Origin of the sequence: Sphingomonas citri (assembly GCF_019429485.1) — a bacterium.
Classification (GTDB): domain Bacteria; phylum Pseudomonadota; class Alphaproteobacteria; order Sphingomonadales; family Sphingomonadaceae; genus Sphingomonas; species Sphingomonas citri.
Window position 1 is genome coordinate 1 of sequence record NZ_JAHXZN010000007.1, and the last position, 55,967, is coordinate 55,967.

The 55,967-nt window shown below is 68.5% G+C and carries 53 protein-coding genes, 1 tRNA gene, 1 pseudogene and 1 riboswitch (1 of these 56 running past the window's edge); of the genes and pseudogenes, 34 read left to right on the forward strand and 21 right to left on the reverse strand.

All coding sequences use genetic code 11. The features are described 5' to 3' along the window. The 3 genes from KZ820_RS16330 to KZ820_RS16340 form a co-directional block, all read right to left on the reverse strand. Positions 1 to 236, reverse strand: a 236-nt coding sequence (locus tag KZ820_RS16330) for an RNA polymerase sigma factor (protein ID WP_308462257.1), incomplete at its 3' end; no start/stop codon positions are given. Between the two features lies 1 nt (position 237). Then, positions 238 to 1,677, reverse strand: a complete 1,440-nt coding sequence (locus tag KZ820_RS16335; protein ID WP_007406255.1) for a YncE family protein — start codon at positions 1,675 to 1,677, stop codon at positions 238 to 240. A gap of 1 nt (position 1,678) precedes the next feature. Then, positions 1,679 to 2,044, reverse strand: coding sequence for a DUF305 domain-containing protein (locus tag KZ820_RS16340; RefSeq protein WP_219994278.1), 366 nt, complete (start codon positions 2,042 to 2,044; stop codon positions 1,679 to 1,681). A 163-nt stretch (positions 2,045 to 2,207) separates the two neighbouring features. Beyond that, positions 2,208 to 2,284: riboswitch (Fluoride riboswitch) on the forward strand. Between the two features lie 23 nt (positions 2,285 to 2,307). On the opposite strand from KZ820_RS16340, the gene KZ820_RS16345 reads away from it, so the two are divergent. The 3 genes from KZ820_RS16345 (at position 2,308) to KZ820_RS16355 (ending at position 4,783) form a co-directional block, all read left to right on the forward strand. Beyond that, positions 2,308 to 3,666 (forward strand): voltage-gated chloride channel family protein, encoded by a 1,359-nt coding sequence (locus KZ820_RS16345; protein WP_219749678.1) that lies wholly within the window; start codon positions 2,308 to 2,310, stop codon positions 3,664 to 3,666. Next, positions 3,623 to 4,075, forward strand: coding sequence for a DUF190 domain-containing protein (locus tag KZ820_RS16350; RefSeq protein ID WP_204200589.1), 453 nt, complete (start codon positions 3,623 to 3,625; stop codon positions 4,073 to 4,075). The genes KZ820_RS16345 and KZ820_RS16350 overlap by 44 nt, the downstream gene beginning before the upstream one ends. A gap of 141 nt (positions 4,076 to 4,216) precedes the next feature. Beyond that, complete coding sequence (locus KZ820_RS16355; protein ID WP_219749680.1) at positions 4,217 to 4,783, forward strand: recombinase family protein; 567 nt, start codon at positions 4,217 to 4,219, stop codon at positions 4,781 to 4,783. Between the two features lie 111 nt (positions 4,784 to 4,894). Here the strand turns inward: KZ820_RS16355 and KZ820_RS22015 are convergent, their stop codons facing one another. The 3 genes and pseudogenes from KZ820_RS22015 to KZ820_RS16365 form a co-directional block, all read right to left on the reverse strand. Continuing rightward, positions 4,895 to 5,047, reverse strand: a complete 153-nt coding sequence (locus tag KZ820_RS22015) for a transposase (RefSeq protein ID WP_308462265.1) — start codon at positions 5,045 to 5,047, stop codon at positions 4,895 to 4,897. Next, a pseudogene (locus KZ820_RS22020) lies at positions 5,045 to 5,288 on the reverse strand (transposase); the annotation flags it as partial. The pseudogene KZ820_RS22020 and the gene KZ820_RS22015, both read right to left, overlap by 3 nt. Before the next feature lie 495 nt (positions 5,289 to 5,783). Next, complete coding sequence (locus KZ820_RS16365) at positions 5,784 to 6,224, reverse strand: hypothetical protein (protein WP_219749683.1); 441 nt, start codon at positions 6,222 to 6,224, stop codon at positions 5,784 to 5,786. Between the two features lie 303 nt (positions 6,225 to 6,527). On the opposite strand from KZ820_RS16365, the gene KZ820_RS16370 reads away from it, so the two are divergent. The 9 genes from KZ820_RS16370 to KZ820_RS16410 are packed head-to-tail and all read left to right on the forward strand — an operon-like array spanning position 6,528 to position 23,315. Beyond that, positions 6,528 to 7,742 (forward strand): cysteine desulfurase family protein, encoded by a 1,215-nt coding sequence (locus KZ820_RS16370; protein ID WP_219749684.1) that lies wholly within the window; start codon positions 6,528 to 6,530, stop codon positions 7,740 to 7,742. Continuing rightward, complete coding sequence (locus KZ820_RS16375) at positions 7,739 to 8,656, forward strand: DUF4007 family protein (RefSeq protein ID WP_219749686.1); 918 nt, start codon at positions 7,739 to 7,741, stop codon at positions 8,654 to 8,656. The genes KZ820_RS16370 and KZ820_RS16375 overlap by 4 nt, the downstream gene beginning before the upstream one ends. Then, complete coding sequence (locus KZ820_RS16380) at positions 8,653 to 11,820, forward strand: hypothetical protein (protein ID WP_219749688.1); 3,168 nt, start codon at positions 8,653 to 8,655, stop codon at positions 11,818 to 11,820. Before KZ820_RS16375 ends, KZ820_RS16380 begins: the two co-directional genes overlap by 4 nt. After that, on the forward strand, positions 11,817 to 12,641 hold the full coding sequence (locus KZ820_RS16385) for a phosphoadenosine phosphosulfate reductase family protein (protein ID WP_219749690.1): 825 nt from the start codon (positions 11,817 to 11,819) through the stop codon (positions 12,639 to 12,641). The genes KZ820_RS16380 and KZ820_RS16385 overlap by 4 nt, the downstream gene beginning before the upstream one ends. Next, positions 12,638 to 14,482 (forward strand): hypothetical protein, encoded by a 1,845-nt coding sequence (locus KZ820_RS16390; RefSeq protein WP_219749691.1) that lies wholly within the window; start codon positions 12,638 to 12,640, stop codon positions 14,480 to 14,482. The genes KZ820_RS16385 and KZ820_RS16390 overlap by 4 nt, the downstream gene beginning before the upstream one ends. A 4-nt stretch (positions 14,483 to 14,486) precedes the next feature. Then, positions 14,487 to 16,118: a hypothetical protein gene (locus tag KZ820_RS16395; RefSeq protein WP_219749693.1), complete on the forward strand. Its 1,632-nt coding sequence runs from the start codon at positions 14,487 to 14,489 to the stop codon at positions 16,116 to 16,118. Next, positions 16,099 to 21,438, forward strand: a complete 5,340-nt coding sequence (locus KZ820_RS16400; protein ID WP_219749695.1) for an FtsK/SpoIIIE domain-containing protein — start codon at positions 16,099 to 16,101, stop codon at positions 21,436 to 21,438. The genes KZ820_RS16395 and KZ820_RS16400 overlap by 20 nt, the downstream gene beginning before the upstream one ends. A 3-nt stretch (positions 21,439 to 21,441) precedes the next feature. Continuing rightward, positions 21,442 to 21,906 (forward strand): class I SAM-dependent methyltransferase, encoded by a 465-nt coding sequence (locus KZ820_RS16405; protein WP_219749696.1) that lies wholly within the window; start codon positions 21,442 to 21,444, stop codon positions 21,904 to 21,906. Next, complete coding sequence (locus KZ820_RS16410; protein WP_219749698.1) at positions 21,903 to 23,315, forward strand: DNA phosphorothioation-associated putative methyltransferase; 1,413 nt, start codon at positions 21,903 to 21,905, stop codon at positions 23,313 to 23,315. Before KZ820_RS16405 ends, KZ820_RS16410 begins: the two co-directional genes overlap by 4 nt. 183 nt (positions 23,316 to 23,498) lie before the next feature. On the opposite strand, the gene KZ820_RS16415 is transcribed toward KZ820_RS16410, so the two are convergent. Next, the gene (locus KZ820_RS16415; RefSeq protein WP_219749700.1) at positions 23,499 to 23,654 is read right to left on the reverse strand and encodes a hypothetical protein; all 156 of its coding nucleotides are present in this window, start codon (positions 23,652 to 23,654) and stop codon (positions 23,499 to 23,501) included. Positions 23,655 to 24,005: 351 nt separating this feature from the next. Between KZ820_RS16415 and KZ820_RS16420 the strand changes: the two genes are divergently transcribed. The 8 genes from KZ820_RS16420 (at position 24,006) to KZ820_RS16455 (ending at position 33,851) form a co-directional block, all read left to right on the forward strand. Further along, positions 24,006 to 24,563 carry a hypothetical protein gene (locus tag KZ820_RS16420; RefSeq protein WP_219749701.1) on the forward strand — a complete coding sequence of 186 codons (558 nt, stop codon included), beginning with the start codon at positions 24,006 to 24,008 and terminating at the stop codon, positions 24,561 to 24,563. A 270-nt stretch (positions 24,564 to 24,833) separates the two neighbouring features. Further along, on the forward strand, positions 24,834 to 25,181 hold the full coding sequence (locus KZ820_RS16425) for a hypothetical protein (RefSeq protein WP_219749703.1): 348 nt from the start codon (positions 24,834 to 24,836) through the stop codon (positions 25,179 to 25,181). A 92-nt stretch (positions 25,182 to 25,273) separates the two neighbouring features. Next, positions 25,274 to 25,897 carry a hypothetical protein gene (locus tag KZ820_RS16430; RefSeq protein WP_219749705.1) on the forward strand — a complete coding sequence of 208 codons (624 nt, stop codon included), beginning with the start codon at positions 25,274 to 25,276 and terminating at the stop codon, positions 25,895 to 25,897. Positions 25,898 to 26,418: 521 nt separating this feature from the next. Beyond that, on the forward strand, positions 26,419 to 27,000 hold the full coding sequence (locus KZ820_RS16435; RefSeq protein ID WP_219749707.1) for a DUF4142 domain-containing protein: 582 nt from the start codon (positions 26,419 to 26,421) through the stop codon (positions 26,998 to 27,000). 396 nt (positions 27,001 to 27,396) lie between these two features. Continuing rightward, positions 27,397 to 27,957 carry an FxDxF family PEP-CTERM protein gene (locus tag KZ820_RS16440; protein ID WP_258048274.1) on the forward strand — a complete coding sequence of 187 codons (561 nt, stop codon included), beginning with the start codon at positions 27,397 to 27,399 and terminating at the stop codon, positions 27,955 to 27,957. Positions 27,958 to 28,189: 232 nt separating this feature from the next. Further along, positions 28,190 to 29,857, forward strand: coding sequence for a carboxylesterase/lipase family protein (locus KZ820_RS16445; RefSeq protein WP_219749709.1), 1,668 nt, complete (start codon positions 28,190 to 28,192; stop codon positions 29,855 to 29,857). A gap of 93 nt (positions 29,858 to 29,950) precedes the next feature. After that, positions 29,951 to 31,885 carry a glycoside hydrolase family 127 protein gene (locus tag KZ820_RS16450; protein WP_219749711.1) on the forward strand — a complete coding sequence of 645 codons (1,935 nt, stop codon included), beginning with the start codon at positions 29,951 to 29,953 and terminating at the stop codon, positions 31,883 to 31,885. Between the two features lie 376 nt (positions 31,886 to 32,261). After that, positions 32,262 to 33,851, forward strand: a complete 1,590-nt coding sequence (locus tag KZ820_RS16455) for a sensor histidine kinase (RefSeq protein WP_219749712.1) — start codon at positions 32,262 to 32,264, stop codon at positions 33,849 to 33,851. Here KZ820_RS16455 and KZ820_RS16460 read toward each other — a convergent pair. The 3 genes from KZ820_RS16460 to metX are packed head-to-tail and all read right to left on the reverse strand — an operon-like array spanning position 33,829 to position 36,002. Continuing rightward, a complete protein-coding gene (locus KZ820_RS16460; protein ID WP_219749714.1) occupies positions 33,829 to 34,230 on the reverse strand; it encodes a response regulator in 402 nt (133 codons plus the stop codon). The genes KZ820_RS16455 and KZ820_RS16460 overlap by 23 nt on opposite strands. A gap of 45 nt (positions 34,231 to 34,275) precedes the next feature. After that, a complete protein-coding gene (gene metW, locus KZ820_RS16465) occupies positions 34,276 to 34,875 on the reverse strand; it encodes a methionine biosynthesis protein MetW (protein WP_219749715.1) in 600 nt (199 codons plus the stop codon). Further along, positions 34,872 to 36,002 carry a homoserine O-acetyltransferase MetX gene (gene metX, locus KZ820_RS16470; RefSeq protein ID WP_219749717.1) on the reverse strand — a complete coding sequence of 377 codons (1,131 nt, stop codon included), beginning with the start codon at positions 36,000 to 36,002 and terminating at the stop codon, positions 34,872 to 34,874. Before metX ends, metW begins: the two co-directional genes overlap by 4 nt. A 103-nt stretch (positions 36,003 to 36,105) precedes the next feature. Between metX and KZ820_RS16475 the strand changes: the two genes are divergently transcribed. From KZ820_RS16475 to KZ820_RS16485, 3 genes are read left to right on the forward strand one after another with little or no spacing between them, the layout of a single operon-like run. After that, complete coding sequence (locus tag KZ820_RS16475) at positions 36,106 to 36,939, forward strand: formate/nitrite transporter family protein (protein ID WP_219749718.1); 834 nt, start codon at positions 36,106 to 36,108, stop codon at positions 36,937 to 36,939. Positions 36,940 to 36,987: 48 nt separating this feature from the next. Further along, a complete protein-coding gene (gene hisC, locus KZ820_RS16480; protein WP_258048275.1) occupies positions 36,988 to 38,136 on the forward strand; it encodes a histidinol-phosphate transaminase in 1,149 nt (382 codons plus the stop codon). After that, positions 38,136 to 39,044, forward strand: coding sequence for a prephenate/arogenate dehydrogenase family protein (locus KZ820_RS16485; protein ID WP_219749720.1), 909 nt, complete (start codon positions 38,136 to 38,138; stop codon positions 39,042 to 39,044). Before hisC ends, KZ820_RS16485 begins: the two co-directional genes overlap by 1 nt. A gap of 136 nt (positions 39,045 to 39,180) precedes the next feature. On the opposite strand, the gene KZ820_RS16490 is transcribed toward KZ820_RS16485, so the two are convergent. From KZ820_RS16490 to ftsE, 4 genes are read right to left on the reverse strand one after another with little or no spacing between them, the layout of a single operon-like run. Next, positions 39,181 to 39,888 carry a lysophospholipid acyltransferase family protein gene (locus KZ820_RS16490; RefSeq protein ID WP_219749722.1) on the reverse strand — a complete coding sequence of 236 codons (708 nt, stop codon included), beginning with the start codon at positions 39,886 to 39,888 and terminating at the stop codon, positions 39,181 to 39,183. Continuing rightward, the gene (locus KZ820_RS16495) at positions 39,885 to 40,424 is read right to left on the reverse strand and encodes a YdcF family protein (RefSeq protein ID WP_219749724.1); all 540 of its coding nucleotides are present in this window, start codon (positions 40,422 to 40,424) and stop codon (positions 39,885 to 39,887) included. The genes KZ820_RS16490 and KZ820_RS16495 overlap by 4 nt, the downstream gene beginning before the upstream one ends. Further along, on the reverse strand, positions 40,421 to 41,293 hold the full coding sequence (locus KZ820_RS16500; protein WP_219749725.1) for a cell division FtsX domain-containing protein: 873 nt from the start codon (positions 41,291 to 41,293) through the stop codon (positions 40,421 to 40,423). Before KZ820_RS16500 ends, KZ820_RS16495 begins: the two co-directional genes overlap by 4 nt. Next, complete coding sequence (ftsE, locus tag KZ820_RS16505; RefSeq protein WP_219749972.1) at positions 41,290 to 42,000, reverse strand: cell division ATP-binding protein FtsE; 711 nt, start codon at positions 41,998 to 42,000, stop codon at positions 41,290 to 41,292. The genes KZ820_RS16500 and ftsE overlap by 4 nt, the downstream gene beginning before the upstream one ends. Positions 42,001 to 42,143: 143 nt before the next feature. Here ftsE and KZ820_RS16510 point away from each other — a divergent pair, with 143 nt between their 5' ends. The 6 genes from KZ820_RS16510 (at position 42,144) to KZ820_RS16535 (ending at position 48,525) form a co-directional block, all read left to right on the forward strand. Then, positions 42,144 to 42,959, forward strand: a complete 816-nt coding sequence (locus KZ820_RS16510; protein ID WP_219749727.1) for a zinc-ribbon domain-containing protein — start codon at positions 42,144 to 42,146, stop codon at positions 42,957 to 42,959. Between the two features lie 92 nt (positions 42,960 to 43,051). Continuing rightward, a tRNA-Leu gene (locus tag KZ820_RS16515) sits at positions 43,052 to 43,138 on the forward strand. A 112-nt stretch (positions 43,139 to 43,250) separates the two neighbouring features. Then, positions 43,251 to 44,306, forward strand: coding sequence for a type III polyketide synthase (locus KZ820_RS16520; RefSeq protein WP_219749729.1), 1,056 nt, complete (start codon positions 43,251 to 43,253; stop codon positions 44,304 to 44,306). Positions 44,307 to 44,347: 41 nt separating this feature from the next. Beyond that, positions 44,348 to 44,998 carry a methyltransferase domain-containing protein gene (locus tag KZ820_RS16525; protein WP_219749974.1) on the forward strand — a complete coding sequence of 217 codons (651 nt, stop codon included), beginning with the start codon at positions 44,348 to 44,350 and terminating at the stop codon, positions 44,996 to 44,998. Further along, positions 44,980 to 46,062, forward strand: a complete 1,083-nt coding sequence (locus KZ820_RS16530; protein ID WP_219749731.1) for an NAD(P)/FAD-dependent oxidoreductase — start codon at positions 44,980 to 44,982, stop codon at positions 46,060 to 46,062. The genes KZ820_RS16525 and KZ820_RS16530 overlap by 19 nt, the downstream gene beginning before the upstream one ends. Before the next feature lie 261 nt (positions 46,063 to 46,323). Next, positions 46,324 to 48,525: a transglycosylase domain-containing protein gene (locus KZ820_RS16535; protein ID WP_219749733.1), complete on the forward strand. Its 2,202-nt coding sequence runs from the start codon at positions 46,324 to 46,326 to the stop codon at positions 48,523 to 48,525. Here the strand turns inward: KZ820_RS16535 and KZ820_RS16540 are convergent. From KZ820_RS16540 to KZ820_RS16550, 3 genes are read right to left on the reverse strand one after another with little or no spacing between them, the layout of a single operon-like run. Then, complete coding sequence (locus KZ820_RS16540; protein ID WP_308462258.1) at positions 48,471 to 49,193, reverse strand: M48 family metallopeptidase; 723 nt, start codon at positions 49,191 to 49,193, stop codon at positions 48,471 to 48,473. The genes KZ820_RS16535 and KZ820_RS16540 overlap by 55 nt on opposite strands. A gap of 7 nt (positions 49,194 to 49,200) precedes the next feature. After that, entirely contained in the window at positions 49,201 to 49,644 is a 444-nt protein-coding gene (locus tag KZ820_RS16545; RefSeq protein WP_219749734.1) for a YcgN family cysteine cluster protein, read from the reverse strand. Beyond that, positions 49,632 to 50,222, reverse strand: coding sequence for an SCO family protein (locus tag KZ820_RS16550; protein ID WP_219749736.1), 591 nt, complete (start codon positions 50,220 to 50,222; stop codon positions 49,632 to 49,634). Before KZ820_RS16550 ends, KZ820_RS16545 begins: the two co-directional genes overlap by 13 nt. Before the next feature lie 75 nt (positions 50,223 to 50,297). Here KZ820_RS16550 and KZ820_RS16555 point away from each other — a divergent pair, with 75 nt between their 5' ends. Next, the gene (locus tag KZ820_RS16555; protein WP_219749737.1) at positions 50,298 to 50,903 is read left to right on the forward strand and encodes an ankyrin repeat domain-containing protein; all 606 of its coding nucleotides are present in this window, start codon (positions 50,298 to 50,300) and stop codon (positions 50,901 to 50,903) included. A gap of 28 nt (positions 50,904 to 50,931) precedes the next feature. Here KZ820_RS16555 and KZ820_RS16560 read toward each other — a convergent pair whose 3' ends face one another. Beyond that, a complete protein-coding gene (locus KZ820_RS16560) occupies positions 50,932 to 51,420 on the reverse strand; it encodes an MmcB family DNA repair protein (protein ID WP_258048277.1) in 489 nt (162 codons plus the stop codon). A gap of 106 nt (positions 51,421 to 51,526) precedes the next feature. Here KZ820_RS16560 and pdeM point away from each other — a divergent pair, with 106 nt between their 5' ends. Next, positions 51,527 to 52,204 (forward strand): ligase-associated DNA damage response endonuclease PdeM, encoded by a 678-nt coding sequence (gene pdeM / locus KZ820_RS16565; RefSeq protein ID WP_219749740.1) that lies wholly within the window; start codon positions 51,527 to 51,529, stop codon positions 52,202 to 52,204. Here the strand turns inward: pdeM and KZ820_RS16570 are convergent. Together KZ820_RS16570 and KZ820_RS16575 are read right to left on the reverse strand one after the other, a co-directional pair. After that, the gene (locus KZ820_RS16570) at positions 52,166 to 52,885 is read right to left on the reverse strand and encodes an HAD family hydrolase (protein ID WP_219749742.1); all 720 of its coding nucleotides are present in this window, start codon (positions 52,883 to 52,885) and stop codon (positions 52,166 to 52,168) included. The two genes, pdeM and KZ820_RS16570, sit on opposite strands and share 39 nt — an antisense overlap. Then, on the reverse strand, positions 52,882 to 53,562 hold the full coding sequence (locus KZ820_RS16575) for a YggS family pyridoxal phosphate-dependent enzyme (protein ID WP_219749744.1): 681 nt from the start codon (positions 53,560 to 53,562) through the stop codon (positions 52,882 to 52,884). Before KZ820_RS16575 ends, KZ820_RS16570 begins: the two co-directional genes overlap by 4 nt. Before the next feature lie 22 nt (positions 53,563 to 53,584). Between KZ820_RS16575 and KZ820_RS16580 the strand changes: the two genes are divergently transcribed. Further along, on the forward strand, positions 53,585 to 54,109 hold the full coding sequence (locus tag KZ820_RS16580; protein ID WP_258048278.1) for a thiamine phosphate synthase: 525 nt from the start codon (positions 53,585 to 53,587) through the stop codon (positions 54,107 to 54,109). A 7-nt stretch (positions 54,110 to 54,116) separates the two neighbouring features. Here KZ820_RS16580 and KZ820_RS16585 read toward each other — a convergent pair whose 3' ends face one another. After that, on the reverse strand, positions 54,117 to 54,809 hold the full coding sequence (locus tag KZ820_RS16585) for a dienelactone hydrolase family protein (RefSeq protein WP_219749746.1): 693 nt from the start codon (positions 54,807 to 54,809) through the stop codon (positions 54,117 to 54,119). Between the two features lie 121 nt (positions 54,810 to 54,930). Here KZ820_RS16585 and KZ820_RS16590 point away from each other — a divergent pair, with 121 nt between their 5' ends. Further along, a complete protein-coding gene (locus tag KZ820_RS16590) occupies positions 54,931 to 55,164 on the forward strand; it encodes a DUF6489 family protein (RefSeq protein WP_219749748.1) in 234 nt (77 codons plus the stop codon). Further along, positions 55,165 to 55,967, forward strand: partial view of a tRNA uridine-5-carboxymethylaminomethyl(34) synthesis GTPase MnmE gene (gene mnmE, locus KZ820_RS16595; RefSeq protein WP_219749749.1) — the 5' portion only. It continues 472 nt past the right edge of the window; 803 of the gene's 1,275 nt are visible here — the first part of the coding sequence; it begins with the start codon at positions 55,165 to 55,167; its stop codon lies off the right edge, out of view. It abuts the gene before it with no gap.

Sequence of the window (55,967 nt, forward strand, 5' to 3'; positions counted from 1 at the left end):
GGAACCGCCGTACCTCGCCGGCTATGCTGCCGCTGATGATCGACCAACAAATTGTGCAGGATCGCATAGACCCACGGGCGGACCTCCGCACCCCGTCGCTGTCGCCAGCGCCCGACCGCGCGCTCCAGGCAATCCTGCACCACGTCATCCGCCATCACCCGGTCGCGCAACCACGACCGGGCATAGCGGCGCAGCCCGGGGATCAGCGGTTCGATCGCGGCGGCAAGCGGGTCCATCTCAGTCGCGCTGCACCTGCACGATGCGCCCCGGCGCGCCGTTCACCACCTCCGCAACCGCCAGAAAGCGCCGGGGTGTCGCGGTGCTGCCCTGAACGATCTGGCGGATCGGACCCGATGCGTTGACGATCGCCGCACCTGCCGGGTTGCTCATGAAGTTCGCAAGCGGCTCTACAGCGCCGCTGCCGTCCGCATTGGCGGTCAGTACGAGCATGTAAGGCTTCTTGGGCTGCAAACCGGTAACGGCACTCTGCACGACCTGAATGATGCCCTGGTCGAAGAGGGTGATGCTGCTTGCCGTACCTTTGCCGCCAATCGGCCCCATGGTCAGATGCAGCGCCTTGCCCGCTGTGCCGAGCGGCTGGAGATTGTCGGTGCCGGGGCCTGTCGGAACTGCGTTCGACACATAGGCGATCGCCTGCGGTGCCTGTCCGACCGGCACGGTAGCGACGACCGTGTTGCCGGCAGTGTCGATCGCGGCCAGCTCATCGGAATTCTCTAGCCCGACATAAACGCGCCGGCCGTCGCCCGATGGCCAAACACCGTGCGGCATCTTGCCGACCGGAATTGTTGCCACCGGCGTGAAGTCGGACGTGCGGAACACCTTGACCACATTCTCTCCGCCGACCGTCACATACGCGAACTGCCCCTTGGCCGTGCGGGCGAAATTGACATGGTTCGTGATAGGCCCGGTATCCAGCACCTTCAGGATCGCGAAGGGTGGCCGAGCATCGAATGCGACCGTCTTGCCGATGTCCTTCAGCGTAAACCACACTTGCTTGCCGTCCGGCGTCGCGGCGATGTTGGGGCAGAAGGGGCTTGGCTGCGCCACCTGTCCGACCTGCGCGTGGGTCGCGACATCGAACACAGCCAATACCGGATTGAACGAAGAGCAGACATAGCCGTACCGGCCATCGGGAGAGAAGATCGTCATGCCCGGACCACCGGGCGTCTTGATGCGCCCCGTCTCCTTGTACGTCGTGGGGTCGAGCACGGCGATATAATCCTCGCCGCGGACCGTGACCCACACCTCCTTGCCGTCCGGCGTGAAGAACGCCTCGTGCGGACTGCGCCCGACATAGGTCGTGTGCTTGACGGTGTTGGTGGCGGTGTCGATCCACGACACGGCGTTCGATCCGATCGACACGACCGCCAAGGTCTTCCCGTCCGGCGAGAAGCCCAGGCCGTGAACCAGCACCTGTCCCTTGTAGAGCGGGGAGAAGTTCATCGGCTGGGGATCGCCGAGTTTGATGACGCCGAGCAGCCGGTTGTCGGCCGGGTCGGTCACCGACACCGTGTTGGAGAATTGTTCAGACGCATAGACGCGGTCGCGGTGGCTGACGGGCATGTCCTTAGCGTTCCACGGCGCCTGCTGGGCCATGGCGAGGCCCGGTGCGGCGCTCATCAGCAAGGCGGCCGAGCGCAGGATGGTCCGGATCATGTCAGTGCTCCATAGGGCTATGGTGGTCGCCGCCCTGCGTCGGGGCTGGCGTCGAAGGCGGTAGCGGCTGGCCGATCGCCAGCTTCATGGCGGCGATCTCCTGCTGCTGATCGATGATGATTTCCTGCGCGATGCGCTTGAGCTGCTCGTTATGGCCGTAGCGCAGCTCCGCCACCGCCATATCGATGGCACCCTGATGATGCGGAAGCATCATCGCCACGAAGTCGCGGTCGACGTCACCGGACGGCTTGACCATCATGCCCGCCATCATCCGGTCCATCGCGACAGACATCATGGTAGCGTAGCCATCGGCGGGGGCGGCCGCGACTGCGCCGGTAAGTAGGGCCGAAGCCGTCAGACCCAGCATCCAATCTCGTCTACGCATAAGCCTCCAGCGCATCGGTCTCGAAAGCGTAGACGATGCTCGTCGGGGTTTATTCCGTGGCCAAAGCCATTTTATCGGTCCTCACCAAAATGATAGTCTCATGCTTCTGCGGTTGGTTGACCGGGTCGCGGTCGGACAGCATATGCGCAGGCACGGCGATGGATTTCCGCCGGGCCATTCGGTCGAACCGCCCTCGCAAGGGCCGATGATTCCTACCAGGCGCCGCAAGGCAGCAAGGAGGAATCGTGCGCGCGACATTTCGCAATCTCTATGACCAGTTCAACATGGCAGCGTTCATTCGCGATCGCCGCACCCATGCCACGTCGGTACTGCGGTGGGCTTTGATCCTGGTCCCGATGGCCGCAGCGGTGGGAACGCTCTGCGCGGCCTTCCTGCGGAGCCTCGACACCGTAACCCGGCTTCGCTTCGCCTTTCCCTGGCTGCTCTACCTGCTGCCGATCGGCGGGTTCGTGGTCGGACTGCTCTACCATCTGACAGGGCGCTCGGTCGAAGGCGGCAACAACCTCATCGTCGAGCAAATCCACGAACCGGGGGGCGGCGTGCCGCTGCGCATGGCTCCGCTCATCTTCTTCGGCACGGTCGTGACACATCTGTTCGGGGGATCGGCGGGACGTGAAGGCACCGCCGTGCAGTTGGGCGGCAGTCTTGCCAGCGGGTTTGGACGCGCGCTCAGATTGGATGCGGAAGCGACACGCACCCTCCTTATGACCGGGATCGCGGCTGGGTTCGGCGCGGTCTTCGGGACGCCGATTGCGGGCGCGGTCTTTGCACTGGAGGTGCTGGCGATCGGTCGGGTCGAGTATCGCGCGCTGGTGCCATGCCTGGTCGCGGCGCTGGTCGGTGACTGGACCTGTCTTGCCTGGGGCATTCATCACGGCGTCTACCATGTCGATGCGCTGGTGCCGGTCGACGCGCTGCTCGTCGCCAAGGCCGGTGTCGCCGGCATTGCCTTCGGTCTGACCGGGCTGACCTTTGCCGAGGCCAATCACGCGCTGGGCGGATGGTTGAAGCGCGTGATCCCCTATGGCCCACTACGACCCGTTATCGGCGGGCTGGCCGTGATTGCGCTGGTCTGGCTGCTCGGAACCCGCGACTATCTTGGCCTGGGTACGCTCGCCGCGACACCGGACAGCCTGACCATCGCCAGCTTCTTTGGTCCCGATACGCACTCGTGGAGCTGGGCGCTGAAGCTGCTCTTTACCGTCGTGACCCTGAGCGCGGGCTTCAAGGGGGGCGAGGTCACGCCGCTGTTCTTTATCGGCGCGGCGCTCGGCAATGCGCTCGCGCCGATGTTCGGAGTACCGTCGGGGCTATTCGCAGCGATCGGCTTCGTCGCGCTGTTCGCGGGCGCGGCCAACACACCGCTGGCTTGCACGTTCATGGGGATCGAGTTGTTCGGCGCGGCCTATACGGTGCCGATCGCAGTCGCGTGCTTCGTCGCCTACCTCTGCTCAGGCCACAACGGCATCTACCTGTCGCAGCGCGTCGCTGTGCCAAAGGTACCTGCCGCACACCTCACACCCGACGCGACCCTGCGCGATGCCCGCACGCACCGCGCTTCTCGCCGGCGCACGCGCGCCTGATCCTGTTTCCTGTCGAAAGCCCGTCATGCCCAATCGTTTCACCGTCCATCACCGCGAAGTCGGGATGCTGCGCATCTATCTGAAACCGTCCGACAAGATCGGCCCGCGTCGCTTCTGGGGGGCAAAGCCGCTCTATCGCGAGCTGATTCGCACCGCGAAGGCGGACGGCATCATCAACGCCGTCGCGCAAAATACCCATTACGGCTTCAGCAATCACGAACCGATCCGGGAGAACGGCTCGGAAATTGCCGATCCGCATCTGACGATCTGTGTCGAACTGGTCGGCGATCGCGATCAGCTCGACCTCTTCTGTCGCCGGCATGGAGATCTGATCGGCGACAAGGTGATCGTCTACAAACGACTGGAGCATTGGACTATCACGCGCAAAACTGAGCTAACCAGAGCCTGATCGGCGTTCCCGTAAAGGAACCTCCAACGGGACGGCCGACACCGACACAAAAATCCGCTGTATTCCCGCCGGGGCTTTCCCAAAATATGTTCCCGAAATAGGAGTCCCGAAATAGCTGTTTGAGATGGGATAACGGGACTCATGCTGGTTGGTTATGCGCGTGTCTCGACCTCCGATCAGGACCTGACGCTACAAACCGATGCGCTGACCAAGGCCGGCTGCGAAAAGCTGTTCACCGACAAGGTGAGCGGCGCGAAGCTGAACCGGCCCGGTCTGACCGAAGCTCTCAACTTCGTGCGGGCCGGTGACACGCTGGTGATATGGAAGCTCGATCGCCTTGGCCGATCGATCGGGGGCCTGATCGAACTGGCGGCGGACTTGTCCGCTCGCAAGATTGATTTCCGATCGCTGACGGACGGGTTCGACACGGCCACCCCATCGGGCCGGCTGCTGTTTCATATCCTCGCTTCCGTCGCGGAGATGGAGCGCGAACTGATAAAGGAACGGACGATCGCCGGATTGGCAGCGGCACGGGCAAAGGGCGGCACGGGCGGAGGCCGCAAGTCGGTCATGACGCCCGACATGCTCGACACAGCCCGCAAGCTGCTCAAGGCCGGCGACAAACCGGCGAAGGTCGCGAAGCTGCTACAGGTCGGCCGTTCTACCTTCTATCGCCATTTCCCTGCGGCCGAGCGCGAACTTGGCTAATCGGTGTCAGAAGATCGTCGCGTAGTAGGATTGCTCGAACCGGCCCCGGCTGATCCGGGCCATGTGGTCGATCCGTTCCGGCACCGGGGGCGGGCGGCGGGTCCGTGCCGGTCATGCGTCGGGGTGGGCCAGCAGCACGAGGTTGGCAATGGCCGCACCCAACAAAAACTCTTCCTCGGCACCGCGCTGGCCGCGAAGGCGCAGCCGGGTAAGCCCCCGCTTACTCTTCGCATCGGCAAAGACCCGCTCAACGCCCCGACGCACCCGCGCGTCGAGCAGCAATCGGCAGAACCAGCGATAAGCGAGGTTGAAGCAGACTTCCTCGCACAGCCGGCGCTCCGACGTGATGGCATAGAGGCGAGCGATCAGCGCCATGCGGACCAGCAATTCAGGCGCGATTGAGGGACGCCCACGGCGACTGTAATGAGGGGGCGAGCGCATCGCGCAGTTCACCCAGGTCGATCAGCCCGTCTATCCTGCGTAGGATATGATCGGCGGGGATCATCGCGCAAGCGCCCGCCACCTTGTACCCTTGCCGCCTCGCTGCTGCTTGCCCATCATGGCCGCTGCTCCCGATGTATCGAAGCAGGGAACCCGTCAGGAACGTGATCGGCTCACCCGGCCTTTTTCAACAGCCCCGAGCGTCCGCGTGACATATTGAGATAGCACCGGAACCAGGCGCCTTTCTGTCACTTAACCTGTCACTCCGGCTATGTCGCGTCAACGTCGTCACGGCATGATTGTGTGACAGCAGGGGGCATAGGGTCAAGATGGTCGCCCAAATCCTGTCTTCGGCGCAGTTCGCGGCGCTGTTCGATCTACCGTCAGACCTCGCCGCGATCGAACGGTTATACACGCTCGGCCCCCAACGATCTGCTCGAGTGCTTCGGCAAAGGCACCCGCCCATTGGATCGACTATGCGGTGCAATTCGGTCATCTACGACATCCCGGAGGGCGACCCGGCTATCAGCCATGCCGTTCCAAAAGGGAGCTTACCGGCTCACTCTGCCGCTATCGGCCGATCGATGGATCCGAGGACATCGGGCTCGATCCTCTCGAGGACGAATGTGCCCTCCACCTCGTCCAATTCGATGACTTTCATCTTTAGGTCCGGCTGTACGAAAGACCGCAGGATGGATCTCGGGGTTACGACCTTGTCCTTCGCGATGGCCAAAATGACATGAACCCTCCCATTAAGCTGATCGCGCGCATAGACGAGGTTGTCGATCAACTCGACAAAACCAGGCCGTGAACGCCATTCGCCCGGTCGATCTGTTTTCCAGCTCCGGTATGTCCGACCGCCATCCTCGAACCGATCCTGCCAGAGGGTGACGGCGACACGGAGGCCGTCGGGGCTGCGTCCAGACCAGCTCCAGCGCGTGTTCCTCGGCACCACGCCATAGAATTCGAATGTCTCGGTATGACTCAGTCGCTTCGGCATGTCGCATCCCTTCACCTCAGCATAGGCATGCCCTGCGGCTCGGCAACCGGCGCCTGATCAGCCTGTGCATGCCGGTTCAATGCGCGAGGATTTAGCCCTTGGATGTCCGGACTGCATGAGGCGGCCCAGCTAGTCTTTTTGCGTTGACGAAGGCACCAAACTTACGCTTCAAGGAACACAATAGGAACACCTCGCTCCTTGAGGTTCCATCATGCCTGATGGCAGCTATTCGTCACCTGCGCCAGATCGCTTGGCGGGCCGCAGGGGGCCAACCTATAAGCGGGTCTGAGATGGGGAAGCACGATGTTCGGCAATGTCTTGAGCAAGGAGGAAATGGGCTGCGCGAGCCCTGATCCGACGCGCCTGGCGGAGGTGGGATTCATCAACCTGGATGCGAACGCTAATGCACCAGTCACACGACGCGTGACCGACGCGGTAATGGCGGGGCTCGTCGCCGGAACGAATCCCTCCAGTGGTCATGCCGGAGGAGCCGAAGCGCGCGCTACTATCACGCGCGCGAGAGACGCGGTTTCCTTCTTAGCCGAGGGCGTGTTCGATGACGGCGTGGTCTTCACATCGGGCTGCACGGAGGCCAACAACACCGTGCTGCACGCCGCCCGGACGCTGCAAGCTACGTTGATCACGACGGCAGTCGAGCATCCGTCCGTGCTATCCCCCTCGGCGGCGCTTCAGCGTGACGGGGTCTCCCTGATTCGATTGTCGGTCGGTGGGGACGGCTTGATCGCATTCGATGAGTTAGAGAAGCATCTCCACTCGACTTCCGGCCCGATCATCCTCTCGGTGCAGACCGCGAACAGCGAGACGGGCGTCGTCCAACCCATCCACGAAATCGCATGCCTCGTCGCCAAGCGCGGCGACATTCTCTTCCATACGGACGCAGCACAATCGTTCGGCAAGCTGCCGCTGGTGCTTGGCGACGGCGGCGCGCATGCGGCAAGCGTCTCCGCCCACAAGCTGCACGGCCCAATGGGCGTTGGGGCCATCCTGCTGTCTGATGGCGAGGACCGCGTCTACCCGCTGCTGCACGGGGGCGATCAGGAAGGTCGCAGGCGTGCTGGAACTGAAGCCTTGCCGCTAATCGCCGGGATGGGGGCGGCCTGCGCGGAGCGCGCGGAGCAGCTGGACGCCGATGTCGACAAGATGCGGATGCTTCGCGACCGCCTGGAAGCCTCCATCGTGGCCAGAGTGGACGGCGCGGCTGTGAATGGCATAGGATCCCCACGGCTGCCCAACACGACGAGCATCCGCTTCGAGGGTCGCGACGCGATGGAGATAGTGGCGCGTCTGGACGCGCTGGGTATCCTCGTCTCGCAGGGTTCCGCCTGCTCCAGCATGCGTCCGAGACCCTCGCACGTGTTGATCGCCATGGGGCTGACCGAGGCTCAAGCGTTCTCCACGGTTCGCCTGTCCACCTCCCCGCTGAACACCGTGGATGAGATCGACCGGGCGATCGCCGCCTTTGAGCGCGTCTGCCGAGAAGTGAGTAGAGCACGATGAGCAAGCCCATCCGCTTCCAGTATGGAGGCCACGCCACTTTCCCGGTGCGATACGGCTGGCTCCCGAAGGGCGTCGGCCGCCTGGTGCGCGACGGCACGTTCGTCGCCAACACCGAGACCGCGGACGAGCTCGGGCTCGGATCGAAGATGGTGGACTCGCTCGGCTACTGGCTCGACGTGACCGGTCTCGGCGACCAGCGCGACAACGCGCGCGGCCCGATGCTGGCCAGCGAGCTCGCGCTGTCGATCCAGCAGAACGATCCCTTCTTCGAATACCCGGGCACGTGGTGGTTCCTGCACCTAGCCATGGCGCGACGCGAGGGGACTGTTTGGTCGTGGTTCTTCAACGACTATCACGACCGGATTTTCGACCGCATCGCTTGCATCGACGCCTTCCTCCAACACACCCGGAGCCACGCGATCCGCCCGGCGACGCCGGCGGCGGCACAGCGCGAGATTGCCTGTCTTATCAGCTCCTACGGGGCGCGCCCTGGTGTCGATGTGGTGGATCCGGATGACGTCGGCGCCTGCCCCCTGCGCGAACTCGGACTTTTAATCCGCCATGATGCGGTCAACCGCTTCGAGCGGACCAGGAACCCCCACGCCGTCCCCATCGAGGCGTTCCTCGCCTCGGCCAGCCTGCTGGCGGCCGACATGGAGAAGTCGGCGCTGACACTCAGGGATCTGGCGTCGGCCCGGGGTGGGCCTGGACGAGTGCTGTGCATGGGACTGGATGCCATCGAGGAGATGGTTGGAGAGATCGGGAGGAGGCGGTGGGACGACGGGATTGGCGTGGAAACGTCCGCAGGCGAGCGGCAGCTGGTCCTCGCTCCGCGCGCACCCGCATCCTGGCTAGGCGAGCTCTACGAGCGGATCGAGACCTCGAAGACGGCGGCGAAGGCGAAGGCGGCGTGATCGAGGACAACTTCTTCCGATCTATGAGCCTTGCCGAGGATCTCGGCGAGCCGAGCCGCTTTAGTCATTATCGCCCGACCCGTCGCGCCGCGGCCGTACTCGGCGCTGTGTTGCAGCCCAACGCCGCGACGATGGTCATCGCGCCGTATGGCAGCGGTAAGAGCCTTGCCGCAGGCGTCGCGGCCCTCGCCGTACGCAACGGCGAAGCCGACCGGCAGGTCGTTGCCAGCATGGTCGACGCAGTCGACGATCTGGCGCCGGAGATCGGACACCAGATCCGGGATCGACTGGACTCGCGTCGCCGGGGCTTGGTGGTTGTGCTCTCCGGTTTCGAATCCGATCCTTTGGCAGTGATCGCGAGGTCGGCGGGGATGGCCAAGGCACCGCAGACCGTGGAGGGCTTCGGGAAGGCGTTCCGCGAAGGCGGATGGGATCACGTCTCGATCATCTGGGACGAGTTCGGGCGCCATCTCGAAGGCCTGGTCGGCGAAGGCCGGCCCGACGAGCTCGACATCCTGCAGCGGCTGGCCGAGCGATGCGTCCGGGCGAGCGGTCCGACGATGAGCCTGACGCTGCTGCTACACCAGAACCTGCTGGCTTACGCCGCTCGCCTTAACGAGACGACGCGCAGCGAGTGGCGCAAGGTCGAGGGTCGCTTCGCCGCGGTTCGCATGGTCGAGGACAGCCAGGAGATCTACCAGCTGATCGCACATGTTGTTGGAGGCCTCCGTCCAACGGCGTCGAAGGAGAAGACGCCGCCCGGGGTCATCGACAAGGTGCGCGCGGCGCGTTGGCTCGACGACATGGCCGACAATGCGAAGGTCGCACAGGTGCTCGCGGACGCGCGTCCGCTGACTCCGGGCGCCCTGCAGATCCTGCCCACGCTCGTCGCCCGTGTCGGCCAGAACGAGCGCAGCCTGTTCGCCTTCCTGCGCGAGACGGACCTCAACGAGACGGTCGGGATCGAGGAGGTCTACACCGCCTTCGCTGACGCGCTGCGCAGCGATGTCGGCATCGGCGGCGCCTACAGACGGTGGCTGGAGACGGAGAGCGCGCGCTCCCGCGCGCATAGCCCGCTCCAGCGTGAGGCGCTCGCCGCCGCATGTGTGCTCCAACTGGGGACAAGCGGCGAAAGGCGCCGGCTGCCCCGGTCCGTGCTGGAGCTGGCGCTCCTGCGGCCCGAAACCGGGCCGGCGGAGATCTCGAAGGCGATCGACGATCTTCTGGAGGCCAACCTCCTGCTCTGGCGGCGTCACAACGACGACGTGGCGGTGTGGCATGGCGCCGACATCGACGTCTCGCTCCGCGTGAAGGAGGAGCGCGAGCGGCAGGCGATCGGCTTCGACCTCCAGAGCTTCCTTGAGGAGCGCTTCCCGGCGCCGAACCTGCGCACGCCTGGCCATAACGCCCGCTATGGCGTGAACCGCTTCTTTGCCGGTGGCTATGTCGCGGCGGCGGACATCGACGGGCTGCAGGAGAGCGCCGTGCCGCGGGTCGAGTACGTCCTCGCCCGGAACCAGAGTGAAATCGGGGTCGCAACCGCTGCGGCCCGCAGGATGGAACATGAGGGCACGATTCTCGTGATCCCGTCGAGGCCCGTCGAGGTCGAGAGCGCGGCGGTCGAGGTGCTCGCACTGGAGGCGCTGCGCGCGGATCGGGACTTCCTCGCCAGCGATCCCATGGTTTCGACCGAACTGGACGAGCTGGAGTCGGTTGCCTTCGAGCAATTGGCTGCGCTGATGCGGTCGCTTCTCGACCCACGGGGCGGGAGCGCGACCTGGTGGTCGGCAGGCGAGCGGCTGCCTGTATCCGGGGACCGGCCCGCATCGATGGCGGCCTCGCAGCTGCTGGACAACTGGTATGGGCTGACGCCCGCGATCGCGAACGAGCAGCTGATGCGCGAACATGCGTCGCGCACGATGCAGACGGCCCGTGTTCGTGTGGTCGGCGCCATTCTCGAGCAGCACGCGCGAGAACGCCTCGGCTATGGACCGGACGACAAGAGCGCCGAGGGCTCCATATATCGCACGGTGCTAGAACGGACCGGGCTTCACCTGCAGGATGGTGCGAACTGGCGCTTCGCAGATCCTGACGAGATCGAGGAAAAAGGACTGCATGCCGCCTGGCTGGAGATCGCCCATTTCTTCCGTGACCCGACCACGTCGCGCGGCAAGTCGCTCACCGGACTGATCAACACGCTTACCGGACGGCCCAACGGCGTGCCGAGGGCCGTGCTGCCCATTCTCATCGCGGCGGGTTACAAGCGCTTTGCCCGGACGGTCGCCCTTTACCAGGACGGTGTCTACCTTCCTGACCTGCTCGGCTTCCAGTTTGATCAACTCGTCACCGCGTCAGATTCAATCGCCGTCCGCGTCGAACAGCCCGAACTGAAGCTGATCAATTACCTGCGCGAGCTTTCCTATGCGTTCAGCCACGAGCATCCCAAAGCCGACGACGAACTCTTCCGCACGGCCTTCGACGCAATCGCCCGCTGGCGGATGGCGGTCCCCGAAGGATCCAAGCGAACCCAGAAGCTGGACGCGTCCGCGAAGGCGCTCCTGCGTGCCATCGACGGCAGCAAGGATCCGGTCGACCTTCTGTTGACCGGCATCCCCGGGGCCTTTGGCGCCAAGGGGCCAGACGGTGCCATCATCAGCACACTGGAAAGGGCTCGCAAGAGGATCGACGGTCTCGCCGACGAGTTCGCCGAGGAGGCGATGCAGACGGTCGAGGAGGCGTTCCGCGCCGGAGGCGACCAGTCAAGCCTGCTCGACGCAGTCCGCGGTTGGGCGACATGCTTCGACGCCACGGCCATGGACGAGCGCGGCGATCTGAGGATCAGCGACAAGGCGGTTCTGCGCAAGGCAGTCGAGACGGCCAACGGCCGCTTCTCACCCAAGTCGTTTGCCGCATCGCTGAGCTCGATCCTCCTTCAGCGCAGCCTGGACAAGTGGGACGACCGCACCGCCGTGCAGTTCCGTGCGGCGCTCCGGGAAACGCGGGAACGCATCGAGGCCGCAGCGCTCGACACGGCAGAGCCAAAGGAAGATCTGCGTCCGATCATCTTAGCAAAAGTTAATGAGTTGAACCTACTACTTGCCAAGATTGATCAGCTGCCCGAAACATCGGGGCCGGGGTTCAAGAGGCAGGGGGGAGCGCGATGACCATATCGATTGCCCATATCGACGAGGCGATCGCGGATAAGGACGCGCGGCACATTGTTCCCGTGTCTGGAGGAAAGGACTCGTCTGCGCTCGCGGTCTACCTTCGCCAACGCAATCCCGAGGTGAAGTTTGAGTACGTCTTCTCAGACACTGGCGTCGAGCTTCCCGAGACGTACGATTATCTTGACCGGCTTGAAAACGTGCTGGGGATAGAGATCCACCGTGTGTCGGCGATGGACCTCTTCGACGTGCCGGAGAAGCCAGGCCGGACCGCTTTCGACGTCGCGCTCTTCGAGCACTTCGCCGGCTTTCTTCCCAGCCCGCGAGCGCGTTGGTGCACGCGGGTCATGAAGATTGCGCCCTTCGAGCGCTTCGTCGGAACGGACAGGGCCTACTCCTACATCGGCATCCGCGCTGACGAAAATCGATCGGGATACCTCGGCACGGGCACAGCGGGTGCGAAGCCGGTCGTCATCTCGGAGCGCCCGAACATCACCCCGGTCTATCCATATCGCGACGACGCGATCGACATCGCCGAGGTGAGCCGCATTCTCGACAGCGCGGGCATCGGACTGCCGGATTATTACGAGTGGCGCAGCCGGTCGGGATGCTATTTCTGCTTCTACCAGCAGATCGGCGAGTGGCAGGGTCTGAAGGAGCGGCACCCCGAACTCTACGAGCGGGCCAAGCGCTACGAGACGATCAAGCGCGGCCGCCAGTACACATGGGTCGACGGTCGGTCGCTCGACGATGTGGAGCGGATGCCGCGCCGCACGGTGCGCGCCAAGAGCGAGGACGGCTGCGCCGTGTGCCACCTGTGACGCAGACCGACAACCAGCTGGTCGACTTCCTGCGGACGTTCGGTCCGATCGCTACCTCGGACAGCCTCTGCGACGAGAATGTGCGCCAGGCCGAGCGGACCTACGGCGTCCAGGGCATCACGACTCCGGCGGCCCGGCTCGACGACGTCAAGCGCACGCTGCTGGATGACGGGCTGAACGTCATCCTCACTGGCACCGCGGGGGACGGGAAGACCTTCCACATCCGGCAGTTCTTCATGGAGCGGTTCCCAGGACGCGAGGCGGAATGGCCCGGCGAGGCCGGCGTGCTGTCGCTCGAACTCGCGCCAGGGCGCGAGCTCCGCATCATCCGCGACCTCAGTGAGATCTCCGACACGGAAAAGGAGGCTGAGCTGGAAGCGCTCTCCGCGGCGCTCCTTGGGCAAACGCCCGAAAGGCTCTACCTCGTCGCCGCCAACGACGGGCAGCTCCTGAAATACTTCCGCGACGCCGCCCAGAGGCCAGGGGCGGCCGCGAGTTCGCGGCGTCTTCAGCAGAGCATCGCCAAGATGCTCCGCGAGGAGCGCGAGGATCTCGTCGGTCTCTCCCTGCGCCTTTTCAACCTGAGCCGGACGTGGAGCGAGAAGGTGGTCGACGGCATCTTCGATGCCGTGCTCGAGCATCCGGGCTGGGGAGCGTGCGACGCATGCCCCTCGTCCAACGGCGGCAATCCCTGCCCAATCCAGCTCAACCGCGCGCTGCTGCTCGACGGCGGGGATGCGCCATCGTCTTTCAGAAACCGCATCCGCCAGTCGCTCAGGTTGGCCGCCGCAAACGACCAGCACGTGCCCATCCGACAGCTGCTGGTCCTGGTGGTCAACATACTGCTCGGTGATGCCCGCAATCCGGACCGGCCGCTCCTCGACTGCGCCACCGCGCGCAAGCGGGCGGCCAAAAAGGAATACGGGTGCACCAACCCCTACAACAACGCAGCGGGCCTGAACCTCCGTCCCGAGCGCCGGCGCGCGAACCGCGTGTTCAACGTCTTCGAGCTTCTTGGCGTCGGCTACGAGACGAACAACCTGATCGACGCGATGCTCGTGCAGGGAGAGCCCAAGGCGCTGCACGACATGATCTTTGAGCAGGAGCCGACGTACGGGATCGACTTGTTCACGCCGCATCGGAAGACCTATTTCGCGCTGGGTGGGGCCGAGACCGGCGTCGTCCGGGAGTTCCGCTCTGCGCTGGAGACGCAGCGGCGGCGGGCGTTCTTCCGGCTGCCCGAGAAGCCGCCACTGGAAGCAGCCAGCCCCTGGCGGCTGACGATCTTCCAGCATGGCGGCGAGTACCTCGACCTGCTCGATGCGCTGATCAGCAAGAAGGGCAAGGAGGTCATCGACCCGTTCACCCGTCAGCTCGTCCGCGGGCTGAATCGCGCGTTCAGCGGCATGATGACGAACGACGAGGACCGGCTCTGGTTCGCGGGCACTATCGGCCGAACTGACGACCCCTCGGGCCGCGTGTCGACGATCAGCGGCGTCGACCGCGTGACCACGTCGGGGGTGAGCGTGCGGCTGACGCTCGATCCGGTGACCTGCCGACCGACGCTCGGGATCGCGCTCCCGAAGTTCATGTCCGGGCCGCCAATCCGATCGCTCGAGCTCCGTCCGCTCCTGTTCGAGTACCTGATGCGTGTCGCGAACGGCAGTCTCCCCGCCAGCTTTTCGCGGCAGTGCCAGCAGGAGATCCGGCACTTTGCGCTCAGCACCACATCGTCGCTGCGCGCCATGTTCGACGAGGAGGACGAGAACGGGCGCGAGGCGGTGCGCATCCTCGGGCTCGGCAGCAACGGCGAGATCCAGCCCAGCGTGATCGAGGTCTGACGATATGGCTGCCAAAAACCACCACCTGCAGCTCGCCGAGGGCGCCATGCGCGTTCCCGAGACCCAGAAGATGGGCAGCGTGAAGCTGTGGTGCGAGTACGCGATCTGGGGGCTGCTCTTCTACGACGACCAGTCGCCGTGGCTCACCCTGACCGAATGCCTGCACATCTGCTTCGACCGCAAGCGCAGAAGCCTGCCCATCTTCGAGGGCGTCAAACAGGTCGAAGGCCCCCAGCACGAGACCGTCGCCTACGGCATCCCGCTCAACAACCAGCTGCGCCACCTCCTCTTCCGGGACAAGGAGATCTCCCGGATCGCGTCAGGCAAGGCCGCGGACGACAAGGCGAAGTGGTCGGCTTGGTTCGCCACCGTCGACCGCGACTACGAGGGCCTGGAACTGCGTAACCTGCAAGCCAGCTTCGACAACTTCCAGGCGATGGCTCGTAGCGTGGAGCTTCTCCGCACGTCGGAGATCGAGGCGTTTACCAGTAAGCGCTGGACGTCGCGCCACGTGCTGCCGCTCGGCAGCGCAATGGTGTTCCCGGATGTCAACTCGGACAACTCGCTTGACCGCAAGTTCATGCGTCGTACGGGCGAGATGCTCTACCTGATGCTGAATCGGTCGAGCCGGGCCGGAGAGGTGGAGGCGCTTCTGGATGCGCGGCTTCTCGGCACGAACAGCGTCTGGAACCGTCTCGCCGGACGGCTCGCCGGGCCGGACAGCGACGCGGACGCGAACACCACGATTGGCTACCTGCCGATGCCCACCCATCGCTCTTACGACCGACTGGCTGACGACTGGGTCGCGCTTCTGTCGCTGTCGAGCATACCGGTCGAGAACGTGCTCGATCCGCTGGAGCGGGTCAGCGGGCTGATCCAGGCGCTCTACATTCTCGAGCGCGCGCAGGACACGGTCGGTGACGGCGTGGCCCTGCCTCCCTTCTTCCTCGACGTGGTCGGGGCGACCGGCAACAACGCAATCCGGAAGCTGTCGTCCAACCAATACAAGCGGCACCGGACGCTGCCGTTCGAGGCGGCGGAGAGCTTCATCGACGCGTTCGCGGCATCGGAAGAGTGGAAAGCGGTGCTGGCCAGCGACGCAGGGCGCAAGGAGGCCGCGGACCTGCTCGCTAAACGGTTCTTCTGGTCGCCGCAGCGAAACCCAAACCCCGACACCATGCCCTCGCCCGAGAACCAGCTCGCCGAGCTGAGGGCCGACAGTCAGCGTGCCAAGGGGCACCACATCGGCGCCACCTTCCACAATCACGTCAAGCAGATCGGCCTTCTGCGCACTGCGCGCCGTGCGGGAACGTGGTACGCGCCGAACGACGCTTTCCTCGAGGCGCTCGTGCTCGCGAACGTGACCACGCCGATGGAGTTCGGCGACTTCCTCGATCTGATCATGCGCCGGTACAACATCGTCGTAGGTCCCGAGGAGACCCGCACGGCGTTCCAGATTACCTCGGGCGCGCTGCCGGCTCCGCTGGCGGACCTCAAGGAAAACGAGCGACGCCTGGAGGAGCGCCTCCGCGTCCTCGGGTTCGTCGACCGCAAGTCCGACGACTGCGCGTTCGTGGTCAACCCCTTCCACGACGTCGAACAAACGGCAGGAACCGATGAACTTGTCCACGCATGAACTGATCGGCCGCGTCGCGGCCCGACGCCTGCGAGAGGCGACCGAGGACGTGCAGGACCGGGCGTTCTTCTGCGTCGTGGGACTCGAGAAGCCCGTCGTCAGCGCCATCGCGCGCCACGTGGCGAACTCGACCATGCCTACCGGTCAGGTGCAGATGTTCATCCATCCGCGCTTGGTCGAGGGCGACGTGTCACCCGCGACCGTCTCCGACCAGACCGCGCCCTGGCACCGCAACCACGCCACGGAGGGCGTGCGGCTCACTGTGTGCACGGTCCCGGCTGACATGGTGAAGGCGACGGAGCCGACCCTCTCACACAACTCGAAGATCGACGAGGCCTGGCTGCTTCAGGATCCGCTGGCCTGGGCGATCGAGGGTCTTCCGATGGCGTCGGAGACGATCCGGGAGCAGGTGGCCATAGCCTTGAAGGGAACGCTCGCCGCCGGCGCCGCGCACGACGTCGTCACGATTGCCGAGTTCGTCGAGCGAGTCGGCGCGCAGATCGGCGGGACGCAGGGGCTCGCGCCGGAGAAGGCGGTCCGCGCGGCGCTCCCCGCACTTCGTCTTCCCCGGAACGGCGGCGATCCCCGGCTCAAGCTCACCGACAGCGTCGAGAACGCGACCAAGTTCTTCCGCGGCGCCTTGGACGAGGCGCAGCCCGCCCTCTACCTCAAGGCCCGGGACGGCGATCCGCTGAACAGAACCGAGCTGAAGCGACGTCTGGAGCAGATGGAGACGGAGAACGCCCTGCCGGCCGACGTCGTGATCAAGCTAGGCGCGCTGCTCGCCGACCGAGCGGTTCGCGATGGCGGCTGGACGACCACACAGGCCGAGGTCGCCGAACTCGGCTGGGACGCGATCGAGCCCTTCTTCACCGACGCCAAGCGCAAGGTGAAGCCGAACTTCGGCCTTGAGACGCAGCAGTTCCTGGACGCGCAGTTCCCCAACGCCCTCAAGCCGTCGGAGCAGCAGCTGCTTACCGACCTGGTCAAGGACACGGCGAAGCCGTCCGACGACATCGACAGCTTCTTCGCCGACCACCGCGCCCGGCTCGCAACCGACCCGAAGCTGTACAAGCGCTGGGAGCGGCTCGTCTTTCGGGCGCCGGTAGAAGCGCGGGACCTCACCGAGGGTCTGCTGAAGCTGGCGCACAGGGCGGTGCCTGAAGGCGACGACGCCGATCAGGAGGATGCCGACCGGGTCCTGGTGGTGCGCCTCCGCGGCGGCGAGCAGATGGACTTCTGGCAGCGCGACAAGAACACCCGCGTCCTGCGGTTCCTCCGCGACCGATACCGCGGGCTGAAGGAGATGCTGGAACCCGAGGCGATCCTGGACTTCGGCCGCTGCTGGACGGTCGACTGGGACGCCGTAAAGGAGGACAATTCCTCGCGCAGCAAGGAGGCGGTGGAGCTCGAGTTCGAGGCCTTCCTCGTTTCCGCGGACAAGCTGGACGCCGTGCTGGGCAGCACCTCGGCGAAGCCGCAGGCGCAGCGCGCGCAACTTGTTTGGAAGCCCGCGCCAGAGGCGCTGGGTCTTTCGTTTCCGCAGGATCTGCGCCGGATCCGGCCGCAGCTGCCTGAGGACGCGACTCGGCTCCTCACTGGGCACATTCAGCAGAACCGCTCGGCGCGCGGCACGATCGGGGCGTCCATCAACCTCGCCGAGCGCGCCAGCATCAACGACGCGTTCAACCAGAGCGACGGGCTGCTGGCGAACGACGGCCGGGCCGAGTTCCGGATCGACCAGTCGTGGCCAACCGCCCTGGACGAGATCCGGGGAAATGGCGTGCTCACCCCCGACCGGGCAGACAAGATCGCTCAGGCTTTCGCGGCCTTTCACGGCTCCTACGGTGCCGCCCTGGAAGACCTGCTTCGCGGCGAGGGAATCGGCTCGGACGAGCTGATCACCCAGGCCGAGAGATACGGCGACCTTCTCGACGCCGTGCTCGACAACGCGCCCGAGGAGGTCTCGATCAGGAACCTGCTCGCCCCGCTCACTAGCATCGGGGTTATCTCGATCGAAGGGGAACGCCCCGCAGCCCTGCTGACCGCCTGGCACCCGCTGCGCCTCGCCGAGATCGGGGCGAAGGCACGTCAGCTCGCCGATGCGGTCAAGCAGGTCGTGACCAGCTCGGGCGGCAAACGCGCCAGCGTCGAGGACTTCGTCAACGATCGTGCCGCGTCGCTGACGCGCACTTACTACGGCGACGTCGCCGTGCTGCAGGAACACGACGACCACCTCCTCGCTGAAACGGATTCGCTAGCTGACTGCTCGTTGCTGGAGACCGTGTCGGGCACCTCGCACCACGGCCTGACCGATGAGCCCGCCGACGGGGCCGTGACCGCGTTCGAACGGGTGGGCGACGAGTATCTGAAGCTCCGTCCACACGAGCGCGCCAACTTCAGCGTCGTCATCCTGAACGCCGATTCCGAGAACCTGCCGCTGGCGATGGCCAATGGATTGGCGCGCCGGATTGAGGACGATCCCGAAATCCGCTGCGAGCTCGTCGTGACCGACGACGACACGGAAAGACTGCGCCAGGTTTACGAGCGCCAGAACCGCCGCATCAGCCACGAGATCGACACCAGCCTGGCGAGCGAGGCGGCCCGGAACTTCCTGTCGCGGCTCAGGGTCGGCATCTTCAGCCCGGACACGCTCACCCGGGAGAGCGGGCTCAAGGCCAACGACATCGTGCTCCTGCAGGACGTGATCTCGCGAAGCAGTCGTGTGCGGTGGACGCGCGGAGAGATGCCCGACAGTCGCATGACCCTCGACACCTATGTTCCCACCTCCAGGTCCAAGCGCCGGCCCTTCAAGAAGGGGAACACCACCTCGGCGCTCTACCTGACCGCGCCGCGCCAGCCAGCTGCCGGACGCGCGTACGTCGACGCGCTGCGCGCCGTCGCGACCCGTGATGCCGTCCGGCATTCCGAGCCGTGGCTTCCGGTTCAGGAGGTCGAGTTCATGTCGGGCGACGTGGCCGAGGTTCTCGCCAAGGCTCACGCCCTCGGCCACTGGGTCATGACCTTCGACCGGGTCGCGGACCGTCGGCTCGTATCCACCGACGAGCGGCGGATCATCAAGTACTTCAGCGTGCCCGGCTCCACGCACAACGTGATCGTCTCCGCCGAGATCTCCGAGCAGGAACTGGGTGACTGCCTATCCAGCGGCCTGGACGTGATCCTGCCCGACGCGGACGACTCGACGCGGGCGAAGCTGCGGAGGGAGATCTTCATCCGGGCCTCGCGCCTGTCCGGCGGCGTCGTGATGCGCGGCGCACAGTGGTCGAACTACGCGAGCGAACTGATGGGGCTGGTGCTGACCCAGCGCGAGCTCGAGCGCATGCTCGCGGTCGGACGGGAGAACCGCACCGGATGGTTCTTCCTCGACGACTATAGAGGATGGCTCGACCTGAGCGGGGAAATCGCGGACATCATCGCCATCGACTTCTCGGTCGGCGCGTCGGGGCCCGAGATCCGCATCGTCATCGCGGAGGCCAAGTATGTCGGTCAGGACGCCCTCATGGAGCAGCGTAAGAGGTCGGCCGGCCAACTCGAATCGACCTTCGCCGCGCTCAGCCACCGCCTGCTCGACACCGACGCGACGATCGATCCCGCCATCTGGCGCAACAGGCTCGCAGACATGGTCCTGGAGCACATGGACCCGTTCGACCAGGTGGGCGGCATCACACAGGACCAATGGCTCGAGGGCCTTCGGTCGGGCGACTATCCCATCACCGTCGATGGTCATTCCGTCGTCTTCAGCCACGAGCTGGACGCCGTCTACGAGCAGATGCCTAAGCTGCCGGACGAGGACCGGCCGCTCGCCAACAGGCGTCGCCTCGCCCAGTGGGTGTTCGCCCGCTCGACCACGGCATCGGCGCTGCGGAACCTGATGGAGCCCTCGGCAACCCCGCTACTCTCAGTTCCCGCCGGATGGCCCAGCATGAACGTGGGCGAGCCCGGGTCGGCTGAAGCCGGGCAGCAATTGCTCGCGGACGACATCGGCAGCGTCGAGAACGAGGGCCCGGCCGTCGCGTCGGCCAGTGACTCGGAGGAGCTGGCCGCTGTCTCCACGACCGAAACGGTGCGGACGGTAGATGATGCTAAGGCACCGGCCGCCGCGGCGCCGCCCTGGAGCGCGGAGATCCACGCGGTGCTTGCGGCCCAGAGCCAGAGGCGGAACGAGGAGAAGGCGGAGGCCTGGCTTGCAGAGCAGATCGCCGCGCTTCGCAGCGCCCTGCAGGAGGAAGGGGTCGACGCGCCGATCCTCGACCAGCGGCTTACGCCGAACACCGGCCTTATCTATGTTGGCGGCCGGACCCTCACTGTCGGCTGGCTCGAGCGAAGGCAGACAGATCTGCTGACCCGCTACGGGCTGGATATCATCCGGGTGACGCCGATGCCCGGACGGATCGCCATCGGGCTACGTCGCCCCGCGCGGGCCATCCTGCATCTCGCCGACGCATGGCTCAGGCGGGTGGATGCGCCAAGTGGGACCGCACAGAGGGCCGCGCCGCTCCTAGGAGAAAAGGAGGACGACGGCAGTCTCTGCTATCTGCCGCTCGGCGCCGAATACGACGGCCAGGAGCGAGCGGCCCCACACAGCCTCATCTCGGGCACGACGGGCAGCGGCAAGGGCATCCTGGTCACGAACGTGCTCCTCGACCTCTGCGCACTGAATGCGCCCGAGGACCTGGAGCTTTACTTGATCGATCCGAAGCGAGGCGTCGACTACGCGTGGGCGCGGCGCCTCCCGCACCTGCGCGGCGGCATCATCGACAACCAGGAGGACGCCAAGGCGCTGCTCGCCCGGCTCGTCACCGACATGGATGAGCGTTACGAGGAGATCAGCAGGGAGGGCGTCCGTAACATCGATCAATACAATCGGCGGGTCGGTTCCGGCCGTCGCATGCCACGTATCGTGATCTTCTTTGATGAGGTCGCCAACTGGATGCAGGACGACAACTTTAAGGATGTAGTCGACGGTTTGATCAACAAGATTGCGACCAAGTCGCGGGCGGCGGGCTTCCACCTCTTTATGATCTACCAGCGGGCCGACAATCAGGTCATGACAATGCAGCTGAGGACGAACTTGGGCAACAAGCTCATCCTCCGACTGGGGGACGAGGGAAGCTCTAAGATCGCGCTAAACGAGAAGGGCGCGGAACGGCTGCTCGGCAAGGGACACCTAATCGCCAAGCTGGATACTGACGAGAAAACGTACCTGCAAGTGCCATATATCGGCGACGATGAGGTTGAGGATCTGGCCGAAGCCGTGATCGCGACATGGTCAGAAGCCCGACAGGAGGCCGCGGAGTAGCGGATGGTCGGTAAACGGGTCCGGGGTGCTCTCTACATTCATCGGGACGCGATCGGCGATCTCTCGGAAATTTCGGCCGCGACCCTGTCCGACGCTGTGGCGCGAGCATCGGATCATGCTTGGAATGTGGCGCGCCTCGAGCCCCAGGTGGTCGGGTTGATGCAATACGAGGATTTTGACCTGTCGGCGTTCCCAGCGCTGCTGGAAGCGACCCGCGTCAACCTCAAAACAGGGAAGGTCAGCCGCATCTCCTATAGGAGCAGCTTGAATCCGCTGATCCTGCATCGCAAGGAGCTGCTGCTCAACCCGGCGGACGTCCGTGTGAAACGCTGGGCGGCTACCACCCGGTCGCTGGATGAGCAGGGAGCATTCAGAGACAACCACCGCATCGGTCGCGCAATGGAGTGGAGCGAGCGCCTGGCGAAGTTCGGTCTCGCCGCCATCGGCGACGAGGTCCGCGCAGCATGAACACCGCTCCGCTCGTGCATCGGCACAGGACGGCGATGGTGCGACACACGCTGTCGCAACCGATGTCGCTCGCTGTGCGGCACGGGCTCGTGAAAGAGGGCATCACAGTTTTCGATTATGGCTGCGGTCAGGGCGACGATCTGCGCGCGCTGACTGCAGCCGGCGTGGAAGCACGGGGCTGGGATCCGCACTTCGCGCCGCACGAACAGGTCGTCGAGGCCGAGATCGTCAACCTGGGCTTCGTCCTGAACGTCATCGAGAACACGGCGGAACGGCAAGCTGCGCTTGAACGCGCGTGGTCGATCTCCCAGAAGGCGCTAATTGTCTCGGTCATGATCGTCGGCGCCGTACCACTGGACGGACTGCGCCCGTTCGGCGACGGGTATCTCACATCCCGCGGCACTTTCCAGAAATACTACCAGCACGCCGAGATTCGGGCCGTCCTGGCACGAGCTGTCGGGGTGGAGCCGGTCGCTTTGGCACCGGGGATCTTCGTCGCTTTCCGCGCGCCCGAAGACGAGCAGGAGTTCCTTCTCGAACGCCGCCGCGGTCGCCGGTCATCGACTTCAGGCTATGCAACCGGACGAAGCCGGAAGGCCGTCATCGCCCGGCCTGAGCTGCATGAGCGCATCCAGGCCGCATTGGCCGCTATGGCGGAGTTCGCGCTGCGTCGGGGCCGCCTCCCGCACGCAGAGGAGATGCCCTCGAGCGTCCATGATGTCCTGGCCCGTGAACGCGTCTCCTTCGCGCGAGCGGTGGACACATGCGTTGCCTCGACCTTGGACTGCGACGCCTTTGAGCAGGCAGGGCGCGACTCTCGCGAGGACCTACTGGTCCATCACGCGCTCGGTGCTCTCAACCGAACCAAGTCAGCGGCAAGACCCAGCCCGTCCATGGTGCGCGACATCCGCACGCATTTCGGCAGCCAGCAGCAGCTTGCCGAAGAGGCGTTGGAGTATCTCCACGCGCTCGCCGACCCTACACGAACGGTCGCCGCCATGCGCGAGTGCGCGGACAAAGGTCTGGGCGCATTGGATGAAGATCAGCGCCTTCTGATAAATGCCGAACGACTGGAACAACTCAGCGGTCAGCTGCGGTGCTATGCAGGATGCGCGATCCACCTCTCTGGCGAGGTCGATGATGGGCACATCGTGCGACTTGAACCGATGCGGAAGCGACTGACCATCTTCCGGTTGACCAATCAGAAGGACGCGTTTCCGGCGATCACCTCCTCAGTCGCAGTTGACCTGCGAAGACAAGACGTGAGCTTACGCAATGAGGATCGCGTACTTGTCCGAAAGTCAGTCGTTTTTGGGATGTCGGCACGGTCTAAGCAGAGGAAACTGGAATTGGAGAAGGCAAAGGAGCTAGGAATCTGCTCGGAAAGGGCGATAATACGCAGGTCCTAACCTAACGATATTTGCCTTCGTATTACTACGGACAGAACGCAAGAAATCAGACAGACTTCCTCGCGTAAGGACGGTGCGCACGGCCTGACGGCCTCTTCAGCTCTATGTAAGTCGTCCGAGCTTTCGCCTTGTTGATCGCGCACGTCACGAATGCAATCAGCATAGCAACTGCCTCGCCCCGTTTCAGGGCACCGCCTTCATTCTTGCTAGTGCCAGTTCGGTAACCCGCGCGCGGCCTTTGACGATACGCTCATCGTACCTATCTGCACCTGCCTTCAAAAGGCTTGCGATCACCGCCAGTTCACGCTGGATAGCAATCGTCAGGGAGGTGCTGTTCACGATCGATGGCTCCATCGCGTGGAGCGTAGCACACGCTTTCTACGCAGGCACCGTGCTATGGCTGCGTATGCATGTTAGGACCGAGCGGGAAGGGGATTTGGGACGCGGCCATCAGCATGTCCCTTGCGCTTATCGGTCGTCAAATCCATACCGGCATCGCTTGTCGGTACGTCCCGACAGTGAGGCGTCGTAACCTCCAATGTCGCGCGCCGGTCACGAGTTTCGTGGCCGGGTGGCCGACGCACATGTCCAAGGCGCTCGCCTAAAAGCGGCGGCGCTTGGACCGTGCGCCCAAGTTACGAACACCCGGCTCGCCGGCGCCTCTCACTTTCGATGGGAGGTAGTTCATCAATGGCGACCCGACATGAACTCACCCGGCAGGGCGCAGAAGCGCAGCCGTCGGATTTTGAAGTCGGATGCTTTCACATCCAAGATGTACGAGGCCGCCCGACCATAGGATGGGCAGTTCTCAAACCTAACGGTGACATCTGTTCAGGTAGCATAATCATCCGAGAGGTTCCTGCTTTCCATCCGGATGCAGAGGCGCTGAATAAGGCTGGTTTGCGCCGCGCAGCCTTGTTGCTCAATAAACGACTTGCAACAGTGATGCTGGACAAAGCGAACTGCTATGGAGAACCTCCGGAGAACGCTTTTTATCGGCGCGCTGGTGTGCAACCAACTTGGCATTGGTTCGGCACGCGACGATCCGCCTTATTGGAAACATTAACCGTCGAGATCAGTCCGGGATTGGGGCTTCGTCCGATGATCCCTTTCGATTCGAAGGACAACCCCGAAGATCAAGCGATTGCAGACATGAAGGATTTTAGTAATCTACGATCTCTCGTTTCCCGTCTCCGCTCGCATTTGCCCCCGTCGCAAGGCTCCGGCTTGTTTCCAGCTCAGTCGTAGACGCGAGCTATGCGGCGGGTATCATTTGGCGCCGCTTTAGCAACCGTTCGCGTGTTAGCTCCACGACCCTCCAATACTTCGCGTCAGACGCCGTGATAAGGTTTCCATTAGATTAACTCAAGTAAGATTGTTCCTGTCAGAGCGTATTATAATTTGTATAGCCCTTAACCTAAACAACGCCTCAAGCCTTAAGTAGATGGGACCGGCTAGGGCAATCGATCGACAGTATAATCGATTTCTCCTACGTCGACAAAGCGAGAGATGGACGTCATGAACGCGCACCACATAGCCGAACGCACGCGTCTTCTATCGCACGAAGCGTATGCCGCGTTGATCGACGTCGACGGCAGTCTCGTCGATCAGGCTCGCAGTGCCATCGAGGCGGCGATCGGCCGTGACGGCGGCACGACTGGGCAACGGCTGTGGCGGCTCATTCTGTGCAGGTCCTGGTCGGAAATTCGAACGCGCATGCTCGAAGACAGCCCGGAAGGTCGTCTGCTGCGATCGAACAGCCCGTTCTCGACGCTGATCGGGATCCGGGATCCCGATGAAAGGACGAAGCTGTGGCGACAGGCGAAACGCGACTTGTCGGACCCGACGATGCTGACCTCGTCATAACGAGGGACGATCCTCTACACGAGTACCGGATCCAGGCGCCAGCTGAGGACGCACTTGGTCGCCGCGCCGCAAAGCGGCGACAGGATCGAGGTATGACCGTCGAGCAACTTGCAGCGCGGGCTGGGGTCGACGCCCGTGATGTTGCGGCCTTTGAAAGCTCCGGAACGGGCACCGTTGCAACAATGGTCGCCCTGCACGTCGTCCTGTGTAAAGACCAAGCTCTGGAGGACCTATTCACCACACCTCGCTCCTGCAGAGCTGCCATGGCTGAGCGGGTACAGCACGCTCGACGCCGTGTTTATCGACGCCCTGATGCCCGACGAACGGGTGGTCGTCCATCACTGCCGCAAGACGGAGACCGCTTCGAAATCCGACTGCGACCCGACCTGCCGATGGTTCTCGCCACCGCCGTGGCGGGGCGGCCGTTGAGCGGCGTGACCTCGCATCCGGTGCTCAATCGGGTCGACATCGCGATCACGGGCGTTACGGCCCATCAGCGATCCATCCGCCTTCACGTCACCGGCACGGACCCATGGGTCCGACGCCAGTTCGCCGGCGGCAGCGATGCCCGGCGGGAAGTGAACCAGGAGATCGAGGCGCTGAAGGCGCGACGCAGGCGGCTCGAAGATTTGATCGCCCAGCACCTGACGATCCCAGGCCACAAGGGCGACATCGAGATTGCGATTGGGGACGACATCATCTTCGACGACGACTAGGACGAGTTCGCGGATCGGCCATGGCCGAAGCGCGACGAGTTCGAAGGCATCTCACCAAGCGTCGCGCCCGGGACGCTCGCCACGACGAGGGCGACCCTGCGATCGTCTCCGACGAGGAGGATCCGGCTTCCTACACCTGACAAGGACGATGAAGGTGAGAGCGCGCGCCGCCGTGACAGGATCAGGATAAGGCTATAAGCGTTCATGTGAAAATCGGCGCATATGCGTCGGATAGTTACAACGAGGTGCCGACGTGATGCAGTGCAAGGCCGGTTCGCCGAGAGGGAGAGGGGCTGTTCTTACATACAGTTACACCTCTCCCCCGGAATAACCATTCTGAGTCGAGGTAGCGTGAGGACCTGAAGAAGGGTCGTCGACGCCGCGGCCGGCAGCGCCGATTGCTTGGGCGTAGGGGCGTGGACCCACGGCATCACTGTGGGGCGCCGGCGATCGCGTTCGTTCCCGGAACGTTGCGCGCGCGCAGGCGCTTACGCCGAGACGCTTCGGAGAGGACCGATTCCATGAGCCTTCGTACGACGATACTCGCCGCCACCGCCGTGCTGGCGCTCGGCGCATGTAGCCGCGGGAACGACACGACGCAGACCGGCGCGACGAACGGAAGCGACCTCGACGCGACCGGGATGGCGACCGCCACCCCCACCGCCGCCGCGCCCGCCAGCGCCGGTCAGAGCTTCGCCAACACCGCGGCCGCCAGCGACGCCTTCGAGATCGAGACCTCGCGGCTGGCGCTCACCAATGCCTCCTCGCCCGCGGTCAAGCGCTTCGCCAAGGCGATGATCGACGCGCACGAGGCATCCACCGCCAAGCTGAAGACCGTGGCGGCGGGCTTGTCGCCCGCGATCCAGCCGGTCGCGACGCTCAGCGCCGAGCAGCAGCAGACGGTGGAGAGCCTGCGCGCCGCGAAGGGTAGTGCGTTCGACAGCGCCTATGCCGCGGCGCAGTCAACGGCGCACCAGCAGACGCTCGACGTGCTCAAGGCCTATGCCGCCTCGGGTGACGTGCCCGCGCTCAAGACGTTCGCGCAGGACCTGGTGCCGACCGTCACCGCGCACCTCAATATGGCCAAGGGGCTCAAGGTCTAAATCGAAGCTCGTGCGAGCGGTCCGCCCCGACGCCGTACGGCGTCGGGCGAGCCGCTTCGCGTGCCAAGCTGCGCCACCGCGGCGCGAATGCTGTCCCTTGTCCTCCCCTCCCTTCGCCCTCGCGGACGCGCTGTCATCGACAAGATGTCCTCTGTTCAGTGTGTCGCCCTGCGTGACGCCCGCCGGCATCGAAGATGGATGAACCGCCCTCACGCTGATCCTTGACGGCCTTGTGATCAGCTCGACGGCTCATGCCGACCGTGCTTTTGCAGCCGCAGTGACGAAGAAAGCAGCGACGGCGTTATTATTTAGTTAACCTTTTGCGAAGCGGCTGGCAGGGACGCCGCTCCGCGGCCGAGCGCCGCGTCCTGCTGACGTGACGTAAGAGGAATCCGTATGAAGAATCTCGTGGCTATCGCCCTGGTGGCAGCCGCCTCGACCGCGGTGGCTTCATCGGCCGCCGCCGCCACCTTCCCGGTGGGCTCGCGCAACTTCAGGGCAACTCCGGGCGCCGGCGGCTCCTTCTCGGGCGCCTTCTTCAACCGCGGTATCCGTGCGGGGGCGTTCACCGACACCTTCACTTTCACCCTGCCGACGGACGGTCTGGGCAGCGGCACGGTGACGACCAGCGTGACCGACCTCGGCTCGGTCAGCGACGTCGATTTCACCTCGGTGTTCATCAACGGTGTCGCCGCCGAGATCACGCGCACCGCCGGCGGCGCCTTTGAGGTCGCCTTCGTCAACAACGTGCCGATCGTCGCGGGTGAGCTGAACCGCCTCGTCGTAAACGGCATCTCGCGCGGCAACGGTGCCTATGGCGGCCAGGCGACGTTCGCGCCGCTGAGCTCGGCGGTGCCGGAGCCCGCGACCTGGGCGATGATGATCATGGGCTTCGGCGTGGTCGGCTACGCGATGCGCCGCCGTCGCGTGACCTTCCGGCCGCGTCAGGCCGTCTGATCGAGGGTCCATCGTCGACTCATAGGCCCGTTCGGGGGGGAGGGGTGCTTCAACGGCGCTCCTCCCCTTCGTCGTTTCCACGGCCCGGTCGCGGGCGGCACGTCGCCCGGATCGGTCGGCGACCGCGATCGCGCTATTCCGTCTCCGCCCCCACTTGACGACGTGCCGCCGCTTCCGCAGGCTGGTGGTAACGATACCAGGACGTCGGACGGCGGCGGGGAGAGACGCGGAGATGACGCTACCACGTGTCACGATGGACCGGCGCGCGGCACTGCTGGGCGGGGCTGCCGCCAGTGCCGCCCTCTCCGCCCCCTTGGAGGCCGCGACGCCGCGCCGGGAGGCCGCCGCCGCCACCCGCTGTAGCACGCCGCGGAGTGCGATGGCGCGCACCCGCTATGGCCCGGTGCGCGGCTACGTCTCGGACGAGGTGCTGGTCTTCAAGGGCATACCCTACGGCGACGGTACCGGCGGCGCCAACCGCTGGTTGCCGGCCAAGCCGCCGACGCCGTGGCAGGACGCCTATCCCGCGCTCGCCTACGGTGCCAACTGCCCCCAGACGCCGCACAGCTTCCGCGCCAAGGAGCACACCTTCCTGCAGCAATGGACCGACGGCTTCCAGGGCGAGGACATGCTCAAGCTCAACGTCTGGACGCCGTCGCTCAGCGGCAGCCGGCCGGTGATGGTCTATTTTCACGGCGGCGGCTTCAGCTTCGGCTCCTCCTACGAACTCGCCTCGCACGACGGGGCGCAGATGGCGCGCCACCACGACGTGGTGCAGGTGTCGATCAATCACCGGCTCAACGTGCTCGGTTTCCTCGACATGACCGAGGTCGGCGGCAGCGCGTACGAGGGGTCGGTCAACGTCGGCATGACCGATTGCGTCGCCGCGCTGCGCTGGGTGCAGGAGAACATCGCCTCCTTCGGCGGCGATCCCGACAAAGTGATGATCTACGGCCAGTCGGGCGGCGGATCGAAGGTCACCACGCTGCTCGGCATGCCCTCGACCCGCGGCATGGTACACCGCGCCGCGGTTCAGTCGGGCGGGGGCGGGAACATCCCGGACCGCGACCAGTCGCGCGACTACGCCCGGCGGGTGGTGAAGGAGCTGGGCGTCGGCCCGCGCGATCTGGCGGCGTTGCAGGCGATGCCGTGGCAGCGCCTGTTCGACGCCAGCAACAAGGTGGCGGGCGACATCAATGGGCCGATGCGTCGCTCGTTCTGGTTCGCCATGGGACCCGGGGCGTCGCCGCGCGTGGGCTGGGGTCCGACGCTCGACGAGGCGACGGTCACGCTGCGCTCGTTCCACGACGCCGCGCCGGCCCAGGCGCGCGACGTGCCGCTGCTGATCGGCTCGGTCAGCGAGGAGGGCATGTCGTACAGCTCCAACCCCAGCGAGGCGGAGTGGCGCGCCTCGCTCACGAAGGATCTCGGCGCCGCGAAGGCCGAGGCGCTGGTCGCCGCGATGAAGCGCGCGCAGCCGAACAAGAGCATTCGGACGCTCTCCTACGGCGTGGGCGGCTACGCGCAGCGCAACAACGTGCAGCGCATGGTCAAGCTGCGCCACGACGCGGGCGGCGCGCCCGCCTACCAATATTGGTTCACGTGGCAGTCGCCTCAGCTCGACGGCCAGTGCGGCGCCTGGCACACCGCCGAGCTCGCCTTCTGCTTCGACAACACCGCGCTGTGTGACCAAGGGACCGGCAACACGCCGGCCGCCCGCGCGCTGGCGCGCCGGACCGCGACCGCCTGGGCGCAGTTCGCCCGCACGGGCAATCCCAGCCAGCCCGGCCTGGCGTGGCAGGCGACCGACCCGAGCCGCTGCCAGACCATGATCCTCGACGATCACTGCCGCATGGCGGACGATCCCGACGGCGAGGTGCGGCGGGTGCTGCTCGCCTGAACGACTGGGCAGATGGACGGCACCGATGCCATCGTGCGACGAGGGTGATCGTGGGACGGTATTCGCGAACGAGCGGCAGGACGGAGCGCTAGGATGATCGACGTCAGAAAGGCGCGCGCGCTCTCGCGCCGCCGCTTTCTCACCAGCGCGGCCGTGTTGCCGCTGACGGCGAGCGCCCTCGACGCAGTTGCGGCGCCGCTCCCGGCAGCCGTCCCGGACCGGCTGCGCGCCTTCGACCTGCGCGACGTCGATCTCGCCGACGGTCCCTTCCTCCACGCGCAGCGGATGACCGAGGCTTATCTGCTACGGCTCGAACCCGACCGGCTGCTGCACAATTTCCGCGTGAATGCGGGGCTGAACGCGAAGGCGCCGGTCTATGGCGGGTGGGAATCGGAGCCGACCTGGGCCGACATCAACTGCCACGGCCACACGCTCGGCCATTATCTCACCGCCTGCGCGCTGGCGTGGCGCTCGACCGGTGACGCGCGCTTCCGCGAGCGGGTCGACTATATCGCGGACGAGCTCGCCGCCTGCCAGCAAGCCTCGGGCACCGGCCTGGTCTGCGCCTTCCCCAAGGGACCGGCGCTGGTCGCGGCGCACCTCCGCGGCGAGCCGATCACGGGCGTGCCCTGGTACACGCTCCACAAGATCTTCGCCGGACTGCGCGACGCGGCGCTGCTGGCCGACAGCCAGCGCGCGCGCGCGGTGCTGATCCGGTTCGCCGACTGGGCGGTGGTGGCGACGCGCCCGCTGTCGGACCAGCAGTTCGAGGCCATGCTCGAGACCGAACATGGCGGCATGAACGAGGTCCTCGCCGACCTCTATCTGATGACAGGTAACGCCGATTACCGCACCCTGGCGCAGCGCTTCTCGCACAAGGCGATCCTGGAGCCGCTGGCGCGCCAGCGCGATCACCTCGACGGGCTCCACGCCAACACGCAGATCCCCAAGGTCATCGGCTTCGAGCGACTTTATGCCGCCACCGGCGAGGCGCGCTACCGCGACGCCGCCACCTTCTTCTGGCGCACGGTCGCGCACACGCGCTCGTTCGCGACCGGCGGTCACGGCGACAACGAGCATTTCTTCCCGGTGGCGGCCTTCGCCGAGCACGTCTTCTCCGCCAAGGGCTCTGAGACCTGCTGCCAGCACAACATGCTGCGGCTGACGCGCGCGCTGTTCCTGCAGGAACCCAGCGCCGATTACGCCGACTTCTACGAGCGCGTGCTGTACAACGGCATCCTCGCCTCGCAGGACCCGGACAGCGGCATGGCGACCTATTTCCAGGGCGCCCGCCCCGGCTACATGAAATTGTACCACACACCCGAGGATTCTTTCTGGTGCTGCACCGGCACGGGCATGGAGAATCACGTCAAATACCGCGACTCGATCTACTTCCACGACGATCGCTCGCTGTACGTGAACCTCTTCATCCCTTCCGCCGTGCGCTGGGCCGAGCGGCGCGCGACGCTGACTCAGACCACCAGCTTCCCGGAGCAGCCCGGCACCGCGCTGCGCTGGACGCTCGCGATCCCGACCGAGCTGACGCTCCAGCTGCGCCACCCGCGCTGGAGCCGCGAGGCGATCGTCCGGGTGAACGGCCGCGAGGTCTTGCGCTCGCGTGCGCCCGGACGCTTTCTCGCGCTGACGCGGACCTGGCGCGACGGCGACCGGGTAGAGCTACGCCTCGCCATGGACGTGACGGTGGAGGAGGCGCCGGCGGCGCCCGGCATCGCCGCGGTCCTGTACGGGCCGCTGGTGCTGGCGGGTGCGCTCGGGCGCGACGGTCTCGCCCCGGGCTCCGATATCGTGGTCAACGAGCGCCGCTACGGCAGCTACAACGATGCTCCGTTCACCGCACCGTCGCTCGCCGGTGACGCCGCGTCGCTCGCCCGGTCGGTGCGGCCGACCGGGGCGCCGCTGGAGTTCACGATCGCCGCCGCCGATCGTCGCGAGGTTCGCCTCATCCCCTATCACCGCATCGCGCACGAGCGTTACGCGACCTATTGGCAGCTGGTCGACCGGACCTAGCCGGCCGGTTGGTCGTCGAGCGACGGGGGGACGCCCGACCCCAGAGGCGCAACGCCGAAGCGGCGGTCCGCGGTTCCTTTTTTCGCCGGTGTCGGCCCGACAGGGCGATGCCCCGTCATTCCGAATCGGGACCAGTCGGCCGGGTGAGTCTCGCCCGTGCGCCGCGACGGCGAGGTCTGCACCGTTTTCCCGCGCCGGACGTTGACGATGAAGCACGACACCCGCTTAACGCTCGTTAAGCCGCGCTTCGCGTGGTAGCGTGACCGGTATCTCCAGAGTTTGACGCGAGGTTCACGTATCACCTTCCTGATCGCACGGCAGACATCGGGCACGTCGCGGTTCTCGGCGGTTCCTCACCCGCATAGGCGCGAAGGCCATGGGCGAGCTTAGCGCGGGCGCGGCGCAGACCGGTGCGAGCGAGCGCGGCGCGTCGAGGCTCGCCGCGCGCGGCTGGCGGGTCGACGAGGCGCGGCGCCGCGCCACGATCGACTCGCTTCATCTCGCCTCGCTGCGCCGCTCGGCCGCGCTGCGCCAGATCACCGACTTCGCCGCGCAACTGTGCGCCGCGCCTGTGGCGCTGATCACGCTGATCGAGGAGGCCGACCAGACCTTCCTCGCGTCGACCGGCACCGACATGGAGGGGACCAAGCGCTCGGAGTCCTTCTGCGCGCACGCGATGTGGGAGGAGGACGTCACCGTCTTCCCCGACCTGACCGCGGACGAGCGCTTCCTCGGCAACCCGCTGCTGCGCGACCCTGGAGTGCGCTTCTACGCCGGGATGCCGCTGGTGGCCGACGACGGCGTCCCGCTCGGCGCGTTGTGCGTGCTCGACATGGTGCCGCGCCCCGAAGGGCTGACGGCACTGCAGCGCGACGGGCTGCGCGTGCTCGCCGCCAACGTGATGGCGCGGCTGCGCGGCTCACGCGACGACGCGGCGTGGCGCGAGGCCGCGGGCGAGGCGCGCCGCGCCGCCGCCGAGAGCGAGACGCGCTTCCGCACGCTGGCGGACACGATGCCGCAGATGGTGTGGTCGACGCTGCCCGACGGCTATCACGATTATTACAACGCGCGCTGGTACGAGTTCACCGGCATGCCCGAGGGCACGACCGACGGCGACGAGTGGAACGGCATGTTCCATCCGGACGATCAGGCGCGCGCTTGGGCGGTGTGGCGCCACTCGCTCGAGACCGGCGAGGCCTATCAGATCGAGTATCGGCTGCGCCATGCCGACGGCACCTATCGCTGGGTGCTCGGCCGCGCGCTGCCGATCCGCGATCGCCACGGCGCGATCACGCGCTGGTTCGGCACCTGCACCGACATCCACGAGCAGAAACTCGCCCTGGAAGAACGCGAGGTGGTCAGCCAGGAGCTGAGCCACCGCATCAAGAACATCTTCTCGGTGATCTCGGGGCTGATCCACTTCGCCGCGCGCGCGCATCCCGAACTGGCGACCGTCGCCAACGACCTGCGCCAGCGCATCATCGCGCTGGGCCGCGCGCACGATTTCGTCCGTCCGCACAGCAACGAGTCGCGCCCGCATCTCGCGCAGGACAGCCTACGCGGCCTGCTCACCGAGCTGTTCGCCCCGTATCAGCGCGCGCCGGGCGAGCGGATCACGATCAGCGGCGACGACGTCGCGGTCGACGATCGCGCCGCAACGCCGCTGGCGCTGCTGTTCCACGAGCTCGCCACCAACGCGAGCAAATATGGCGCGCTGTCGGCCGAGCACGGCCATATCGATCTCGCGGTGGCGCGCGGCGACGGCACGGTGCGGCTCGACTGGCGCGAGCGCGACGGTCCCAGCCTCGCTTCGCCCCCGCCGGGCGGCGGCTTCGGCAGCCAGCTGATCGAGCTCAGCGCGGTGCGTCAGCTCGGCGGTGCGGTGACTCGCACCTGGCATCCGGACGGGCTGGAGCTGGTGGTGACGGTACCGCTGCCCGCGTTCAGCCGCGCCGCGGCCACCTGACGAACTCGGGCGGGGTCGCCGCGTCGGCCGGCGCCATCTCGGTCGCGGTCAGCGCCGCGCTGAGGATCGCCTCATCGTTGAAGGGCTTCCTAATATAGCCGAGCGCGCTGCCGGGATCGGTGATCTGGCCCGGGTTGGCGGTGACGAACACCACCTTCACGCCGTGCTCGCGCGCGATCCGCTCGGCGATCACGGGACCCGTCGCGCCGTCTCGCAGATTGACGTCGACGAAGGCGAACTGACAGCCCGGCGCGGCACGATAGGCGCTCTCCGCGTCCGCCGCGATCGCGGCGACCACGAATCCCGCGTCCTCGAGGATCCGCTCGAGGTCGAGCGCGACGAAGATCTCGTCCTCCACGATGAGCGCGGTCTGGGGCATGACGTCGCTTCGATCACTCCGCTGGTTGGCTCGGGTTAACCCCGATCAATCGGCGGGGTTCCGACGCAGCAGGAAAACCGCGTGCTCGGCGAGGAAGTTCGCCGCCGCGCCGCCGGTGCGCTTGTCGCCCGAGAGGAACCAGGCAGCCTCGGTGGCGATGCCGCGCTCGGCGAGATGCGCGCGGAAATCGTCGATGGTGAGGTGGTGGATGTTGGGGGTGTCGTACCAGCGCTCGGGCAGCAGCCGCGTCACCGGCATCCGCCCGCCCCACAGCAGCGAGAGTCGCACCCGCCAGTGCGCGAAATTGGGGAAGCTGACGAAGGCGTGGCGCCCGATCCGCAGCAGCTCGTCGAGCACGCGGTCGGGGGCGCGCGCGGTCTGCAGCGTCTGGCTCAGGATGGCGTAGTCGAAGCTCTGGTCGGGATAGCCGGCGAGGTCGGTGTCGGCGTCGCCCTGGATCACCGACAGACCGCGCGACACCGCCGCGGCGACGTTGCGCGGGTCCAGCTCGAGCCCGCGCGCGTCCACCCCCTTGGTGTCGCGCAGCGCCTTCATCAGCTCGCCGTCGCCGCAGCCGACGTCGAGCACGCGCGCGCCCGGCGGCACGTGCGCGGCGATGATCGCGAGATCGGGGCGCAGGCTCACGCGCCGGTCCCCAGAAAGCCGCCGATCACGCGGTCGAGCTCGGGCGAGTCGAGCAGGAAGGCGTCGTGGCCATAGGGGCTGGAGAGCTCGACGAAGCTGGCGGGCGCGCGCGCCGCCACCAGTGCCTGGACGATCGAACGCGACTCGGCGGTGGGGTACAGCCAGTCGGTGTCGAAGCTGACGAGGCAGAAGCGCGCGCGTGCGGCGCGGAAGGCGTGGGCAAGCAGCCCGCCATGCTCCTCGGCGAGGTCGAAATAGTCCATCGCGCGGGTGATATAGAGGTAGGAGTTGGCGTCGAACCGGTCGGTGAAGGCCAGCCCCTGGTGGCGCAGGTAGCTCTCCACCTGGAAATCGGCGTCGAAGCCGAACGACTTCTGCTCGCGCGCCTGGAGGCGACGGCCGAACTTCTCGGTCAGCCCCGCCTCGGAGAGATAGGTGATGTGCGCCGCCATCCGCGCCACCGCCAACCCCGCGGCGGGGGGCGCGCCGTCGTAATAGTCCCCACCCGACCAGTTCGGGTCGGCCATGATCGCCTGGCGCCCGACCTCGTGGAAGGCGATGTTCTGCGCGGTGTGGCGCGCGGTGGAGGCGATGACGAGGCAGGCGTCGAGCCGGTCGGGGAAGGTCGCCGCCCAGCTCAGCGCCTGCATCCCGCCCATCGATCCGCCCACCACCGCGGCGAGCCTCGCCACACCGAGATGGTCGAGCAGCAGCGCCTGCGCGCGCACCATGTCGCGGATCGTGATCACCGGGAAGGCCATCGCATAGGGCCGGCCGGTCGCCGCGTCGCCGCTCGCCGGCCCCGAGCTGCCCATGCAGCTGCCCAGCACGTTCGCGCAGACCACGAAGAAGCGGTCGGTGTCGATCGGGCGACCGGGTCCGACCATGCGCTGCCACCAGCCCGGCTTGCCGGTGCGCGGATGCGCCGAGGCGACGTGGTGGTCGCCGGTGAGCGCGTGGCAGATCAGCAGCGCGTTGCCGCCGTCGGGCGCGAGCGTGCCGTAGGTCTCATAGGCGATCTCGACCGGCGCGAGCAAAGCGCCGCCGTCGAGCCGCAACGGCCCCGGCAGCACGACGTGACGCGACAGGCCGAAGCGCTGGTCCAGCGAGGAGGGCGTGGTGAGCATCGGGAAGCCGCTTTACCCGCGCCGCCCCGCCCAAGTCGAGCCGGACCCGCGCGCGCTCGCGCCGCGTTGGCGCCCAGCGTCAGCCCGACGCGGGAGGCCCTTCATGGCGGACGACGCCGCGGCGCGCGAGCGCGACATCGACCTCGATCCCGACGAGCGCGCCGCGGTGGAGCAGCGCCAGGCCGCCAGCCCGCGCGTGATCCACGAGGTGATCCGCCGCGCGGGCGACGAGGAGCTGGAACGGCCGAGCTGGTCGCTGGTCTGGTCCGGGCTCGCCGGCGGCGTGGCGATCAGCGCCTCGGTGCTGGGCAAGTCGCTGATCGCGCGCGACCTGCCCGAGGCGGGCTGGACGCCGCTGGTGACCAGCGTCGGCTACACGCTGGGCTTCCTCGTGGTGATCCTCGGGCGGCTCCAGCTCTTCACCGAGAGCACCTTGTCCGCGGTGATCCCGGTGGCGACCCATCCCGGCCTCGGCAACCTCGCGCGGCTGCTGCGGCTGTGGGCGCTGGTGCTCGGCACCAATCTGCTCGGCACGCTGCTGATCGCGGGGCTGGTCCACCACCGCCTGATCGGCTCGCCCGAGGGCGGCGTGGCGATGCTGGAGACGTCGCGCGAGCTGCTCGCGCATGACTTCTGGGCGACGCTGCGGCTCGGCATCCCCGCCGGCTTCCTGATCGCGGCGGTGCCCTGGGCGCTGCCCTCGTCGCGCGGACAGGAATTCTGGGTGGTGTTCGTCCTCACCTACTTCATCGCGCTGGGAGGCTTCGCGCACGTCGTCGCCGGCTCGGGCGAGGCATGGCTGCTCGCCTTCGCGGGCGAGGTGAGCTTCGCACAGGCGCTCGTCGGGCTAATCCTGCCGGCGCTGATCGGCAACGTGATCGGCGGCACCGGGCTGTTCGCGCTGCTCGCGCACGCGCAGGTGCGGCAGGAGCTGTGACGTCCCGCCCCCTTCCCCACGCGCCTCACACCCGCTACCCGATCGCGCATGAGTGACGCGCCCCGCCCCAAGTCCTGGATCATGGACATCGCACCCTACGTCCCGGGGCGCTCCACCACCGACGACGGGCGCACGGTCGCCAAGCTCAGCTCGAACGAGAACCCGCTCGGCACCTCGCCCGCGGCGCGCGCCGCCTTCGCCTCGGCCGCCGACTCGCTCGAGCGCTACCCCGACGCGAGCGGGGCGATCGTGCGCGAGGCGATCGCGGCGCGCCTCGGGCTCGACCCGGCGCGGATCATCTACGGCAACGGCTCGGACGAGATCCTCCACCTCGCCGCGGGCGCCTTCGCCGGGCCGGGCGATGAGGTAATCTTCGTCCGCTACGGCTTCGCCGTGTACGAGATCGCGGCGCGGCGTGTCGGCGCCACCCCGGTGATCGCGCCCGACCGCGACTATGCCACCGACGTCGACTCGATCCTCGCGTGCGTCAGCGAGCGCACCCGCGTCGTCTACGTCGCCAATCCCAACAACCCGACCGGCACCTTCGCGCCGCGCGCCGAGATCGCGCGGCTCCACGCCGCACTGCCGCCGACGGTGCTGCTGGTGCTCGACCAGGCCTATGCCGAATATCTTGCCGACGAGGACGACGACGGCGGCCTCGAGCTCGCCGCCACCGCGCGCAACGTGCTGGTGACGCGCACCTTCTCCAAGATCCACGGGCTCGCCGCGGAGCGCATCGGCTGGGGCTATGCGCATGCCGACATCGTCCAGGCGCTCCACCGCATCCGGCTGCCGTTCAACATCACCATCGGCGGCCAGCGCGCCGCGGTCGCCGCGATCGAGGACCGCGCCTTCGTCGCGCACACGCGCGCGCACAACGCCGCCTGGCGCGCCTGGTTCGCCGACGAGATCGCCAGGCTGGGCAATGCCGGCCTGCGCGCGATCCCGAGCGAGGCGAACTTCGTGCTGGTGGTGTTCGAGGGCGCGCTGACCGCCGAAACGGCCTACAAGGGGCTGATGGACGCGGGCTATATCGTCCGCTGGCTGCCCGGCCAGGGGCTGGCGCAGGGGCTGCGCATCACCATCGGCACCGAGGCCGAGACGCGCGGCGTCGCCGCGGCGCTGCGCGCACTGGTCGAGCGCGGCACCGCCCCGGTGCATGCCGAGGCGGCGGACGCCGGGATCGAGCGCGGTTGATGCTGCCGTTCAGCCGCGTCTCGGTAATCGGGCTCGGGCTGATCGGCTCGTCGGTGGCGCGCGCGGTGCGCCAATATCTGCCGACGGTGCGGCTCACCGGGCATGACGCCAGCGCCGCGGTGCGCGAGACCGCGCGCCGGATCGAGCTAGTCGACGACGTCGCCGACAGCGCCGCCGCGGCGGTGACCGACGCCGATCTCGTCATCCTGTGCGTGCCGGTCGGCGCGATGGCCGCGGTCGCCGCCGAGCTCGCCGACGAGCTGCCCGCCGACGCGATCGTCAGCGACGTCGGTAGCTGCAAGACCGCGGTGGCGCAGGCGCTCGCCGCGGTGCTGCCGCCCGAGCGTGTCGTGCCCGCGCACCCGGTGGCAGGGACCGAGCAGAGCGGCCCGGAGGCGGGCTTCGCCTCGCTGTTCCGCGGCCGCTGGTGCATCGTCACGCCGCTCGCCGAGAGCGACTCCCTCGCGGTCGCGCGGGTCGAGGAGTTCTGGCGCCGGCTCGGCGCCGACGTCGAGCGGATGGCGCCGGATCATCACGACCGCGTGCTCGCGGTGACGAGCCATCTGCCGCACCTGATCGCCTACACGATCGTCGGCACCGCTGATGATCTCGGCCAGGTGACCGAGTCCGAGGTGATCAAATTCTCCGCCGGCGGCTTCCGCGACTTCACCCGCATCGCCGCGTCCGACCCGGTGATGTGGCGCGACGTCTTCCTCGCCAACAAGGAGGCGGTGCTGGAGATGCTGCAGCGCTTCAGCGAGGACCTCAGCCAGTTGCAGCGCGCGATCCGCTGGGGCGACGGCGACGCGCTGTACGACCGTTTCGCCCGGACGCGCGCCATCCGCCGCTCGATCGTCGACCAGGGCCAGGACGACGCCGCCGCCGACTTCGGGCGCCGGCACGACTGAGGGCTCGCCCTCCCGGCTGGCGTCATGCTGAACTCGTTTCAGCATCCACCCGCCCGCGAGTGCGGCGGCGTTCGGATGTGCGGCACGGTGACTTCTGAGGCGAGCTCAGGATGACGCCGGCGGCTAAGCTCGACGTCTAAGCCTCGCCCGCGCTCGCATCCCGCGCATTCAGCGCGTTGATCGCCGCGTGCACGCGCGCCTCGATCTCGCGTCGCGGCAGCCCCGGCGGGATCGGCGCGCCGAGCCGCATCGTCACCTCGCCCGGCGTCACCGTGCCGGCACGCAGCCCCAGTCGGCCGCTGTCGAGCGCGATCGGCACCACCGGATAGCCCAGCGCCTTGTACAGTCCCGCGAAACCCGAGCGCAGTGGCGGTGCCTCGCCATGCGGCACGCGCGTGCCCTCGGGATACACGATCACCGATCGCCCGGCCTCGCGCGCCACCTTCGCGTCGCGCACGAGCTGGCGCAGCGCCGCGGCGGAGGCGTCGCGATCGACCGGGATCGCGCCATAGACCCGCGTCGCCCAGCCCCAGAAGGGGATGTTCCACAGCTCACGCTTGAGCACCACCGCCGGGCCGCGCAGCAGCGGCTGCAGCTCGACCGTCTCGTACATCGCCTCGTGCTTGGCGGCATAGAGCACCGGCCCCGCGGGCAGCTCGCCCTCGAAGCGCGTCCGCACGCCCAGCAGCGCGCGCGCCGCCCAGCGGTGATACCCCGACCAGAGATGCGCGTACGGCACCATCGCGCGCTGCCCGAACAGCGCCACGATCGGCACCACCAGCACGATCGGCACCGAGCCGGCGTAGAACACCAGCCGGAAGAGCCAGGATCTCAGCGCGTTCACCGTCTCACCCGCTCCCACCCCAACACCGCCGCGCGCAGCAGCAGCTTGTTATATTCGTTCACCGCCTGGGCCAGCGTCGGCTCGCTCGGCACCCCTTCCACCGCCACGCTCACGCTATCGCCCAGCGCGGCAGCGAGCTCGAGCGCGGCGCGGCGCGCGTGCCAGTCGGAGGTGACCAGCCGGATCGAGTGATAACCGTGCGCCTTGACCCAGGCCGCGGTCTCCTCGGCGTTGCCGCGCGTGTCGACCGCCTCGGCGCCGAGGTCGACGCAGCAGGCGAAGGTGGCGGCATGACCGCTGATCCGCGCGAGATCGGCGCGCGTCACGCCCGGCGCGGTGCCGGTCACCAGCATGCGCCGCGCGCGCCGCTGCTCGAGCAGGTCGAGCCCGCGCGCGATCCGCCCCGCCGCCCCGGTCGGCACCACGATCGCGTCGGTGCGCAAGCCTGAGTCGGGCGTGCCCGGCAGCGCCAGCATGAACAGCGCGAAGCCCAGCGCCCAGCCGAGCAGCGCGAGCGCGACCAGCCGCTTGATCACAGCGTTCGTGCCAGCGCGCGGGTGACGGTGCGGCGTGCCACCAGCGCGGCGAAGCCCACGAAGAGGAACGGCATCGCCGCGAGCACGCCCCAGCCCTGCGCGCCGAGCGCGACGGTGTCGCCGTTCGCGCCGATATCGGCGGCGAGGGGGCGTACGAGCAGCGCCGCGGTCATCGCGGCGGCCGCGGTCGCGACCAGCGCGGCACTCGCCGCATCGCGCGCGACGCGGCGCTGGAACAGACCCGCTACCTGCATGTCGGTCGCGCCGAGCCCGTGCATCACCGCGATCGTGGCGCGATGGGCCTCCAGCCCCGCGCGCGCCGCCAGCACCACCACCGCGGCGCTGGCGGCCACCATCAGCGCCGCGATCGCGGCGGCGAGCGCCGAGGCGATCCGCAGCAGCCGCGCCAACGGCGCCACCGCGGCACCGTGCGAGTCGATCACGGCGCCGGGCGCGACGCGGCGCAGCACCGAGCGCACCGTCGCGAGCGCCTCGTCGCCGGGCGCGAGCTCGAGATCGATCAGCTCGGGCATCGGCAGATCGGGATCGTCCGCCGCGCTGCCGAGCCAGGGTGCCACCAGTTCGGCCAGCTCGCCGCGCGGCACCGCGCGTGCGCGCGTCACCGTGGGAGAGGATCGCAGCGCCGCCAGCGCGCGCGCCGCCGCCGCCGCGCGCGCGGCCGGGGCGGCGTCGGTGAGCTGCACCGTGGCGCGTTCGCTCAGCCGCGCGCCCAGCGCCGCCGCGCCGCGCCCCGCACCGATCCCGGCCGCCACGGCGAGCAGCGTCAGGAACAGCATGATCGCGAGCACGCCCACCATCGCGCGGCCCGCGCGCGCCGGGTCGAGCAAGCGCGCGGTCGCCGCGCTCATGCCATGCTCACACGTGCCGGTGGGAAGCGCAGCGCACCGGTTGGGTCGAGCAGCCGCCCGTCCGCCAGCCGCATCAGCTGCGCCGCCTTCACCTGCCGCAGCAGCTGCGGGTCGTGCGTCGACACCACCACGGTGGTGCCGAGCCCGTTGAGTGAGGCGAACAATTGCATCAGCCGGTCGGCCATGGCCTCGTCGACATTGCCCGTGGGCTCGTCCGCCAGCAGCAGCTCGGGCCGCCCCGCCACCGCCCGCGCGATCGCGACCCGCTGCTGCTCGCCGCCGGACAGCGTCTCCGGCGAGGCCGCGGCGCGGTGCGACAGGCCGACCCAGGCGAGCATCTCGCGCACCGCCTCGGCGACGTCGGATTCGTCGGCCCCGGCGATGCGCAGCGGCAGCGCCACATTGTCGGCGACGCTGAGGTGCGGCACGAGGCGGAAGTCCTGGTAGACCACGCCGATGCGGCGCCGGAAGCCGGGCAGGCGCTTGCGCGGCACCGTCACCACGTCCTCGCCGAACAGCCGGATGATGCCGCGGCTGGGGCGCTGCGCGAGGTAGAGCAGGCTCAGCAGCGAGGTCTTGCCCGCGCCGCTCGCGCCGGTGAGGAAATAGAATTCTCCCGGCGCGAGCGCGAAGGTGACGTCGCGCAGCACCTCCTCGCCCTGGCCGTAGCGCAGCCCGACATTCTCGAACTGGACGATCCCCGCCACCCGGCCGCTCACCACCTCTCGCCTGCGCATCGCCCTGCCGCCATCGCACGCAGGCCCGCGCGCATCAAGCTGGCGACGGGCCGCTTGCCTCAGGTGGCTCGCACGTGCTTAGAATCGCGATCAGTTCCTGCCGGTGGCCCGCCATGATCATCGAATGTCCCGAATGTCGCGCGCGCTATCAGGTGCCGGACGGCACGGTCGGCACGACCGGCCGCACCGTGCGCTGCGCCAACTGCCGCCACAGCTGGTACCAGGAACCGCAGGACGAACCGCTGGTCGAGGACGTCGAGGACGAGGAGGCGCTCGCGTCACACGGCGCAGCGGCGCCGGACAGCTACCCGCCCGAGCCCCAGCCCGAGCCCGAGCCGGCGCGCGTTCCCGCCTCCCGCGTCGCCGAGCCGGTCGCGGCGCCCGCGCCACCCCCTGCCCCGCCGCCGTTGATCGCACCCGCGCTGGTCGAGGCCGATCCCGAGCCCTCCGCGGTCGCCGCCGGCTACGACGCCTTCGCGCATCGCCCGCCGTTTCGGCCCGAACGCAACACCGCCCGAATGCGCACGATCGCCAGCCTCGCCGCCGGGCTGCTGATGCTCGCCGCGGTGGCGGTGATCCTGTGGACCACCGCGCCGGGGCTCGCCCAGCAGGTCGGCCTCTCGATCGGGCCCGCCGAGCTGCCGCTGCGCATCGTCGATCACCCGATCGAGCGCCGCAAGATGGCCAATGGCTCGGAGCTGTTCGCGGTCAGCGGGCAGATCACCAACCCGTCGCCGACGCGCCAGCGCGTTCCCGACATCCGGGCCGACCTGCGCGACGCGCAGGGCAAGATCGTGTTCAGCTGGACGATCACGCCGCAGCAGCGCACCCTGCTGCCCAACGGCGCGCTCGACTTCAACTCGGCGCAGGTCGACGTTCCCGCCACCTCGAAGCGGCTCGACCTCAGCTTCGTCGGCGAGGAAAGCTGAGTCGGACGACGAAAGCGTGTTGCCAGCCCCCCAGGGCTTTGCTAGGGGCCCGCTCCTGCCAGCCGCCGGGCACACCCCGGCGGACATCACGTGCGGTCGTGGCGGAATTGGTAGACGCGCAACGTTGAGGTCGTTGTGTCCGAAAGGACGTGGAAGTTCGAGTCTTCTCGACCGCACCACCTTCCCGCCTAGGCGCGGGAGCCGCGGGCCGGCCGGCCCGCGCGGCTCGTCCCAGGCGGGAGCAGCCAGACGTCGGCGCCGAGCGCCGCTACCAGGCGTTATGTCTCGCGCATGACCTGTACCGCGTACCTGCACGCGATCGGCACCGCGACGCCGACGCACGACATCCACACCGCCTTCGTCGACTGGGCACGCGACCGCCTGCCTGAGCGGCCCGCGCGGCTGTTCGAGCGGATGGCCGCGCGCGCGGGCATCGCGCACCGCTGGTCGGTGCTGCCCGAGAGCGCGGGCTCGCCGGTCGCCGCGGGCGGCTTCTACGCCGCCGAGACGCTGCCCGGGACCGGCGAGCGCATGGCGCTGTACGCCGCGGCTGCCCCGACGCTCGCGCTCGCCGCGGTCGCCGCACTGGCCGAGCAGGTCGCGCTCGACGATGTCACGCATCTCGTCGTGGCGAGCTGCACCGGCTTCGTCGCCCCGGGGGTCGACCAAATCATCGCGCGGCGGCTCGGCCTGGCGGCGACGGTGGAGCGCACGCTGATCGGCTTCATGGGGTGCTACGCCGCGGTGGTGGCGCTGCGCACCGCGCGTCACATCGTCCGCTCCGAGCCGGCGGCGCGCGTGCTGGTGGTGACGGTGGAGCTGTCGACGCTCCATCTCCAGGCGAGCGACGAGCTGGAGCCGCTGCTCGCCATGCTCCAGTTCGGCGACGGCGCCGCCGCCGCGCTGGTCACCGCCGCGCCGGGCGGGCTCGTGCTGGAGCGGCCGTTCAGCGCGGCGCTGGAGGCGACGGACTCGCTGATCCGCTGGGACATCACCGATCGCGGCTTCGCGATGCATCTCTCGGGCGAGGTGCCCGGCCGCCTAGGCGGCGCGCTGCGCGACCCGGCGCTGATCGACCTGCTCACCCGCGGCGTGGCGGTGGACCGCTGGGCGGTGCATGCCGGCGGCCGCTCGATCCTCGACTCGGTCGAGCAGGCGCTGGCGCTGCCGCCCGAGGCGCTCGCCGAGTCGAGGGCAGTGCTGCACGATTGCGGCAACATGTCCTCGGCGACCCTGCTCTTCGTGCTCGCGCGTGTGCTGCATGGCACGCCGGTGCGCCACGGCGTGGCGCTCGCCTTCGGGCCGGGACTGGCGGCGGAGGGGATCGCCTTCCGCACCGCGCCGTGAGCGCGTCCCTGCTCGCCGAGCGCCGGATCGCGGACGAGCTGATGGACGCGGACGACCTCGCGCCCGAGACCTATGCCGCGGTGGTGGCCGATCTCGCCCGGGTCAACGTCGTCACGCTCGCCGCGCGCCCCACGCTCGCGTTCCTGCGCCGCACCTGCCGGCCGGGCGGACGCTACCGGCTGCTCGACGTCGGCTACGGCGACGGCGACATGCTGCGGCGGATCGCGCGCTGGGGGCAGCGGCGCGGCGTCGCCTTCGAACTCGTCGGCGTCGACCAGAACGAGCGCAGCCGCGCCGCCGCGCTGGCGCACAGCCCGGCCGGGCTCGCGATCGACTGGCGTGTCGGCGACTATCGCGCGCTCGGCGACGAGCCGTGGGATTTCGTCGTGTCGAGCCTGGTGGCGCACCACATGACGCGCGACGAGCTGGTCGCCTTTCTCGCCTGGATGGAGCGGCACGCGCGCGTCGGCTGGCTGGTCAACGACCTGCACCGCCACGCTGTCGCCTACCGCGCCTGGCCGCTGCTGGCACGCGGCTTCGGCTGGCACCCGATCGTGCGCCACGACGGCCACGTCTCGATCGCGCGCAGCTACCGGCCCGACGAGTGGCCCCCGCTGCTCGCCGCCGCGGGCGTCCGCGACGCGCGTGTCTACCGCGCCTTCCCGTTCCGGCTGTGCGTCGAGCGCCGCTGATCCTCGGCGGCGGGCCGGCCGGCGCCGCCGCGGCGATCGCGCTGGCGCAGGGCGGTACGCGCGCGCTGGTGATCGAGCGCACGCGCGAGACCGGCGACGCCCTGTGCGGCGGCTTCCTCAGCTGGCGCACCCTGGCGGCGGTGGAGCGGCTTGGGGTCGACGCCGAGGCGCTCGGCCCCGCGGTGGTGCGGCGTGTGCGGCTGTTCGCCGCGGGGCGCGTGGTGGAGGCGCCGCTGCCAGCGCCCGCGCGCGGCGTCTCGCGCCGCCGGCTCGACTCGCTGCTGCTCGCGCGCGCGGTGGCGGCGGGCGCGGCGGTGGAGCGCGGCGTCGCGGCGCGCGCGGTGGAGGACGGTGCGGTTCGCACCGCCGACGGCGCGCTGCTGGCGAGCGAGGCGCTGTTCCTCGCGAGCGGCAAGCATGACGTGCGCGGGCGAGCGCGGCCAGTGCCGCAAGGTGATCCGGCGCTGGGCCTCCGCACGCGCCGCGTCGACTCGCCCATGCTGGCGCGGCTGGTCGGCGACGCGGTCGAGCTCCACCTGTTCCGCGGCGGCTATGCCGGCGTGGTGCGGCAGGAGGACGGCAGCACCAACATCTGCCTCGCGCTGCGCCGTTCGCGGCTGAGCGCGGCGGGCACCCCCGCGCGCCTGCTCGAGACGCTCGCCGCGGAGGCGCCCGCGCTGGGCGAGCGGCTCGGCGGCGCTGGGGACGGTCCGATCGAGGCGGTCGCCAACGTGCCCTACGGATGGCGCGCGAGATCGGGCGAAACCGGCCTGTTCCGACTCGGCGATCAGGCCGCGGTGATCCCCTCGCTCGCCGGCGAGGGAATGGGGATCGCGCTGGCGAGCGGCATGAGTGCGGCGCGAGCGTGGCACGACGGCGCCGCGATGGCGGCGGCATCGTGGCAGGCGCGCTTCGCCCGCGGCGCGGGGGCACCGCTCGCGGTCGCGGGGGCGGTGCGCGCGCTGGCGGAGCATCCGGCGCTCGCCGCGCCGCTGCTGGCGCCGCTCGCCCGCGCCGGGATGCTCGAGAGGCTGGCGCGCTGGACGCGGATCGGGGGAGAGTAGGCGCATGGCGGCGCTTCGCGATGGGGCGTCGACCTGCTCAGCTTCTGCTCAGTGCTAAAGGGGCGATGAGGGGGCGGCACCGTGTTGCCCCCTCCGTTCGTGCTGAGGAGGCGCTGAGCCCGTCGAAGCGCCGCCTCGAAGCACTCTGCGCCCGGACGCGACGAAGACGACGACGGCTCCTCCGATCACCGCAGCGAGTTAATCGCGCGCCAATCCGCTTGTTAAGCCTGCCTCAAGCCACTATCCGCCAGGGCCGACGCCATGGCCCGCGCCCCCTCCCGCACCTCCCGCTCGCGCCCGGCGCGCTCCCCGTGGCGGCGGCGACTGGGCGTCGCGCTCAAGACGCTGCTGGCGCTCGCCGTGCTCGCGGTCGGCGCGCTCGTCGTGGCTGTCTATATCGCGCGCTCGCAGTTGCCGAGCTTCGAGTCGCTCAAATCATCGCCGAATGGCCAGATGGTGCGGGTGCACGCCGCCGACGGCAGCGTGCTGGTCTCGCTCGGGCCCAGCTATGGCCAGTGGCTGAGCTACGATCGCATCCCAGCGGTGATGACCGACGCGACCGTCGCGGTGGAGGACCGGCGCTTCCGCAGCCATCTCGGCGTCGACCCGATCGGGATCGTCCGCTCTGTCGGGGTCCGCTATGAGCGTGGCCACTGGGTGCAGGGCGGCTCGACTATCACTCAGCAGCTCGCGCGCACAGTCTTCCTCAACAACCAGAAGAAGTTCGGCCGCAAGTTCCGCGAGGCGATCCTGGCGCTCGCGCTTGAGCGCAAATTCAGCAAGGACCAGATCCTCGAGCTGTACCTCAACAAGGTCTATTACGGCGGCGGCGCCTACGGGATCGACGCCGCCAGCCGGAAGTTCTTCGGCCATGGCGCGAGCCAGCTGAGCCTCACCGAGGCGGCGGTGATCGCCGGGCTGGTCAAGGCACCGTCGAATTATTCCCCGACCGCCGACGCAGAAGCCGCGGTGGGCCGTGCCGGCGTGGTGATCCAGCAGATGGTGCGCAACGGCTTCATCACGTCGAGCCAGGCCGCCGCGGCCGATCCCAACGACGTCCGCCTCGCGCCCGCCCCGCGGCAGAACAGCGTGCGCTATTTCACCGACTGGGCGCTGCCTCAGCTCGAGCTGCTGATCGACGAGACCGAGCGACCGCTCGAGGTCTGGACCACGCTCGACCCGGCGATGCAGCGCGCCGCCGACGAGGCGGTGCGCGCTAACGCTCCCGCGGGCACGCAGGGCGCGCTGGTCGCGCTCGACCGCGACGGCTCGGTCCGCGCGATGGTGGGCGGCACCGACTATGTCACCTCCAACTACAACCGCGCCACCAAGGCGCAGCGCCAGCCGGGCTCGGCGTTCAAGCTGTTCGTCTATCTCTCCGCGCTCGAGGCCGGGCGGACGCCCGAGGACCGCGAGATCGACGAGCCGGTGACGATCGACGGCTGGAGCCCGCGCAACGACTCGCGCCGCTTCTCGGGCGAGGTCACGCTGCGCACCGCCTTCGCCTTCTCGCTCAACACCATCGCGGCCAAGCTCGGCTATGCGGTCGGCTTCCAGACGGTGGCCGACATGGCGCGGCGCTTCGGCATCACCACCGCGGTCAACACGCATCCCTCGATGGTGCTCGGCACCTCCGAGGTGCGCGTGATCGACATGACACGCGCCTTCGCCAGCGTCGGCAACAAGGGCGTGGCGGTGACGCCGTTCGGGATCACGCGGGTGACCGCAGAGGGCGAGGAGATCTACCGCCACGAGGTCGATCGCAGCCACGTGCTGGTCGCGCCCAATGTCGCGGCGCAGATGATCGACCTGCTCCAGACCACGGTCAATACCGGCACCGGCCGCGCCGCGCAGATCGGTCGCCCCGTGGCGGGCAAGACCGGCACCACCACCAGCAGCAAGGACGGCTGGTTCCTCGGCTTCTCCTCGGGGCTGACCACCGGCGTGTGGATGGGGCGCGACGACGCCAAGCCGGTCGGCGGCCTGCACGGCGGCACCGCCCCGGCGCGCGCTTTCGCGCAGTTCATGCGCCAGGCGGTGGCCAATCGCCCGATCGAGCAGTTCGACACGCAGGTGACGCTGCCCGAGGCACAGCTCGAGCCCGACGCCGAGAGCTATTACGGCGCGCCCGACAACAGCAGCTTCGTCGGCGACGACGGCCTCCCGATCGATCCCGGCGCAGCGGCCGATCCGCAGGCGCCGGTATTCGGCCCCGAGCGGCCGGTGGTTCAGCCGGTACCGCGTGCGCGCGACGACGATGCCGGCCAGGATGACGGCGCCGACCCGCGTGACGCCCCATCACAGGCGCCGGCGCAGCGGCTCGACCAGGACTGGCTCGATCGGGTCACCGGCCGGCCCCAGCGCGATCAGGCGCGCGATCAGGGCCGCGACCGCGCCGCCCCGCGCGGTCAGCCGCCGCGCGCGCCGTCCGGCGACACGTCGGGTGACCGCCCATACCAGTGAAGCGCGGCGCCGTTCGCGCGTAGCCAGGCGCGCTCGGGCGCGGGATCGCGGCCGTAGAGCTGGGCGACCAGAGCGTGGAAGCGCGGCGAATGATCCATGTGGACGCGGTGCGCCACCTCGTGCGCCGCGGTGGCGCGGCGCACCGGGCGCGGCGCGAGCACCAGCCGCCAGCTGTAGCGGATCGCGCCATGGTGCGCGCAGCTGCCCCAGCGCCCGCGCGGGTCGCCGACGCTCACCGCGCTGACGGCCACGCCGGCGAGCGCGGCGTAATGCGCGGTATCCTCCTCGAGCAGCGCCAGCGCCGTGCGCCGCAGCCATGCCGCGACGCGCCGCTCGACCATCTCGGCCGGGCCACCGACGACGAGTTCATCGCCCTCGACGCGCGGCAGCCGCGGCGCTTTCTCTCGCCAGACGATCGTCAGCGCCGCGTCGTCGACCCCCAGCGTCGCGCCGGGCACGAATGGTCGCGGCTGCGGCAGCAGCGCGCGCTGCGCGTCGAGCCAGGCGCGCTGCCCGACCGCCCAGGCCAGCGCCTTCGCGGCCGAGGCGCGCGGCGGCAGCGTCAGCCGCACGCGCCCGCTGGTCGGATCGAACGAGAGCTTCGTCCGCCGCGCGCGCGGGTTACGGACCAGCTCGATCGAGTCCGCCGGGATCGTCGCGCCGGTCACCGCCGGATCACAGCTCCCGGTCGACGATATGATGTTCGAGGTCGCCCGCGTCGTCCTCGCTGATCGTCCAGCCCCGCACCGACTCGCCCGCGCGGTGCACCGCCTCGCGGTCGCCGCTGACCAGATAATGCCAGTCGGGCAGCGGCTCGCCGTTCGCGCGCAGGCGATAGGCGCAGGTCGACGGCAGCCAGTCGATCGAGTCGACGTTGCTTGTCGTCAGCCGCACGCACTCGCTCACATAGGCGCGGCGGTGGCGATAGTTGGAACATTGCCCGCTGCGCCGGTCGAGCAGGCGGCAGGCGACGTTGGTGGCGATCAGCTCGCCGGTATCCTCGTCCTCCAGCTTGTGCAGGCAGCATTTGCCGCAGCCGTCGCACAGTGCCTCCCACTGCGCGCGGTCGAGCCGGTCGAGCGGCACGTCCTCCCAGAAGCGCCCCGTCAGCGCGCCCATCGCGTCACCTCGTCGGCGATCGCCTGCGGCGGCCCCTCGGGCAGCAGCGCCAGCGGCTTGCCTTGCGGATCGAACAGATAGATCTGGCGGCTGTGGTCCATCAGATAGCCGTCGGCGTTGCCCTTGCCGCGCGCGTGATAGATGCCGAACGTCTTGGCCGCGGCGGCGATCTGCTGCGGCGTGCCGGTCAGCCCGACCAGCCGCGGGTGGAAGGCCGAGACGAAGCGCTTGAGCGCGGCGGGCGTATCACGCGCGGGGTCGACCGTGACGAAGATCGGCGTGATCCGCGCCGCCAGCGCGGGGTCGCTCTTCTCGATCAGCCGCAGCCCCGCGGCGATGTTCTGCACGTCGGTGGGGCAGACGTCGGGGCAGAAGGTGTAGCCGAAATAGACGATGCGGTACTGGCCGGCGAAGTCGCGATCGGTCCGTGCGCGCCCGTCCTGGTCGGTCAGCGCGAAGGCGCCGCCGATGCGCGCGCCGGCGAGCGGCGGGGTTGCGGCCGGCTCGCTCGAGCAGCCCGCGACCGTTCCGGCCAGCCCGAGCGCGAGCGCGGCGGCGAGGTGACGACGCATGTTCATGGTGGCGGCAGATGTGATGCGTTATAGCGCTGCCCGCAACCCTTTCCGCTCCGCCGACGCGAGACCGCCCGACCCATGATCCGCCGCCTGCTCCCCGCCGCCGCGCTGCTTCTCCCGCTCGGCACGCTCCCCCTCCCCGCCGCGGCGCAGCAGCAGTCGCAGAGCTACAAATTCCTCGAGTCGATCCGGAAGGGTGACGGCAACGCGGTGATCGCCACGCTCGACCAGCCCGGCCAGACGATCATCAACACGCGCGACGTCACCACCGGCGAGGGCGCGCTCCATATCGTGGTCAAGCGCGGCGACTCAGCCTATCTGCGCTACCTGCTCGCCAAGGGCGCCGACCCCAACCTGCGCGACCGCGACGGCGAGACGCCGATGATGCTCGCGGTCCAGGCCGGCCAGCCCGAGATGGTGCAGATCCTCGCCAACGCCAAGGCCAACGCCAATCTCGCCGACGGCAGCGGCGAGACCCCGCTGATCCGCGCGGTGCAGCGCCGCGACCTGTCCCTGGTACGCGCGGTGCTGGCGGCGGGGGGCAACCCCGACCAGCCCGACAATGTCGCGGGCATGTCGGCGCGCGACTATGCCAAGCGCGACACGCGCTCGACCGCGATCGCCAAGGTGCTCGACGAGACGCCGGCCAAGACCCAGCGCGCGGTGGCCGGCCCGCGGATGTGAGCGGCGGAGCGGGGCGCCGGCTCTCCGCTCAGAAGCCCTGCACCGCCTCGGGATCGTGCGCCGCGATCAGCCGGCGCGCGGCACGGCGCGCGAAGGCGAGCGTGCAGCGCTTGCGCACGTGCGCCGGCAGCGGCTCGGTTCGCGCCTCGCGCACGATCGCGGCGTCGTAGCGGTCGGCGACGATTAGCCCGGTGCGCTCGGGCAGGAAGGCGGCGCCGTCGATCGGCGCGGCGTCGAAGCCAGCCGGCACCGCCCAGTAGAAGCGGTCGCAGTGCGCGAGATAGTCCTGCCATTTGGCGTCGCCGAGCAGGTCGGCGCGCGACACCTTGATCTCGACGATCACCAATTGTCCGCGCTGGTCGAGCGCCATCAGGTCGGCGCGGCGCCCGCCGTCGAGCGGCACCTCGGCGATCGCGGTGAGCTCGTGGCGCAGCAGCATCCGCGTGACGCCGCGCGCGACGTCGGCGGCACACATCGGGCCGGGTGAGTCGACGCAGGATTCGGGGGTGGTCAGCATTCGCCCACGATAGAACATCCAGCGAACGCTGGCAAAGCCCTGGCGCCGCGCAAGTCGCACGCGAATGGTTGAACGCGCGCGGCGGCTCGGGCATGGACGGCGCACGATGGTTCCCGTTCCGTTCGCCGCTCTCGCCTTCGCCGGGCACGACTGGTGCGCGCTGCCGCAGGGCGCGCTCTACTGGCCGGCACGGCGCGCCCTGCTGGTGGCCGACCTGCACCTCGAGAAAGCGAGCTGGTACGCCCGCGGCGGGCAGATGCTCCCGCCCTACGATTCGATCGCGACCCTCACCGACCTCGCCGCGTTGGTCGACTCGCTCGCGCCGGCGGAATTGTGGTGCCTCGGAGACAGCTTCCACGACGTCGAGGGATGCGATCGCCTCCCCGCCGACGCGCGTGCGCTGCTCACCCGACTCACCGGCGCGACGCGCTGGACCTGGATCACCGGCAACCACGACCGCGTCTATGTCGACCGCTGCGGCGGCGAGGCGGTCGACGAGGCGCTGGTGGACGGGGTCGTGCTGCGCCACGAGGCGGCGCGCGCCGAGACCCGGCCCGAGCTGTCGGGCCATTTTCACCCGAAGCTGCGCGTCCGCGTGCGCGGCAAGCTGGTGGCGCGGCGCTGCTTCATCGCCGGCCCGCGCAAGCTGATCCTCCCTGCCTTCGGATCGCTCACCGGCGGCCTCGACGCGACCCATCCCGAGATCGTCCGCGCCGCGGGCGGTCCCGCCGAAGCGCTGGTCGCCCTACCCGATCGACTGCTGCGCTTCCCACTCGCCGCCTGAGCGCAGTCGCGTGAGCAGCGCGGCGACCTCGTCGTAGTCACGCGCGATCGCGTCGACCCCGATCGCGCGCAGCCGCTCGGCGTGATCGGGCGCGCAATGCGACGCCGCCACCAGCCCGATGACATAGGCGCCGCTCGCCACCGCGCCGGTCGCACCGACGGGCGAGTCCTCGATCACCGCGCAGTGCTCGATCGGCACGCCCAGCCGGGCCGCGCCGTACCAGTAGAGATCGGGCGCGGGCTTGCCACGCGCGACATGCTCCGCTCCGGAATAGAGATGGTCGCCGAATGATTCGAGCAGCCCGAGGTGCTGCAGGTGCGTGCGAATCCAGCGCACGCGGCTCGACGACACCACCGCGCGCGGCAGCTCCGCGGGCAGCGAGCGCACGAACGCCGCCGCCCCAGCCACCTCGGCGATCCCCTCGGCCAGGCAACGCTCGTCCTCGGCATGGCGCGCGGCGCGAAAGTCGTCGGGCAGCGGGCGCCCGATCCAGCGCTCGACCGCGCCGGTGAAGTCGGCGCCCGACAGACCCATGAACTGCGCCATCGCCTGCTCGGGCGAGGTGGGATGGCCCGCGTCGGTGAGATAATCGGCGAGATGGCGGTTGCCGCTCGCCTCGCTCTCGATCAGCACGCCGTCGAAATCGAACAGCAGCGCCTCGATCGGCGGCGCGACGCTCATCGCCGCGCCCCGAACAGCGCCGAGCCGACGCGGACGTGTGTGGCACCGAGCGTCACCGCGGTCTCCAGATCGTCGGACATGCCCATGCTCAGTCCCTTCAGGTCATGGTCGCGCGCCAGCTTGGCGCAGAGCGCGAGATAGGGCGCCGGCTCGAGCTCGGCGGGCGGGATGCACATCAGCCCGGCGATCGGGAGACCGGCGTCGCGCGCCTGACGCAGCAGTGCGGGCAGCTCGTCGATCGCGCAGCCGCCCTTCTGCGGCTCGGCACCGATATTGATCTGGAGGAAACAGTCGGGCGCCCGCCCCTGCGCCGCGATCGCGCGCGCCAGTGCCTCGACCAGAGAGGGCCGGTCGACCGAGTGGATCGCGTCCGCCAGCGCGACCGCGTCGGCGGCCTTGTTCGACTGCAGCTGCCCGATAAGATGGAGCCGCGCGTCGGGATTATCCTCACGCAGCGCCGGCCATTTCGCCTGCGCTTCCTGCACGCGGTTCTCGCCGAAGTCGCGCACCCCGGCGGCGAGCAGCGGGCGGATCGCCGCGGCGTCATGCGTCTTCGATACCGCGATCAGCGTCACGTCGGCGGGCGCGCGCTTCGCGACTCCGGCAGCGCGCGCGATGCGGTCGCGCACCGCGGTGAGCCGCGCCTCGGCGTCGCGGGAGAGGTCGTCCTGGATCATGCCCGGCGCTATAGGTGGCGCGATGCGCGCCCGCCACCCCGACCGCTGGCTGATGACCGACGAGCGCCAGGGCGAGACATTATGGCGCGCGCTGGAGCGGCTGCCGCGCGGCGGCGGGATCGTCTTCCGCCATCACACCACGCCCGCGCCCGCGCGAGCGCGGCTCTTCGCGCGGGTCGCGGCAGTAGCGCGTCGGCGCGGGCTGGTGCTCGTGCGCGCGGGCGCCACCCCCTTCCGCGGCGAGTGCGGCCGTCACGCGCGGCGCGGGAGCGATCTGGTGACCTGGCCCGCGCATACGCGTCGCGAGGCGATCGCGGCGGTGCGCGCGGGCGCGACGCTCGTCTTCGTCTCGCCCGTCTTCGCCACGCGCTCGCACCCCGGCGCGCGCGCGCTCGGTCCGCTTCGTGCCGCCGCGATCGCGCGCGGGCTGCCCGTTCCGGCGATCGCGCTCGGCGGGGTCGACGAGCGCCGCTACCGGCTCCGGCTGCGCGCGCTCGGCTTCGCGGGCTATGCCGCGATCGACGCCTGGGGCAGGCGCGCTGGCTGAGCGCGCCTCAGCCGATATGGTCGGCGAAGAAGGCGGCGGTGCGCTCGTCGGCCAGCTCGGCCGCGGCGTCCGAGCGGCGCCGACCGAACTCGGTGGCGAAACCGTGATCCTCCCCGGCATAGTCATAGAGCGTCACGCGCGGGTGATCGTCGAGCCCCTCGTGCATCGCCCCTTGGGTCGCCGCGTCGACGAAGCCGTCCGCGCCGGCGATATGGAGCAGCAACGGGCGCGCGATCGCGTGCTTCTCGCCGAGCAGCCCGTCGATCCCCACGGCATAATAGCCGACGCTCGCGTCGACGTCGGTGCGCGCCGCGGTCATATAAGCCAGGCGGCCGCCCAGGCAGTAACCGACCGCGCCGACCTTCTTGCCGCTCTCGGCGCGTGCGTAGCGGATCGCCGCCTCGATGTCCCGGACGCCGCCGTCCTGGTCGAACTCACCCATCAGCGCCAGCGCGCGCTCCATCTCGGGCGCGACATCGGGATCGAGCTCGATCCCCGGCGTGATCCGCCAGAACAGGTCGGGCGCGACGGCGAGATAGCCGGCCTCGGCCAGCGTGTCGCATTTACGGCGGATGCCCGCGTTGATGCCGAAGATTTCCTGGATCACGACGATCGCGCCGCGCGGCGTGCCGGCGGGATCGGCGCGATAGGCGGGCATGTCACCGCCGTCGAGCGCGGTGATGGTAGCGAGGGCGGTCATGCGGGGGCTCTCTCCTGGCGCCCGCCGCGCTACCCCGCGGACGTTGCGGAGCCTCGACGATCACGGGCATAAGCGGTGCCACGCTATCGCGCCCGTGGGGCGCGCTCAAGGAGCCGCGGCGATGAAGGTGACGATCGAGCTCGACTGCACGCCCGAGGAGGCGCGCCGGATGATGGGCCTGCCCGATCTCACCCCGCTGCACGACCTGTATCTCTCGCGCATGCGCGAGGCGCTCGACGGCCGCGTCGCGCCCGAGACCGTGGCCGCGATGATGCGGAGCTGGACTCCCGTAGGCGATGCGGGAATGGACTTCTGGCGTCAGCTTTTCGCGGCCAACAACGGCAAGTCGGGCTGAGTGGACGCTGACACGATCTATGCGCTGTCGAGTGGCGCGCCGCCCGCGGCGATCGCGGTCGTGCGCGTCAGCGGTCGCCATGCGCTGGCGGCGGCAGCGGCGTTGGCGGGGCCGCTGCCCCCGCCGCGTAGCGCCGCCGTGAGGACACTCCGCGGCAGCGACGGCGCTCCGCTGGACCGTGCGCTGGTGCTCGTGTTTCCCGGGCCGAACAGCGCGACGGGCGAGGATCTCGTCGAGCTGCACCTTCATGGTGGGCGCGCCGTGGTCGCGGCGGTCAGCGCAGCGCTGGCCGACCAGCCCGGTTTGCGGCAGGCCGAGCCGGGCGAGTTCACGCGCCGAGCGCTGACGAACGGCCGGATCGACCTTCACCAGGCAGAGGGGCTGGCCGATCTTCTCGAAGCGGAGACAGAGGATCAGCGCCGCGCCGCGTTGGCGGCGAGCGACGGTATGCTAGGCGAGACGCTCGCTGGCTGGCTGCGGTCGCTCAGCGGTGCCGCTGCCATGATCGAGGCCACGATCGACTATGACGAAGAGGCGGATATTGCCCACGACCGCGTCGATGCCTGGCGCCCCGTCGTCGCGGCCGTACGTGACGAGATGGTCGCGCTACTCGCTCAACCTTCGGTGGAGCGGCTGCGCGACGGTCTGTTGGTGGTACTCGCCGGGCCGCCGAACGCGGGCAAATCATCCCTGTTCAACGCACTTCTCGGTCGCGACGCGGCGATCGTGACGCCCATCGCCGGGACGACCCGTGACGTGATCGAAGCGCACGTCGTGCGCTCGGGTATCCCCTACCGTCTGTG

Coding starts and splice junctions, on each gene's coding strand:
- KZ820_RS16335 (WP_007406255.1), bottom strand. CDS start 1,677: ATGATCCGGACCATCCTGCGCTCGGCCGCCTTGCTGATGAGCGCCGCA.
- KZ820_RS16340 (WP_219994278.1), bottom strand. CDS start 2,044: ATGCTGGGTCTGACGGCTTCGGCCCTACTTACCGGCGCAGTCGCGGCC.
- KZ820_RS16350 (WP_204200589.1), top strand. CDS start 3,623: ATGCCCGCACGCACCGCGCTTCTCGCCGGCGCACGCGCGCCTGATCCT.
- KZ820_RS16355 (WP_219749680.1), top strand. CDS start 4,217: ATGCTGGTTGGTTATGCGCGTGTCTCGACCTCCGATCAGGACCTGACG.
- KZ820_RS16365 (WP_219749683.1), bottom strand. CDS start 6,224: ATGCCGAAGCGACTGAGTCATACCGAGACATTCGAATTCTATGGCGTG.
- KZ820_RS16370 (WP_219749684.1), top strand. CDS start 6,528: ATGTTCGGCAATGTCTTGAGCAAGGAGGAAATGGGCTGCGCGAGCCCT.
- KZ820_RS16375 (WP_219749686.1), top strand. CDS start 7,739: ATGAGCAAGCCCATCCGCTTCCAGTATGGAGGCCACGCCACTTTCCCG.
- KZ820_RS16385 (WP_219749690.1), top strand. CDS start 11,817: ATGACCATATCGATTGCCCATATCGACGAGGCGATCGCGGATAAGGAC.
- KZ820_RS16395 (WP_219749693.1), top strand. CDS start 14,487: ATGGCTGCCAAAAACCACCACCTGCAGCTCGCCGAGGGCGCCATGCGC.
- KZ820_RS16400 (WP_219749695.1), top strand. CDS start 16,099: ATGAACTTGTCCACGCATGAACTGATCGGCCGCGTCGCGGCCCGACGC.
- KZ820_RS16405 (WP_219749696.1), top strand. CDS start 21,442: ATGGTCGGTAAACGGGTCCGGGGTGCTCTCTACATTCATCGGGACGCG.
- KZ820_RS16410 (WP_219749698.1), top strand. CDS start 21,903: ATGAACACCGCTCCGCTCGTGCATCGGCACAGGACGGCGATGGTGCGA.
- KZ820_RS16420 (WP_219749701.1), top strand. CDS start 24,006: ATGGCGACCCGACATGAACTCACCCGGCAGGGCGCAGAAGCGCAGCCG.
- KZ820_RS16425 (WP_219749703.1), top strand. CDS start 24,834: ATGAACGCGCACCACATAGCCGAACGCACGCGTCTTCTATCGCACGAA.
- KZ820_RS16430 (WP_219749705.1), top strand. CDS start 25,274: ATGACCGTCGAGCAACTTGCAGCGCGGGCTGGGGTCGACGCCCGTGAT.
- KZ820_RS16435 (WP_219749707.1), top strand. CDS start 26,419: ATGAGCCTTCGTACGACGATACTCGCCGCCACCGCCGTGCTGGCGCTC.
- KZ820_RS16440 (WP_258048274.1), top strand. CDS start 27,397: ATGAAGAATCTCGTGGCTATCGCCCTGGTGGCAGCCGCCTCGACCGCG.
- KZ820_RS16445 (WP_219749709.1), top strand. CDS start 28,190: ATGACGCTACCACGTGTCACGATGGACCGGCGCGCGGCACTGCTGGGC.
- KZ820_RS16450 (WP_219749711.1), top strand. CDS start 29,951: ATGATCGACGTCAGAAAGGCGCGCGCGCTCTCGCGCCGCCGCTTTCTC.
- KZ820_RS16455 (WP_219749712.1), top strand. CDS start 32,262: ATGGGCGAGCTTAGCGCGGGCGCGGCGCAGACCGGTGCGAGCGAGCGC.
- KZ820_RS16460 (WP_219749714.1), bottom strand. CDS start 34,230: ATGCCCCAGACCGCGCTCATCGTGGAGGACGAGATCTTCGTCGCGCTC.
- metX (WP_219749717.1), bottom strand. CDS start 36,002: ATGCTCACCACGCCCTCCTCGCTGGACCAGCGCTTCGGCCTGTCGCGT.
- KZ820_RS16475 (WP_219749718.1), top strand. CDS start 36,106: ATGGCGGACGACGCCGCGGCGCGCGAGCGCGACATCGACCTCGATCCC.
- hisC (WP_258048275.1), top strand. CDS start 36,988: ATGAGTGACGCGCCCCGCCCCAAGTCCTGGATCATGGACATCGCACCC.
- KZ820_RS16485 (WP_219749720.1), top strand. CDS start 38,136: ATGCTGCCGTTCAGCCGCGTCTCGGTAATCGGGCTCGGGCTGATCGGC.
- KZ820_RS16500 (WP_219749725.1), bottom strand. CDS start 41,293: ATGAGCGCGGCGACCGCGCGCTTGCTCGACCCGGCGCGCGCGGGCCGC.
- KZ820_RS16510 (WP_219749727.1), top strand. CDS start 42,144: ATGATCATCGAATGTCCCGAATGTCGCGCGCGCTATCAGGTGCCGGAC.
- KZ820_RS16520 (WP_219749729.1), top strand. CDS start 43,251: ATGACCTGTACCGCGTACCTGCACGCGATCGGCACCGCGACGCCGACG.
- KZ820_RS16525 (WP_219749974.1), top strand. CDS start 44,348: ATGGACGCGGACGACCTCGCGCCCGAGACCTATGCCGCGGTGGTGGCC.
- KZ820_RS16535 (WP_219749733.1), top strand. CDS start 46,324: ATGGCCCGCGCCCCCTCCCGCACCTCCCGCTCGCGCCCGGCGCGCTCC.
- KZ820_RS16545 (WP_219749734.1), bottom strand. CDS start 49,644: ATGGGCGCGCTGACGGGGCGCTTCTGGGAGGACGTGCCGCTCGACCGG.
- KZ820_RS16550 (WP_219749736.1), bottom strand. CDS start 50,222: ATGAACATGCGTCGTCACCTCGCCGCCGCGCTCGCGCTCGGGCTGGCC.
- KZ820_RS16555 (WP_219749737.1), top strand. CDS start 50,298: ATGATCCGCCGCCTGCTCCCCGCCGCCGCGCTGCTTCTCCCGCTCGGC.
- KZ820_RS16560 (WP_258048277.1), bottom strand. CDS start 51,420: ATGCTGACCACCCCCGAATCCTGCGTCGACTCACCCGGCCCGATGTGT.
- pdeM (WP_219749740.1), top strand. CDS start 51,527: ATGGTTCCCGTTCCGTTCGCCGCTCTCGCCTTCGCCGGGCACGACTGG.
- KZ820_RS16570 (WP_219749742.1), bottom strand. CDS start 52,885: ATGAGCGTCGCGCCGCCGATCGAGGCGCTGCTGTTCGATTTCGACGGC.
- KZ820_RS16575 (WP_219749744.1), bottom strand. CDS start 53,562: ATGATCCAGGACGACCTCTCCCGCGACGCCGAGGCGCGGCTCACCGCG.
- KZ820_RS16580 (WP_258048278.1), top strand. CDS start 53,585: ATGCGCGCCCGCCACCCCGACCGCTGGCTGATGACCGACGAGCGCCAG.
- KZ820_RS16585 (WP_219749746.1), bottom strand. CDS start 54,809: ATGACCGCCCTCGCTACCATCACCGCGCTCGACGGCGGTGACATGCCC.
- KZ820_RS16590 (WP_219749748.1), top strand. CDS start 54,931: ATGAAGGTGACGATCGAGCTCGACTGCACGCCCGAGGAGGCGCGCCGG.